This is a genomic window from Candidatus Campbellbacteria bacterium, assembly GCA_034521025.1.
Taxonomy (GTDB): Bacteria; Patescibacteriota; Minisyncoccia; order Phycocordibacterales; family JAXHMZ01; genus JAXHMZ01.
The window spans coordinates 1-57,403 of the sequence record JAXHMZ010000001.1 but is presented as its reverse complement, the minus strand read 5'-3'; the positions used below and the strand labels follow the sequence as shown (position 1 = coordinate 57,403).

General features: G+C 44.8%; 58 protein-coding genes and 7 tRNA genes (1 of these 65 cut by a window edge). 42 read left to right on the top strand and 23 right to left on the bottom strand.

Translation table 11 applies throughout. The features are described from left to right. On the bottom strand, positions 1-425 hold the 5' portion of the coding sequence (gene lepB / locus U5L75_00325; protein ID MDZ7726016.1) for a signal peptidase I. Its footprint begins 229 nt before the window's first position; only the first 425 of its 654 coding nucleotides appear in the window; its start codon is at positions 423-425; its stop codon lies off the left edge, out of view. Positions 426-479: 54 nt separating this feature from the next. Here lepB and pth point away from each other — a divergent pair, with 54 nt between their 5' ends. Next, positions 480-1,067, top strand: a complete 588-nt coding sequence (gene pth / locus U5L75_00320; protein MDZ7726015.1) for an aminoacyl-tRNA hydrolase — start codon at positions 480-482, stop codon at positions 1,065-1,067. Positions 1,068-1,166: 99 nt separating this feature from the next. On the opposite strand, the gene U5L75_00315 is transcribed toward pth, so the two are convergent. Further along, positions 1,167-2,444 (bottom strand): S1 RNA-binding domain-containing protein, encoded by a 1,278-nt coding sequence (locus U5L75_00315; protein MDZ7726014.1) that lies wholly within the window; start codon positions 2,442-2,444, stop codon positions 1,167-1,169. Positions 2,445-2,708: 264 nt separating this feature from the next. Between U5L75_00315 and U5L75_00310 the strand changes: the two genes are divergently transcribed. The 11 genes from U5L75_00310 (at position 2,709) to U5L75_00260 (ending at position 10,694) form a co-directional block, all read left to right on the top strand. Beyond that, positions 2,709-3,353: an MBL fold metallo-hydrolase gene (locus U5L75_00310; GenBank protein MDZ7726013.1), complete on the top strand. Its 645-nt coding sequence runs from the start codon at positions 2,709-2,711 to the stop codon at positions 3,351-3,353. Positions 3,354-3,361: 8 nt separating this feature from the next. Further along, a complete protein-coding gene (locus U5L75_00305) occupies positions 3,362-3,895 on the top strand; it encodes a hypothetical protein (protein MDZ7726012.1) in 534 nt (177 codons plus the stop codon). Between the two features lie 21 nt (positions 3,896-3,916). Continuing rightward, complete coding sequence (gene gyrA / locus U5L75_00300; GenBank protein MDZ7726011.1) at positions 3,917-6,376, top strand: DNA gyrase subunit A; 2,460 nt, start codon at positions 3,917-3,919, stop codon at positions 6,374-6,376. 62 nt (positions 6,377-6,438) lie between these two features. After that, positions 6,439-6,969: a methyltransferase domain-containing protein gene (locus U5L75_00295; protein ID MDZ7726010.1), complete on the top strand. Its 531-nt coding sequence runs from the start codon at positions 6,439-6,441 to the stop codon at positions 6,967-6,969. Between the two features lie 4 nt (positions 6,970-6,973). Further along, positions 6,974-8,263: an extracellular solute-binding protein gene (locus U5L75_00290; protein ID MDZ7726009.1), complete on the top strand. Its 1,290-nt coding sequence runs from the start codon at positions 6,974-6,976 to the stop codon at positions 8,261-8,263. A gap of 2 nt (positions 8,264-8,265) precedes the next feature. Then, positions 8,266-8,718, top strand: a complete 453-nt coding sequence (locus U5L75_00285) for a pilin (protein ID MDZ7726008.1) — start codon at positions 8,266-8,268, stop codon at positions 8,716-8,718. A 48-nt stretch (positions 8,719-8,766) separates the two neighbouring features. Continuing rightward, positions 8,767-9,081 carry a hypothetical protein gene (locus U5L75_00280; GenBank protein MDZ7726007.1) on the top strand — a complete coding sequence of 105 codons (315 nt, stop codon included), beginning with the start codon at positions 8,767-8,769 and terminating at the stop codon, positions 9,079-9,081. 9 nt (positions 9,082-9,090) lie between these two features. Beyond that, entirely contained in the window at positions 9,091-9,396 is a 306-nt protein-coding gene (locus tag U5L75_00275; GenBank protein MDZ7726006.1) for a hypothetical protein, read from the top strand. Between the two features lie 125 nt (positions 9,397-9,521). Next, positions 9,522-9,875: a hypothetical protein gene (locus U5L75_00270; GenBank protein ID MDZ7726005.1), complete on the top strand. Its 354-nt coding sequence runs from the start codon at positions 9,522-9,524 to the stop codon at positions 9,873-9,875. A gap of 99 nt (positions 9,876-9,974) precedes the next feature. Then, positions 9,975-10,220, top strand: a complete 246-nt coding sequence (locus U5L75_00265; protein MDZ7726004.1) for a hypothetical protein — start codon at positions 9,975-9,977, stop codon at positions 10,218-10,220. A 39-nt stretch (positions 10,221-10,259) separates the two neighbouring features. Continuing rightward, positions 10,260-10,694 carry a hypothetical protein gene (locus U5L75_00260; protein ID MDZ7726003.1) on the top strand — a complete coding sequence of 145 codons (435 nt, stop codon included), beginning with the start codon at positions 10,260-10,262 and terminating at the stop codon, positions 10,692-10,694. Positions 10,695-10,944: 250 nt separating this feature from the next. Here U5L75_00260 and U5L75_00255 read toward each other — a convergent pair whose 3' ends face one another. From U5L75_00255 to U5L75_00230, 6 genes are all read right to left on the bottom strand, one after another. Beyond that, positions 10,945-11,376: a hypothetical protein gene (locus tag U5L75_00255; protein ID MDZ7726002.1), complete on the bottom strand. Its 432-nt coding sequence runs from the start codon at positions 11,374-11,376 to the stop codon at positions 10,945-10,947. Further along, positions 11,376-12,404, bottom strand: a complete 1,029-nt coding sequence (locus tag U5L75_00250; protein MDZ7726001.1) for an SPFH domain-containing protein — start codon at positions 12,402-12,404, stop codon at positions 11,376-11,378. The genes U5L75_00255 and U5L75_00250 overlap by 1 nt, the downstream gene beginning before the upstream one ends. 592 nt (positions 12,405-12,996) lie before the next feature. Continuing rightward, positions 12,997-13,078, bottom strand: a tRNA-Leu gene (locus U5L75_00245). Positions 13,079-13,162: 84 nt separating this feature from the next. Continuing rightward, complete coding sequence (locus U5L75_00240) at positions 13,163-14,467, bottom strand: DUF6612 family protein (GenBank protein MDZ7726000.1); 1,305 nt, start codon at positions 14,465-14,467, stop codon at positions 13,163-13,165. A gap of 505 nt (positions 14,468-14,972) precedes the next feature. Then, a tRNA-Lys gene (locus U5L75_00235) sits at positions 14,973-15,045 on the bottom strand. A gap of 764 nt (positions 15,046-15,809) precedes the next feature. Then, positions 15,810-15,892 (bottom strand) — tRNA-Leu (locus U5L75_00230). 77 nt (positions 15,893-15,969) lie between these two features. Between U5L75_00230 and U5L75_00225 the strand changes: the two genes are divergently transcribed. After that, positions 15,970-16,146, top strand: a complete 177-nt coding sequence (locus U5L75_00225; protein MDZ7725999.1) for a hypothetical protein — start codon at positions 15,970-15,972, stop codon at positions 16,144-16,146. Between the two features lie 32 nt (positions 16,147-16,178). On the opposite strand, the gene murE is transcribed toward U5L75_00225, so the two are convergent. Further along, entirely contained in the window at positions 16,179-17,489 is a 1,311-nt protein-coding gene (gene murE, locus U5L75_00220; protein MDZ7725998.1) for a UDP-N-acetylmuramyl-tripeptide synthetase, read from the bottom strand. A gap of 149 nt (positions 17,490-17,638) precedes the next feature. Between murE and U5L75_00215 the strand changes: the two genes are divergently transcribed. Continuing rightward, complete coding sequence (locus U5L75_00215) at positions 17,639-17,842, top strand: hypothetical protein (protein ID MDZ7725997.1); 204 nt, start codon at positions 17,639-17,641, stop codon at positions 17,840-17,842. Between the two features lie 111 nt (positions 17,843-17,953). Here the strand turns inward: U5L75_00215 and U5L75_00210 are convergent. From U5L75_00210 to infB, 3 genes are all read right to left on the bottom strand, one after another. Then, positions 17,954-18,025 (bottom strand) — tRNA-Cys (locus U5L75_00210). A 3-nt stretch (positions 18,026-18,028) separates the two neighbouring features. Further along, positions 18,029-18,349 carry a ribosome-binding factor A gene (locus U5L75_00205; protein ID MDZ7725996.1) on the bottom strand — a complete coding sequence of 107 codons (321 nt, stop codon included), beginning with the start codon at positions 18,347-18,349 and terminating at the stop codon, positions 18,029-18,031. A gap of 1 nt (position 18,350) precedes the next feature. Beyond that, entirely contained in the window at positions 18,351-19,877 is a 1,527-nt protein-coding gene (infB, locus tag U5L75_00200; GenBank protein MDZ7725995.1) for a translation initiation factor IF-2, read from the bottom strand. A gap of 167 nt (positions 19,878-20,044) precedes the next feature. On the opposite strand from infB, the gene U5L75_00195 reads away from it, so the two are divergent. From U5L75_00195 to U5L75_00180, 4 genes are all read left to right on the top strand, one after another. Beyond that, positions 20,045-20,251, top strand: a complete 207-nt coding sequence (locus U5L75_00195) for an aminotransferase class V-fold PLP-dependent enzyme (GenBank protein MDZ7725994.1) — start codon at positions 20,045-20,047, stop codon at positions 20,249-20,251. A 26-nt stretch (positions 20,252-20,277) separates the two neighbouring features. Then, a complete protein-coding gene (locus tag U5L75_00190) occupies positions 20,278-20,997 on the top strand; it encodes an aminotransferase class V-fold PLP-dependent enzyme (protein MDZ7725993.1) in 720 nt (239 codons plus the stop codon). 472 nt (positions 20,998-21,469) lie between these two features. Next, positions 21,470-24,160, top strand: a complete 2,691-nt coding sequence (locus U5L75_00185) for an AAA family ATPase (GenBank protein MDZ7725992.1) — start codon at positions 21,470-21,472, stop codon at positions 24,158-24,160. A gap of 88 nt (positions 24,161-24,248) precedes the next feature. Then, positions 24,249-24,332, top strand: a tRNA-Tyr gene (locus U5L75_00180). Between the two features lie 184 nt (positions 24,333-24,516). Here the strand turns inward: U5L75_00180 and U5L75_00175 are convergent. Further along, positions 24,517-25,188 carry a deoxycytidine triphosphate deaminase gene (locus U5L75_00175; protein ID MDZ7725991.1) on the bottom strand — a complete coding sequence of 224 codons (672 nt, stop codon included), beginning with the start codon at positions 25,186-25,188 and terminating at the stop codon, positions 24,517-24,519. Between the two features lie 144 nt (positions 25,189-25,332). Between U5L75_00175 and rpmG the strand changes: the two genes are divergently transcribed. From rpmG to U5L75_00155, 4 genes are all read left to right on the top strand, one after another. Beyond that, positions 25,333-25,488 carry a 50S ribosomal protein L33 gene (rpmG, locus tag U5L75_00170; protein ID MDZ7725990.1) on the top strand — a complete coding sequence of 52 codons (156 nt, stop codon included), beginning with the start codon at positions 25,333-25,335 and terminating at the stop codon, positions 25,486-25,488. A 74-nt stretch (positions 25,489-25,562) separates the two neighbouring features. Continuing rightward, a tRNA-Trp gene (locus tag U5L75_00165) sits at positions 25,563-25,634 on the top strand. Positions 25,635-25,954: 320 nt separating this feature from the next. Then, the gene (locus U5L75_00160) at positions 25,955-27,142 is read left to right on the top strand and encodes a hypothetical protein (GenBank protein ID MDZ7725989.1); all 1,188 of its coding nucleotides are present in this window, start codon (positions 25,955-25,957) and stop codon (positions 27,140-27,142) included. Positions 27,143-27,155: 13 nt separating this feature from the next. Continuing rightward, positions 27,156-29,048 (top strand): hypothetical protein, encoded by a 1,893-nt coding sequence (locus U5L75_00155; GenBank protein MDZ7725988.1) that lies wholly within the window; start codon positions 27,156-27,158, stop codon positions 29,046-29,048. Positions 29,049-29,121: 73 nt separating this feature from the next. Here U5L75_00155 and miaA read toward each other — a convergent pair whose 3' ends face one another. The 3 genes from miaA to U5L75_00140 all read right to left on the bottom strand — a co-directional run bounded on the left by miaA (position 29,122) and on the right by U5L75_00140 (position 30,891). Next, positions 29,122-30,009 (bottom strand): tRNA (adenosine(37)-N6)-dimethylallyltransferase MiaA, encoded by an 888-nt coding sequence (gene miaA, locus U5L75_00150; protein MDZ7725987.1) that lies wholly within the window; start codon positions 30,007-30,009, stop codon positions 29,122-29,124. A 478-nt stretch (positions 30,010-30,487) separates the two neighbouring features. Further along, a tRNA-Leu gene (locus tag U5L75_00145) sits at positions 30,488-30,569 on the bottom strand. Positions 30,570-30,693: 124 nt separating this feature from the next. Next, positions 30,694-30,891 carry a hypothetical protein gene (locus U5L75_00140; GenBank protein MDZ7725986.1) on the bottom strand — a complete coding sequence of 66 codons (198 nt, stop codon included), beginning with the start codon at positions 30,889-30,891 and terminating at the stop codon, positions 30,694-30,696. A gap of 107 nt (positions 30,892-30,998) precedes the next feature. Here U5L75_00140 and U5L75_00135 point away from each other — a divergent pair, with 107 nt between their 5' ends. Further along, a complete protein-coding gene (locus U5L75_00135; GenBank protein ID MDZ7725985.1) occupies positions 30,999-32,267 on the top strand; it encodes a ParB/RepB/Spo0J family partition protein in 1,269 nt (422 codons plus the stop codon). Position 32,268: 1 nt separating this feature from the next. Here the strand turns inward: U5L75_00135 and U5L75_00130 are convergent, their stop codons facing one another. Continuing rightward, on the bottom strand, positions 32,269-33,780 hold the full coding sequence (locus tag U5L75_00130; GenBank protein MDZ7725984.1) for an HD domain-containing protein: 1,512 nt from the start codon (positions 33,778-33,780) through the stop codon (positions 32,269-32,271). Positions 33,781-33,968: 188 nt separating this feature from the next. Between U5L75_00130 and U5L75_00125 the strand changes: the two genes are divergently transcribed. The 8 genes from U5L75_00125 to U5L75_00090 all read left to right on the top strand — a co-directional run bounded on the left by U5L75_00125 (position 33,969) and on the right by U5L75_00090 (position 43,559). Next, a complete protein-coding gene (locus U5L75_00125) occupies positions 33,969-35,804 on the top strand; it encodes a hypothetical protein (protein MDZ7725983.1) in 1,836 nt (611 codons plus the stop codon). Positions 35,805-35,901: 97 nt separating this feature from the next. Continuing rightward, on the top strand, positions 35,902-37,476 hold the full coding sequence (locus U5L75_00120) for a glycosyltransferase (protein MDZ7725982.1): 1,575 nt from the start codon (positions 35,902-35,904) through the stop codon (positions 37,474-37,476). A 90-nt stretch (positions 37,477-37,566) separates the two neighbouring features. Continuing rightward, complete coding sequence (locus tag U5L75_00115; GenBank protein MDZ7725981.1) at positions 37,567-39,261, top strand: collagen-like protein; 1,695 nt, start codon at positions 37,567-37,569, stop codon at positions 39,259-39,261. A 93-nt stretch (positions 39,262-39,354) separates the two neighbouring features. Next, complete coding sequence (locus U5L75_00110) at positions 39,355-40,551, top strand: glycosyl hydrolase (protein MDZ7725980.1); 1,197 nt, start codon at positions 39,355-39,357, stop codon at positions 40,549-40,551. Between the two features lie 70 nt (positions 40,552-40,621). After that, positions 40,622-41,830: a hypothetical protein gene (locus U5L75_00105; protein MDZ7725979.1), complete on the top strand. Its 1,209-nt coding sequence runs from the start codon at positions 40,622-40,624 to the stop codon at positions 41,828-41,830. 7 nt (positions 41,831-41,837) lie between these two features. Further along, a complete protein-coding gene (locus tag U5L75_00100) occupies positions 41,838-42,155 on the top strand; it encodes a PEP-utilizing enzyme (protein ID MDZ7725978.1) in 318 nt (105 codons plus the stop codon). Between the two features lie 7 nt (positions 42,156-42,162). Next, positions 42,163-42,888: a hypothetical protein gene (locus tag U5L75_00095; GenBank protein MDZ7725977.1), complete on the top strand. Its 726-nt coding sequence runs from the start codon at positions 42,163-42,165 to the stop codon at positions 42,886-42,888. Beyond that, a complete protein-coding gene (locus tag U5L75_00090) occupies positions 42,885-43,559 on the top strand; it encodes a PEP/pyruvate-binding domain-containing protein (protein ID MDZ7725976.1) in 675 nt (224 codons plus the stop codon). Before U5L75_00095 ends, U5L75_00090 begins: the two co-directional genes overlap by 4 nt. On the opposite strand, the gene topA is transcribed toward U5L75_00090, so the two are convergent. Then, on the bottom strand, positions 43,549-45,780 hold the full coding sequence (gene topA, locus U5L75_00085) for a type I DNA topoisomerase (protein MDZ7725975.1): 2,232 nt from the start codon (positions 45,778-45,780) through the stop codon (positions 43,549-43,551). The genes U5L75_00090 and topA overlap by 11 nt on opposite strands. Positions 45,781-45,863: 83 nt before the next feature. Further along, positions 45,864-46,727, bottom strand: a complete 864-nt coding sequence (gene dprA / locus U5L75_00080) for a DNA-processing protein DprA (GenBank protein MDZ7725974.1) — start codon at positions 46,725-46,727, stop codon at positions 45,864-45,866. An 83-nt stretch (positions 46,728-46,810) separates the two neighbouring features. Here dprA and serS point away from each other — a divergent pair, with 83 nt between their 5' ends. Together serS and U5L75_00070 are read left to right on the top strand one after the other, a co-directional pair. After that, positions 46,811-48,085, top strand: a complete 1,275-nt coding sequence (serS, locus tag U5L75_00075; GenBank protein MDZ7725973.1) for a serine--tRNA ligase — start codon at positions 46,811-46,813, stop codon at positions 48,083-48,085. 68 nt (positions 48,086-48,153) lie between these two features. After that, positions 48,154-49,077, top strand: coding sequence for a hypothetical protein (locus tag U5L75_00070; protein MDZ7725972.1), 924 nt, complete (start codon positions 48,154-48,156; stop codon positions 49,075-49,077). A 228-nt stretch (positions 49,078-49,305) separates the two neighbouring features. Here U5L75_00070 and U5L75_00065 read toward each other — a convergent pair whose 3' ends face one another. Together U5L75_00065 and U5L75_00060 are read right to left on the bottom strand one after the other, a co-directional pair. Beyond that, entirely contained in the window at positions 49,306-49,506 is a 201-nt protein-coding gene (locus U5L75_00065; GenBank protein ID MDZ7725971.1) for a hypothetical protein, read from the bottom strand. 361 nt (positions 49,507-49,867) lie between these two features. Next, on the bottom strand, positions 49,868-50,293 hold the full coding sequence (locus tag U5L75_00060) for a hypothetical protein (GenBank protein MDZ7725970.1): 426 nt from the start codon (positions 50,291-50,293) through the stop codon (positions 49,868-49,870). Between the two features lie 55 nt (positions 50,294-50,348). On the opposite strand from U5L75_00060, the gene U5L75_00055 reads away from it, so the two are divergent. The 4 genes from U5L75_00055 to dnaX are packed head-to-tail and all read left to right on the top strand — an operon-like array spanning position 50,349 to position 53,332. Then, complete coding sequence (locus U5L75_00055; GenBank protein MDZ7725969.1) at positions 50,349-51,344, top strand: tRNA-dihydrouridine synthase; 996 nt, start codon at positions 50,349-50,351, stop codon at positions 51,342-51,344. A 7-nt stretch (positions 51,345-51,351) separates the two neighbouring features. Continuing rightward, complete coding sequence (locus U5L75_00050; GenBank protein ID MDZ7725968.1) at positions 51,352-51,729, top strand: hypothetical protein; 378 nt, start codon at positions 51,352-51,354, stop codon at positions 51,727-51,729. A 52-nt stretch (positions 51,730-51,781) separates the two neighbouring features. Then, positions 51,782-52,219: a hypothetical protein gene (locus tag U5L75_00045; GenBank protein ID MDZ7725967.1), complete on the top strand. Its 438-nt coding sequence runs from the start codon at positions 51,782-51,784 to the stop codon at positions 52,217-52,219. Between the two features lie 60 nt (positions 52,220-52,279). After that, positions 52,280-53,332, top strand: a complete 1,053-nt coding sequence (dnaX, locus tag U5L75_00040) for a DNA polymerase III subunit gamma/tau (GenBank protein MDZ7725966.1) — start codon at positions 52,280-52,282, stop codon at positions 53,330-53,332. 10 nt (positions 53,333-53,342) lie between these two features. Here dnaX and U5L75_00035 read toward each other — a convergent pair whose 3' ends face one another. Together U5L75_00035 and U5L75_00030 are read right to left on the bottom strand one after the other, a co-directional pair. Further along, the gene (locus tag U5L75_00035; GenBank protein MDZ7725965.1) at positions 53,343-53,741 is read right to left on the bottom strand and encodes a DoxX family protein; all 399 of its coding nucleotides are present in this window, start codon (positions 53,739-53,741) and stop codon (positions 53,343-53,345) included. 6 nt (positions 53,742-53,747) lie between these two features. Then, entirely contained in the window at positions 53,748-54,521 is a 774-nt protein-coding gene (locus U5L75_00030) for an alpha/beta hydrolase (GenBank protein ID MDZ7725964.1), read from the bottom strand. A gap of 95 nt (positions 54,522-54,616) precedes the next feature. On the opposite strand from U5L75_00030, the gene U5L75_00025 reads away from it, so the two are divergent. From U5L75_00025 to U5L75_00005, 5 genes are read left to right on the top strand one after another with little or no spacing between them, the layout of a single operon-like run. Then, positions 54,617-54,931, top strand: coding sequence for a winged helix-turn-helix domain-containing protein (locus U5L75_00025; GenBank protein ID MDZ7725963.1), 315 nt, complete (start codon positions 54,617-54,619; stop codon positions 54,929-54,931). Positions 54,932-54,934: 3 nt separating this feature from the next. After that, on the top strand, positions 54,935-55,969 hold the full coding sequence (locus tag U5L75_00020; GenBank protein MDZ7725962.1) for a DUF3179 domain-containing protein: 1,035 nt from the start codon (positions 54,935-54,937) through the stop codon (positions 55,967-55,969). Positions 55,970-56,004: 35 nt separating this feature from the next. After that, entirely contained in the window at positions 56,005-56,238 is a 234-nt protein-coding gene (locus U5L75_00015; GenBank protein MDZ7725961.1) for a glutaredoxin domain-containing protein, read from the top strand. A gap of 25 nt (positions 56,239-56,263) precedes the next feature. Further along, the gene (locus U5L75_00010; GenBank protein MDZ7725960.1) at positions 56,264-56,896 is read left to right on the top strand and encodes a DUF3105 domain-containing protein; all 633 of its coding nucleotides are present in this window, start codon (positions 56,264-56,266) and stop codon (positions 56,894-56,896) included. Between the two features lie 11 nt (positions 56,897-56,907). Beyond that, positions 56,908-57,051: a hypothetical protein gene (locus U5L75_00005; protein MDZ7725959.1), complete on the top strand. Its 144-nt coding sequence runs from the start codon at positions 56,908-56,910 to the stop codon at positions 57,049-57,051. Positions 57,052-57,403 lie beyond the last annotated feature (352 nt).

Here is a 57,403-nt window from a genome sequence, read left to right as displayed (position 1 = left end):
TCCAAATAAAATCCATTCGGGTGTTCGGTGTTGATTATTTTTACCTTGTTGCCTTCTAATACTACTGTCTCACCGGGGAGTCCAATAACTCTTTTGATGAAAAACTGAGAAGGATTTTGAGGAAAATGAAAAATAACAACATCTCCTCTCTCTGGCTCAGAGAATTGATAAGACAGTTGGTCAACTATTAGATACTCACCCGTGTGAAAGGTGGGGTCCATGGAAGAGCCGTTTACCACAAAAGGAGAGGCGATAAACAGGCGTATAGGAACTACAATAATAATAGATAACAAGGAGAAACGAAGGAGATCGCCAATAAAAGAAGTTCCACCGCCTCTTACTTCTTCGCGGTGATCTTCTTCGTCTGTATCGAAAGAACTCTCGTCGACAGCCTCGTTTTCCCTATCATCAGGAGCTTCATTCATGCTAGTATTGTATTACAGAGTATCGCTTGACACAAGCTAATTTTTATTTTGCAAATGTTAATATTTGGACTTGGAAATCCGGGAAGAAAATACGCAAGCACGCGTCATAATATCGGACGCGATCTATTGCTTGATATTTCCGAAGAAAATAATTTTAATAACTGGGAATTTGATAAATACGCGAACGCCTACCTAACGGAGGCAAAAGTCGATGACGATCATGTTTCAAGGTTTGCTTTGCCGGAGACTTTTATGAACCGCTCGGGGGAAGCGGTGAGAGAATTGGTCAAAAGATTTGATGTATCTTCGGGAGAAGTTGTCGTTATGTATGACGACATAGATCTCCCCGTAGGAAGCGTAAGAATTTCCAAAGACAGAGGTGATGGTGGTCACAAGGGGCTAAGATCGATCGTAGATCATCTGCATACTCGAGACTTTATCCGTATCCGTTTGGGTGTGTGTCCGGTAGATGAAGGCGGTGAAAAGAATAAGCCGCCAAAAGAGATCGTTAGAGATTATGTTCTAGGGAGATTTTCACCAGAAGAGAGAGAAAAGGTAGAAAAGCTTCCTTCTCTTGTCTGGAAGGTCATAAGATCCCTTGAGATATATGGGCTTACGGAGACAATGAATCGTTTTAATTAAATTTAAATGCTTCAATCTATAGATTGAAGCATTTAAAATGGCTTAAACTAGGTATTAAATACAGAAACCGCCTTAGTGGCGGTTTTTGTATTGTGGGTTTTATTCACTATCGCTATCTTCGCTGTCTTCTTTTGTTTCTGCGATGTTTTTGTTTTGAGCTTCCTCTGTTTCGGTTGTTTCTCCCGGTCCCTTATGGGAAAGAGCCATTCGCTGTTCTTTGGCATCGAACAGGGTAATGGTAAACGGATAGCTTTTACCTAATTCCAGAGTATTGCGCAGTTCTTCTTCAGATTCGAATTCAGAGACGTGCACAAGTCCGGCAATGCCTTCTTCAATAGAGGCCAGAGCGCCGTGGCGGTTGTATTTGATAACCACGCCTTCAACGGTATCTCCTTTACTGTATTTTTTCTCGGCCTCTATCCACGGATTCTCTTTAAGTGCCTTAATAGAAAGAGAGATCTTGCCGTCTTTGATCTCGATCACTTGTACGCGTACTTTGTCACCGATCGAATAAAGCTCTCGTGGATCTTCTACCAGAGACCAATCGATCTCAGAGATGTGGACCAGACCTTCGAGCCCCTCTTCCAATTTTACAAAAATGCCAAAATCAACCATTCCGGATACTTCTCCTTCGACGATCTCGCCTACTTCATATCCTTCGAGTATCTCAGTTTTCTCTTGCGTATCTTGTTTTTTCTCGGTGAATATCAATTTACCTTCTTTCGGGCTTGCCGTAAGAATTGAGACCGGCAGTCTCTCACCGACAAGGCGTTTGAGTTCATCTAATATTTTTTGTTTGTCACCGTCTTCAACACGAGGATAGTGGTCGCTTGAAAGTTGTGAGGCGGGCAAAAATCCTTGTATACCTTTCCATTCAATAATAAGTCCACCTTTATTGGCGTCACTAATTGGTAGCTCGAGTATGGTTTTGTTACGAATATGCTCCTCAACCTCAGCCCAGATCAGTGCTTGTCTCGCTTCTCGTAGAGAAAGCTCTATGTAGCCATGCTCGGCTCCGTTTTCCAGTACTTTGGCGGCGATCGAGTCACCGATTCCAATGTTTCTGATCATATCGCGAGCATTGTTGAACTCACGACCGTATATCACGCCGGTTCCAAACGGATGCAGATCAACATAAACTCTTGATTTTTCGATTCCAACCACCGGTCCTTCTACAAGATCGCCTACTTCCGGCGGTGTCGGGGTTTCGGCGATCAAAGCTTCCATAAGATCACTGCCTTCCGATGTCGCTTTTTGGGCTATTTCATCAACTATTCTTTGATTTTCCTCGGCGCTCATGTCCAAATCAGACCTATCGACGCCGTTGGTCGTCTCTTTTGTGTCAGTGTCTACTGACGTTTCTTCTGTTGTTGTCATTTATATTTTTTTCTCTGTTCTTTTTCGGTTTCGCGCGGTATTTTTCTTTCTTTATCTGTAGGGAAAAAGTGTTATCAGAGAAATTACGACTGATAATTTAACTTTAAGTAGAAACTCAAAGTTCCGTTACAGTATAGTTAAAAAAAGCGTTTTGTAAACAGTCAAGTACGGCCAATCTGGTTTTGTTATAAGTCTTTATATATAGGGTTTTGGCGTTTAGTTAAGCTAAAATTTGCTATTTCTTTGTTTGAATATGAACGGTAAATGCGATATAATGAGGTAATGGTAATATCGTATTATGGAGCCTCGTATTTCAAGGTGCAGTTTGGGGATGTGACGCTCGCGCTCAATCCTATTTCTAAAAAGTCAGAACTAAAACAATCAAAATTTGGTTCAGACATCTGCTTTATCTCAAACTTTCATCCGGATATGGATGGCCGGGAAAATGCTTCGCTTAAAGGAAAGGATCCATTTGTTATTTCCGGTCCTGGCGAGTATGAAGTACAGGGAATTTTCGCCAAGGGATATTTAACTCCGACGGAGTATGGAGGTAAAAAAGCAAACAATACCGTGTATTCCATAACTCTTGAAGATATGAACTTGGTCTTCTTAGGTGCATTATCCGAAGGGGAAATAAGTTCGGAAGTAAGAGAGGGCTTGGGAGACCCCGACATTCTTTTTATTCCAGTAGGAGGCAGTGGAGCGCTTTCTCCAAATGAGGCGTACAAACTTTCCTTGAAATTTGAAGCGAGTATTATTATCCCTATGCTCTATGACAAAGACACTCTAAAGTCATTTGTTAGTGAGGAAGGAGAAACAGGAGAAAAGCCGCAAGACAAACTCACTATCAAAAAGAAAGAACTAGATGAGAGAGAGGGAGATATCGTTGTACTTTCATCTCAAGTATAAGTCTGATTATGTTAGAGAGGATCAAAAAGATAAGAAAAAAGAGCCGTGGCGAGAGAATGCGCATAACTTTTCTGTCTTCTTTAGCCCTCACAAGTATTGTGGGATTAGTTTGGGCCACAGCTGTTCTTCCTAGAACTATTGATCTAAATAGCGAAGATACTAGCCAAGCGGACTCTATTACTCCGTTCAAGGCGCTTGGTCAAGATTTTGATGTTGTGAGAAAAGATCTAAAGCAAGGCGTAGGCGAGCTGAATACCAGCATAAATGAGCTTATAAAAGTATTTAGAGAAGCGAACTCAGAGGAAGACTTAAGTACTGAAGTAAAAGAAAGTGGCTCGCGAGGAAACTTGGAAGGAGGAGGGTCGCTGAAGATCGATGAGGAAAGCGGGGAAGTTTATCAAGAGAGTGAGGATAGCGATGAAGAGGAAGTCGAAGTAAGCGAAAATGAAGAAAATAACGAAGAAAGCTCTTCTGATTCTGATAGCACTAACTCATCAGAAGAAGACACTGAAAGTGAAGAGCAAGTTCCGCCCGCGGAATAAAATGATATAATCCGAAGTCCTATGACCGAGAAAAACGAAGAAAATAAAGAAAACAAGAAAGGCATAATTTCTCGAAAGATCATTGCCGAAATGAAAGAGTCATACCTCGACTACGCTATGTCGGTGATAGTCTCGAGGGCTTTGCCGGACGTGCGTGACGGTCTAAAGCCGGTTCATCGCCGTATTGTATACACAATGCATGAACTAGGGCTTAACCCTGGCGGTAAAACTCGTAAGTCCGCGAAAATCACCGGTGACGTCACCGGTAACTATCACCCGCACGGTGATATGGCTGTTTATGACGCTATGGTCAACTTAAGCCAGCCTTTTAGTATGCGTTATCCCTTGATAGTGAGCCAAGGTAACTTTGGTTCTATTGATGGAGATCCGCCGGCGGCGTCCAGATATACCGAGGCAAAAATGTCAAAAATTGCCCAAGAACTGATCCGTGATATTGGAAAGGATACTGTAGATTGGAGGCCAAACTATGAAGGTACGCGCCGTGAACCGTCTCTACTTCCTTCCGCTGTGCCAAACCTTCTATTAAACGGAACTCTCGGTATCGCCGTGGGAATGGCAACGAATATACCTCCGCACAATTTGCGTGAAATTTCCGACGCTATTTTGCATCTTGTAGATAATCCTAAGGCCACAACTGAAGATCTATTGCAGTTTGTTAAGGGTCCCGATTATCCAACCGGAGCAATAGCGTTCAATTTTAAAGATATAAAACAAGCTTACGCGAATGGTCGTGGTGGTGTTGTCACTAGAGGAGAAGCGGAAATAGTTGAAGACAAAAAGGGGAATTTTCAAATAGTTATTACCTCGATTCCGTATCGGGTGAATAGAGCTAATTTGGTCATAAAAATAGCCGATCTTGTTCGTGATAAGAAACTTGAGGGAATAAAGGGACTGCGTGATGAATCTACGGATTGGGATGACACCAGGATCGTAGTTGAACTCAAAGGCGGCGCTCATCCGCAAAAAGTTCTTAACTATCTCTACAAACATACACAATTGGAAGACACCTTCCACTTCAATATAGTCGCTCTGGTAGATGGGGTTCCGCAGACGCTTTCTTTGAAGACCATTCTCGAAGAATTCATAGAGCATCGTCGTCAGGTCATCGTACGGCGTACTCAATATGATCTGGATCGAGCTCTGGAAAGAGAGCATATACTTTTGGGACTGAAAAAAGCTCTGGATCATATTGATGAAATAATCCAGATAATTAAAAAATCCAAGGATCGCGATGTCGCGAAAAGCAACCTTATAAAGAAATTCAAGTTCTCCGACAGACAGACTGAAGCTATCCTCGCTATGCAACTGCAGCGCTTGGCTGGATTGGAAAGACAAAAAATCGAAGACGAACTGAAGAGCGTGCAAAAACTCATCAAGGAATTACGCGCCCTTCTTGAAAGTCCGAAGAAGATCAAGGGAGTTATAAAAGATGAAACCAAAGAAATAGCCGATAAATACGGTGATGAACGTCGTACTAAGATCATCAAGGGAGAACTAAAAGATCTCTCGGTAGAAGACTTGGTGCCGGATGATGAAAACGTCTTGGTGCTTACTTCCGGTGGTTATATAAAACGATCCTCTCCGGACGAATTCAAACGTCAGAAACGAGGCGGAGTTGGTGTCGTTGATATGAATACAAAAGAAGAAGACTTTGTTCAGACCTTTATCACGACCAATCTACACTCAGACCTGCTCTTCTTTACTGACGCCGGAAAGGTTTATCAAATGAAAATGTATGATCTGCCCGAAGGCAAGCGCGCTACCAAAGGTAAGTCAGTTATGAATTTCCTTTCTTTGGAACACGGAGAGCACGTAACCAGCGTGTTGGCTATGCACAAAGACGTGAAGGCGAGTGATTGCTCGGTTATGATGGTTACTCGAGAAGGTGTTATTAAAAAGGTTAACGCGGAGAGCTTTCATGATGTGAGGCGCTCGGGGATCTTAGCTATAAAATTGGGAGCTACGGATCGACTTATCGCGACTGGTTTTGTAGAGTCTGGAGAAAGCGTAATGGTGGCTACTAAAGAAGGACAGGCTATAAGGTTCAAGGAGTCTGACATTCGAGAGATGGGACGCGCGGCCGGCGGTGTCCGCGGGATCAAGCTTGGCAAAGATGATCATGTCGTAGGGTCCGGGGTCATTAGCAAAAACACAAAAGGGGCGAATGTGTTCGTTGTTAGTGAGAACGGATATGGGAAACAAACTCCGGTTGATGAATACAAAATTCAAAAAAGAGGCGGTTCCGGAATTAAAACCGTAAAGCTCAATAGCAAAACCGGTAAATTAGTGTCCGCTAAAATTCTCGACGAAGAAACTGAGGAAGTAGTGGCCATATCGAAGAAGAGCCAGGTAATAAGGATGGCTTCTGACGATATTCCTAGACTCGGACGCCAAACTCAGGGAGTGCGTCTTATGAAATTGCGTGCTCAAGATTCGGTGGCTTCCGTGGTGGCGCTTTAACGCGGTATTTTCTCCACATTTTGTTGACTCATTTATAATTAAAATACGCTATACTGAAGATAATGTATTTTTCAGATCCTGAGTACAATATTCAGCAACTAGGTCCGAAAGAAGGTGACGAGGTAGCTGATCTGGGAGCAGGTTCCGGGGCGCATACATTTGTATTAGCCGAAGCAGTCGGTTTGCCCGGCGCAGTTTATGCTGTTGATATACAAAAGGATATTCTTAAGGAATTATCAACACGCGCGACAAAAGAAGGATATACCAATATAGCTCCGTTAGTAGCTGACATAGAGCGTGAAAAGGGAATTGAGCTAGATGATAGCTCGCTCGATTCAGCAGTAGCATCAAATGTCCTTTTCCAGACTGACGACAGACCCGCTTTTTTAAAAGAAGCATTTCGCATATTAAAGCCGGAAGGTCGGTTGTTGGTGATAGACTGGAGTGAATCTTTTAGGGGGATGGGACCACCGCCAGAAAATGTTGTTTCGGCTGAGGAAGTAAAGAATATTGCTACAGAGGTAGGTTTTAAGTTTGAAAAAGAAATTAGCGCGGGCGCGCACCATTATGGTCTTATATTCATTAAGAAATAAATAGATGAAAAACAGTTTTCAGACAATCTTATTATTCATTTTTGGTATCGGAGCTGTTGTTGGTGTGGCCAGCTTTGCTCTTTACCAAACCTTTAATAGCGATAGAAATATTCCTGAAATTGATATGTGGGGCTCATTGCCGGCTGAGTACTTTACCTATCTCGACGAAAACGAAATAGATGATCCTTATTTGGAAAAAATAAATTATAGGGAAATTCGCCCCGAGAATTTTGACCAGACTCTTGTTGAGGCACTGGCCGACGGTAATGGGCCGGATCTGATCCTGCTCAAACACGACTCAATATACGAGCACCGCAACCGGGTATATAAAATACCGTTTGAAAATTATAGCGCTTCTGATTATTACGACACCTATATACAGGCTGCGGAGATCTTTGAAGGCGCCGATGGATTCTATGCCCTGCCCGCCGTAGTGGACCCAATGGTTATGTACTGGAATCGTTCTATATTGTCTTCTGAGCTTATTTCTTCTCCGCCTAGTTATTGGGATGAAATGCGTGATTTTAGCGAACGAATTACTCAGACCGATGGCTTTCTCGATATTTCTCGGAGCGCCGTATCTCTAGGTACGTATGACAACATAACGAACGCAAAAGATATTCTTTCGTTACTTTTGATGCAGTCCGGATCTCCTATAGTTACCGGAAGCGAAGGCAGTCACCGGGCTTCATTTTCACAAGTAACAGATGAACTTTCTTTACCACCTTCGGAAGCACTTAATTTCTATACCGAATTTGCCAATCCGGAGAGAGGTGCCTATACGTGGAACTCATCTCTACCTTCTTCTCGCGAATCTTTCCTAGCCGAAGATCTTGCGTTGTACTTTGGCTTTGCCTCAGAGGAGAGCGAGCTAATCGATGCCAACCCCAATCTTTCTTTTGGGGTTTCTATGATGCCGCAAGTGCAGTCGAGCTCAAGGAGGGTAACTTTTGGTGATTTGTATGGATTTGCGGTGATACGCAACTCAGATAATACAGATGTCGCGTTTAACGCCCTTTACGCTCTATCGAGTCAGTCCGGTTTAGAGCTTCTAGACGAGCGCACCGGGCTGCCATCCGTTCATAACTCTCTCCTTGCCGAAGATCCAACAAAGGCATCTTCGCGCGTGTTCGTTGACTCAACTCTTATAACCAAGACTTGGTTTGATCCCGATCGCAGAGAAACGTATCGGGCATTCAAGAGAATGGTGGAGTCGGTACGATCTAACGCGAGAGACGCAAAATCAGCCTTGGATCGCTTGTCTCGAGAGATAAATAATATGTTTGGTAGATAATTATGGCTAATTTTCTAAAATCCTTTTTAATTCTATCTTTAGTTTTGGGAATGTTTTTGCCTACAGATAGTCTTTTCGCGCAGGAGACAATTGAACCGGTGGGCAGTACAGAGGTAGAGAAAAAAGATTTTACGCTTGTACCCGAAGCCTGTACGGGAGAAGATGCCGCCACGGAATGCGGTTTTGATGATTTCTTGCAATTAATTGCCAACATAATGGGATTTCTCTTGGTCTTTTCTTTATCTCTAGCGACGGTTTTCTTTGCTTGGGCGGGATTCAGGTATGCTACAGCCGCGGGGGATACTTCTCAAACAGAAGCTGCCAAAAAGATCTTTACCAACGTCGCCATCGGCTTAGTGCTGGTCTTTGGAGCCTACCTTTTGGTACAGGTAATTGTCTCTGCACTTGGCGTGGAAACCAATTTCAATCAGTTCTTAGAGGATTATGGTGGGTAATTTAATTTACATTTAAGCACAAATAGAGTAGCGTCAAATACAAAACATATGAAGGAATGGTGGCAAAATTATAAAGAATACTTATTAGCCCAATCTGATATCAATATAGGTAATCCTCTTGGCGATGAGACCCTGCTTTCGCTTTTAAATATAATTATTGAAGCGCTCATTCTGCTTGCTACTCCGATCGTGGTGCTTTCAGTGATATACGCCGGTTTCCTTTTTGTCACCGCCCAAGGCAATACAGAGAAACTTGATAAAGCCAAAAGAGCTATCACTTATGCCCTTTTGGGTGCGCTTATACTTTTGGGAGCCGAAGCCATATCACAGCTTATTCAAGGTACCATTGAATCATTAAAGTAAGACATTTATATGAAGAGATCTCTATTCATCACGACAATACTGCTATTCCCAAACCTTGTCTTTGCCCAGCCAACAACATTTGCTCAGCTTGTCGATTTGCTTATTAGTATTATTGATCCTTTGTTTACTCTGGTCATAGCCCTTATTCTTCTCATGTTCCTTTATGGGCTAGCCAGATTTGTATTTTCCCTAGGCAGTAGCGACAATTTGGAAGAAGGCAAGCGTATAATGTTCTGGGGCATCATAGCTCTATTTATGGTTGTCTCTTTCTGGGGCATTGTGACTATACTTACCAACACCTTTTTGAGTGTTTAGCTTGTTTGAATAATCCACAGGTTGCGTAGAAAAACAGAGCTTTATTTGGTAGTATTTCTACAGTACTGAACAGAGGTCGTTTTTGTACAATTAACATTAATAGTTTAGATAGAAAACATCTTAAAATGAAAAAGTTTTTAAAACTAATAGCGCCTGTACTTCTTGTTGCGCCTTCTGTGGCACACGCACAAGAACTCGTTTGGTTTGACACTCTTGTTGGTAGTATTCAGGATATAGTCAACGCCCTAGTACCTCTACTAGTCGGAGTTGCTTTGGTTGCGTTTCTTTATGGTCTTGTAAAATACATCTTTGCAGCAGGGAATGAAGAAAGCCAAGCGGATGGTCGTAGAATCATGATAGCCGGAATCGTTGGTTTGTTTGCTGCTGTAGCTGTTTGGGGTATTATCGAAGTGCTAAGTGGTGCATTTGGTATTAATACCGGAGGTTCTGTTACTCCTCCACAGCCTCCGAGTAATTAGGTAGATATGCATCTTTAGAAGATGTGTACTACAAGATCGTTATAAAAACCGTTCTTCACAGGGCGGTTTTTATGTTTCTGTGGTATTATGATAGTCAACATGGCTGAATTTGTGGCTAGATTAAATGCAGTTATTATCAACCCCTTGATAGTGCTTTTGTTCGCGCTTGCGGCTCTAGTGTTTGCTTGGGGTCTTCTTCAGTTTGTCGCCAATAGCTCAAATGATGAAGCTCGCGAGAAAGGAAAAAAGCATATGTTGTATGGTATTCTTGGTATCTTTATAATGGTTGCGGCGGTTAGTTTAATTAACCTCGTCCTTAATACGTTTGGTATAAGTACAATATAAAATATGATTTTTATATTTAGTATTTTCAAAATATAAGTTATGAAAAAAAATATAGAACAAAAAAACATTTTTATATCTACAACTCTTTTTTTATTTTTCTTCCCGATATTGGTCAAGGCTCAGAACGCTACAATACTTACCCTCATAGAAGCGATGCAAAAAATTATAGAGGCCCTCGTGCCGCTTATGGTTGGATTGGGTCTAGTTGGTTTTCTTTACGGTTTAGTTATCTATATTTTTAAAGCCGGAGATGAAGATGCCAGCGAAAGAGGAAAAAGAATTATGTTTTGGGGCGTTATAGCTCTCTTTATGATGGTATCCATATGGGGGATTGTAAGCATTTTGCAAAAATCAATTTTAGGCGGAACCGGATTTACTGATCCGCCGCCAACACCAACTTTACCAACTTCGCCAGGAGGAGTAGATCCGGGCGGGGGTGGTTGTGATCCTAAGCTAGCAAAAATGCTAATATAAAAGAAGGCGTGAGTATCAAGTTTGATACTCACGCCTTAAATTTCAATGTGCTACAAACGTTATCTCCTTCCACTGATTTTTGTATTTGTACCTACCGGTGAAACCAAGAGGATCGTCTGTCCTTCTCAGGTTGGCGTCATCTCGAAGTAGAGCGCACCGCTTCCCGAATCAGATTTGCTTCGTAAGCTGATTAATCTCGAAACCGATCTCTGATGTTTCGCAGGAGAATGAGTTTGCATAAGTCCGAGCCTCATCCACTCTCCTTACGAAGCTGAGTAGCGCCACTGCGTGCGAATGATTCAAGCTCTCCGGTATCTTGGTCGATGTCAAAACCGTCGGTGTAGACAATGGTATCTCCTTCACCCCCGTCCTTTATCCAAGGTCCAGAGATAAAATCTCTGGTAGTTTGGATCTTGTTTTCCCGTCGTGCGAGCCTCGCTGCCTCTCTCTCTTCGGCTTCTCTCTCTTCTAGCCTTTCTCTTTCCTCTTGTCTTTCTCTGGCTTCGCGTGTTTCTTGGGATTGACCACCGTTATCGTTCGAAAAAAGGGCGCTAAACAGGACGACAATCAACACGACAGCGATGATCCCTGCACCGGCATTTATCCATCCTTTGCTAATTTTTGCCGAACCGGGCTTTGCTTCTCTGACAAACTCCGTGGACTCCTGGTTATCTTCAGCCATTAGTCACCTTGTTTCCCCAAGATCTTGTTGATCACGGAATCGCTAATTACCTTGAGAGCGTCAAGAGTTTCTGTGTTTACGTTGAAGTTGTTCTGATCAACCTTGATTTCGGCCTTATCAATTTGTGCAAGGAACCACTGACCCGCTTGTTCTTTGGACGCCCCCGTTTCCTTTGCGATTTTATTTACTTCATCGATTACGTGCTGGGATTGAATTCGCTCAGCGTCTCGTTGTGCTTCCTCAATTGCCACCCGGCGTTCTTGTTCTATCAGTTTTGCGTCCGGCAGGAGGGTAGAGATGTAGACCCTAACGATCTTTCCGCCAAAAGTTGCGATGTTTCCCTCGATCTCTTTCGCGATTTCTACACTAAGCTCACTAACGCCTTCTCCGTATTTAGTTTCTTTGGATATTTTTTGGTGTTTTCTAAAAACCTGTTTTCTGGTGTGACGTCCAATTACGCTTACAACTGAGCTCCTTATAGCATCATCTACTAAACCTTCAATGTTTGCCATATTGACGTTCAGTCGTCTGTACGGATTGTCCACTAGCCATGCAGAGTTTACATCCACGTCCAAGTCTACTTTGCCTACCTTGCCTGTTCCTTTTGTTAGCGCTTGGTTAACGTGGGTATCTTTATGCTGTTGTCGGGCGTCCACGTACTCTGAGCTGGTGAAGAAGGGGATGAGCCAGAAGACACCTTCACCTAGATGAGCATTTTTAATACGCTCACCCAGAATTACGATGACTCCCAGAAACCCCACTTCAATGCTTACCAGGCCGCCTGCGAAGACCACCATCCATACGCCAATTGCCATCAACAAACTCAATGCGATATTGAGATCTATCGAAAGCATGCCGAAGGTAACTAGCAGTAGGATCCAAGCTACAATCGCGAATGCTGTCGAAATTATAGCCCCAAGGATGTAACTTTCTACCTTGGGAATGACAAAGGTCTCGCTTTGCTCTTGTGATCTGTTGAATCCTTCAACGTCAAAGTAGGCTCCGAGAATGTCGAAGTAGCTTTTCATTTTTAACTCCTTTCGTGTTGAGTTATGTCAAGAAACGTAAGTTAGTTCTGCTTGAGATTATACTATAAAAACACTTTTTGTCAAATATAAAAAGAGATACAACAAATCACGCAGGCAAAACAGTTTACCTGCTCCCGTCACTGCGTTCGCGGACTCACTTGTGCCGGGGAGAGGACTCGGTTCTTACTGAACCTGTACAGATCTCGTATCGTGCTCACAGAGTTGCGCTCGATATACTCGATCTTTTCGAGCCCTCTCACGCAAGACAAGAAATTGTCTTTCTCCCGGCCCAGCTTTCGCTGCGCTCAACCTGTGCCGGGGAGTCGACTTCGGTTCGGTACAGACTGACACTTCGTCCTGCGGACTCGTTGCGATAAACTCAGCCTTTTCTCGTCCTCGCACAGGTAAAGCAGTTTACCTGCTTCCCCGTCACACTCACTTTGTTCGTGTGCCGGGGAGAGGACTCGGTTCTTACAGAACCTGTACAGATCTCGTATGTGTCACAAGCTCCGCTGCGATATGCTCATTCTCGAGTCCTCTCACGCAGGCAAAGCAGTTTGCCTGCTTCCCCGTCACACTCACTTTGTTCGTGTGCCGGGGAGAGGACTCGAACCTCCATGGATTGCTCCACCAGTTCCTAAGACTGGCGCGTCTACCAATTTCGCCACCCCGGCGTGATGTCACCAAGCATAGCAAAGCTATATACTTTACTCAAGTTATTAACCCACTATTTTGATTCTAAGATTCTAGAAGTTGCTTCAGCTATCAATCTCAAAAGAATCTGAGCCGTCACCTTGATTTACTCCAGTATTCATCTGTGAGTTCATCATAGGACCGAACATCTCATTGAGTACATCTTCAAATGACCTAGCGTCTTCTGGAGCTTCGACGTTTAATGGTTCATTGAAGTTGGAGTAGGTTGTAGTTACGTTCATAGTGCCGCTAGCTTCTTCGTCATCACTGTACTCAGCGCTTAACGATTCTTTTGTGACGAGATAGTTTGATTTGCTAACGTAAACGTCTAAAGATACGTTTTCAACTGGTTTCAGCATTTCTTCTAGTTCTGAACGCGGTGGATAATTAACTTCTTCGCCTTCCACGCTAAATTCTTCTGATATAGCGACGAGTGTGTCGTAAATATTTTCCTTGTTTATGCCTATAGCAAAATGATAAGAACTGTCGCCTTCTATCCTTTCGGTTCCTTCGTAGGCTACTTCAAAACCTCCGTGTTCGGCGTTAATTTCTTTTAGCTGTCCGGCCACTTCCATTGCTTGAGCGATCACTTCTTCTACGTTTTTGTCGAGTTCTTCTTCTGAAATAGAGTAACCAAATTCCTCACTACTTTCTGGGTCTATAGAGATCCACTGGTTTTCAAACGGAGACAAGGAGAAAAATCCAATATTCGGGGCTTTAGCTAGATTTATATACAGCGTATTGTCTATAAATCTGATCGCCAATTCAGAATCAAAGTCATTACTACCGGCCTTGAAGTTTTCAGAAGTAGAAGTTTCCATTGATGCATTCATAGTAGCCGTTATTGAATTAACATCCGAGACATCAAAACCGCCGTCAATATTCACGGAATAATCCATTGAAACTAACTCCGAAGGGTCTTCCTTGGCAAGAGGATCAAAGTAAGACATAGGTCCTTCCGTCGTGATATCCGCTTGAGTTGAAAATGAAAAGGAATCAAGCTCTTTATAAGCTTGACCTATTCTTTCGAGCAGATCTTCTGGTGGGCGTTCGCTAAAATTTAAGAAGGGAATATGATTTCTAAAATAAGCAGCACCAGCTATTCCTCCCACAAAAAGGAGTACCACTACCCCAACCAGGAGAGGAGCAGAAGAGCTTGCTTGGCTACTAGTGATGTTCTCTGTTCTAGTCTCAGGCTGTTCCTGGTCAGCAGAGCTTGTATTGCCAAGGTCGCCTTCAACGATCTTTAATGCCTTGTCAATTTCTTCTTCTGTCCATCCGCCTTCGGATTTTAAAGCCCGAGTGATGTCTTCGCGTGACACTCCTGCTTCGAGTTGGGTGCGTACGTAATCAGTTAGTTGCTTATTCATAAAATTTTATATTTAAATGTTACTATTGCATTCTACACGCACGATCTTCTTTTGTTATCCACACTAAAACAAACAAAACTATTTGCTTGCTTGGTCGTCCTCTCACTTTGTTCGTGTCCGCCCGACTCAGGATTCGAATCTTACAGATTCGGTACAGGTCTCAAATCGTGCTCGCCAAGCTGCGCCCGATTAATTCCTCCTTACAGGAGCTGTACAGGTTGTCGATAGTTTGGTTCGCAAGCTCTCAAACTATCTGGCAACCTTCTCAAACAGTCCCCCGGACCATTTGAGCCTTTTCTCATCCTAGACGCAAACAAAACTATTTGTTTGCTTGGTCGTCCCCTCACTTCTTTCGTGTCCGCCCGACTCAGGATTCGAATCTTACGGATTCGGTACAGGTCTCAAATCGTGCTCGCTGTACTGCGCGCGATATATTCGACCTCTTCTCATCCTAGACGCAAACAAAACTATTTGTTTGCTTGGTCGTCCCCTCACTTCTTTCGTGTCCGCCCACTAGGATTCGAACCTAGGACCGTTTGCTTAAAAGGCAACTGCTCTACCAACTGAGCTATGGGCGGTTAATTATTTGTACCACTATACCACGCGATGGTACCAGTGCTTATGTACTGTCCCCGAAATGCTCAGTTGTTAGAGTAAACTCTTCCTCCTACTTCCTGTTTCGCTACGCTCAACAACGGAAGTTTCCGCTTACGCGGAACCGGATAAAACAGAAAGCAGTTTCTGTTTTATCCAACTGAGCTATGGGCGGGTCTAATATCTACACTCTAGCTATTGTATAACCTCAGGATCTTGAATCAAATTTTCCTATCGCAGGTTGCTAGATTGCTTTTCCAAAAATAGACGAAAAACATTCTACGTTGAAAAAACACTTTTTGCAAGAATCAATTTTTTGATTCTTCATCGCACACAAAGCAGTTTGCATGCTCCCGAGCATTACGCTCGCTTCACTCTCTTGTGCTCGGGGCGGGAATCTGAACTACAATCGGTATCGTGTCGTATCACTTCGTTCCGTCCGACTACTCAACCTTTTCGATTTCGTTCACCGAAGCAAACTGTTTGCTTGCTACTTCCATTGGTTTTATTAGTGCCCGGGGCGAATCGATTCACGAGATCAGTACACCTTTTGGATATTTTGTTTCGGTATCTCACAAAATATCTCAAAAGGTTTTTCGTTGCTGCGCTCGCTCGCAGCTCAACCTTACAGGATCTGTGCAGGTTTCCCATCCCCCACCAGAAAACTGGTGAGGGATATGGGAGAACCTTTTCGATTCCCGCACGAAAGCTCAGAAATGAGCTTTCTACCAACTCACTTTGTTCGTTGTGCCCGGGGCGGGAATCGAACCCGCACAACCAAAGGTTACGAAATTTTAAGTCTCGCGCGTCTACCTATTCCGCCACCCGGGCAAATATTCACTATTGAATACTTTACTTAAAGCTGATATAAAACGCAAAGGTTTTCTTGCCAAACATAGGAGGTAGAAATGACAGGAATACAACTTTCCGTTTGGGTGGTTTTGGTTGCTATGATCGCGACCTCTGTACCCGTTCTACTTCTAGTAATAGGCGGCATGCCGGCAGGGAAGGTTAAAAAGTTAATACCGTATTATTTCACGGTTTCAGTTCTTGCTACTCAGTTTGCCTTGATAATATCGAGGTAGACCAAATTCTCACAAGCGTCCCACGGGACGCTTTATTTTTTCATATTAAGAAGCTCTTCCTGGGTTACTTCTCTGTCATCCCAGGGAATTTTTTTATTTCCTATTATGATGGATTGCTCAGATCCTTTGCCGGTTATCATTACGATGTCATCCGGACGCGCTAGTGAAAGCGCCTTTCGTATTCCTTCGCGCCGATCTTCTATAACAAAAAGATCTTTGTCGCGAACCTTTCCGTGTTCTTCCGAGGCTCGGGCGATATCTTCCAGTATTTCTTCCGGGTCGCTATCATAGGGGTCAACGTTAGATACGACAACGCAGTCAGCAATACTAGCCGCTACTTCTCCCATAGCACTGCGCTTGGCGATGTCTCTACCGCCTCCCTCGGCTCCTAAGAGAACTATTATTCGATCGCTTGGACGCACGATGGAGCTGGCCGTTTCTAGAGATTGTCGCATACTTTCACGTTCGTGAGCGTAGTCGACAAAGGTAAAGAAATTTTGACCCACGTCTATCCTTTCCATTCGTCCGGGAATAATGCTTAGTTGCTTTAGTCCTCTGGCGACATTTTCTTTGGGAATTTTCTCTTCTTTTGCCACGGCTATGGCAGGGAGGGCGTTATACACATTAAATTTGCCAGGGATCAAGATCTCGTATTTGTCTCCGTTGACCTTAAAGGCGACTCCGAGCTCAGTATCCTCTATATTTTTGGCTTGAAAGTCTGATTTTTCTTCAATTGAAAAGTCTGTTTTATGATCGGCCTTGAATGATCCGAAATATTCGGCGTAGTCACTGTCACGATTGACTATGTTTACCTTGGCAATACGTCTGTTATTTACTACCTTGCGACGGGAACGCGAAAGAGTTTTGAACAGAACCCCTTTTTGTTCTTTATATTTTTCCATACTTCCTTCGTGCGAAGATAGGTGTTCAGGATAGAGGTTCGTAAATATACAGTAATCGTAATTTATGCCTACGTGTCGGAACTGCTTAAGGCCCTCTGAAGTAGTTTCTACCACTACGTGCGTACATCCTTCCTCTGCCATCTCACTGAGAAGTTTTTGAATAGCAAATCGGCCGGGCATTGTCATATGCATATCGTTGGTTATCTCTTTGTGCCCGATGCGAATATTGGCCGTTGTGATGATGCCGGTCTTATAGTCGCTCATTTGCAGAACAGACCAAATGAAGTTTGCTGCCGAGGTTTTGCCCTTTGTACCGGTAACACCTATTACAACCATGTCGCGTGATGGAAAGCCAAAGCGTATGGCGGCGAATATAGCTACTAAATAGTGATAAAAAAGCAGCGATCTTTCCGGAAGCAACCTTTTGATAAGCTTTTTCATACTTATCTCTAGTATAAAACAAAATTGTAATCTATGTTATCAACTTAAGGGCAAAAATATTTTCTTGCTAATTTTCTCTCGTTAATTTAAACTCCCGGTTGGGAGAGTGGTCAGTCAACAAGCCTCTAATGTTGCTTAGTGGAGCAGTTATGAGAAATGCAAAAAAGGTCAAGTTGCTTCAACTGCCGGTTCGTGGACGTACAGACGAGGAGAAGCGCACCTGGATGAACGCCCGCGAACATAAGAGAAAAGAGGGCTTTAGCGAGAGAGATGCCTGTAGGCACGCCGACCTTACACTGCAAGCCATTCGCGAGATCAATCGAGCCGGCGCGCTTGTAAGATTGACGCGATAAGACCCACTAGAAAATATCACTGCTCTCCCACACAGGGCCACTGAATACTCAGTGGCCCTTATTTTTTACTTTTATTAGACATTAGAACTCCTAGAGAAGAATTAGAAATTGAGGCACGAACGGGAATCGAACCCGTGAATCGCGGTTTTGCAGACCGCTGCGTTACCACTTCGCCACCGTGCCAGTTTACTTTTTTGAAAGTTCTTCAATACGTTGACGGTTTTTCTCGCCAAGGTCAAGGGCAAAATCTATTTTTGGTAGTATTTTGAGTGAAGTACTCTTGCGTACGTACTCTCTGAAATCATATTTTTTCCTTTCCAGGAATTCACTCGCCGATTCTTCTTTGTCTTCCGGTAAAACCGTAAAGAAGACTTTAGCATTAACCAAGTCACGAGAAATATCGGCTCCGGTTACGGTTATCATAGAGAGCGAATTTGCTTCGCGCGAGACATATTCGGCGGCGAGTTTGTGTATAAGCTCTGCCACTTTTTTCTGACGTATTGTCATGCTATTTCTCTACAGTTTTGAAAGCTACCAATGTGTCTCCGGACGACACATCTTCCTTTGTCTCGAGCATGGTGCCGAACTCCGAATCTTCATGTACTTCATTCGTTTTTATCTTCTGTGATTGTAACTCTAAGATTCTGCCTCGTCCAACGTTTTCACCTCTGCGAAGTATTTTTATCCTATCTCCTTTGGTTAGTTTGCCTTCGGTTACTTTGCCGCCCAAAACTTGCTTATTTTTACTTCTGCTAAAGTTCTTGAGTATTTTGGCTTGTCCCAACTCCTCGTCTATTTCTTGTAGCGGCGTGATCTCTTTTATTTTTTCTCCGAGCCACTCTGTGAGCTTGTAAATAACGTCAAAAGTTTCAATTTCGACATTCATTCGTTCGGCGACATCACTGACACCGGCGTCTATCGGAGTTCTAAAACCAAGGATTGTTGAGTGATCATTACCGGCTACCATCTTTACGTCACTTTCACTGATACTACCTACGCCTTCGCTAACTATCTTGATCTCCACCAAATCGCTTTCGATTTTGTTAAACTCATGCTTTATGGCCTCGAGACACCCTTGAACGTCAGCACGGATGATGAGTGGAAAAACGATCTCTTTTTTCTCTCCTGTTGCCATCTCAGTCGATGCCTGTTTTCTTTCAGTCACATTTTCTTTAACTAGCGCCTCCGCTTCTTTCTTGTTTTTCACTATTTGAAAAGTCGAACCGACCGCTGGAGGTTTATTGAATCCCACAATGCGAACTGGCATAGAAAAACTAGCTTGAGGAATTTTCTTTCCGACGAAATCCTCCATAATACGTATCGGCGCGTAAGCATCCCCGGCCACTATAAAATTGCCGGTCTCTATTGTTCCATTCTTTATTATAAGAGTAGCAGAAACACCTTTTCTTTGGTCTACGTTACTTTCTATGATGACCCCCGTCGGATCGTCTTCCGGGTCTCCCTTTAGCTCTTCAAGCTCAGCGACTAAGAGGATCATATCTAAGAGGACGTCTAGTCCTTCGCCGGTTTTGGCAGAAATGGGAACGCAAGGCACGTCACCGCCATATTCCTCAATATATATTTCGTGCTCTGAGAGGGACATTTTTGTTCTTTCGGTGCTGGCTTCCGGTCTATCTATCTTGTTAAGGGCTACGATATACGGAATCCCAGCGGCCTTTATAGTTTCTAGTGCCTCCTTTGTTTGCGGTTTGACACCTTCGTCCGCCGCAACCACAAGAATCGCTATATCAGCCACCTGAGCTCCGTGTGCTCGCACGGCTTGAAAGGCTTCGTGCCCCGGTGTGTCAAGAAAAGTTATTTTTTTAGTGCCGTGTTCCTTGGACTCGTGTACAACCTCGTAAGCGCTGATGTGCTGAGTGATCCCGCCACTTTCGCCTTCGACTACGTTTGTATGTCGAATATGGTCCAACAGCTGTGACTTACCATGGTCGATATGACCCATAACAGTTATAACCGGAGGTCGATCCGGCAGATCATTCCTTTCTTTTTTAGTTGTTGAAGTGTTCTCAGTCATAGGCCATGTAATTAAGCTCTTTTAATCAGCACTAGCGTTAGCTTGTTCGAGGTTGTTTTAGTTGGAGAAGTAATAAGCAACGCCTTTGCTTAAACTATCGGTTGATTATACCGACAAAATTGCTCTCTGACAAGTTTTTGTTAAGCTGTTCTGGTAATATAGAAATAATGAAAGATTTTAAAAACGATCAAATATATCTGGATTATGCAGCATCCGCGCCGGTACGAAGTGAAGTATTGACGCAAATTAATGATTCATTGGAACATTTTGCGAACCCATCTTCGATACACAAAAAGGGAGTTGAAGCCAGATCAAGAATAGCCAAAGCGAGAAAAGAGACCGCTCATGTTTTGGCGTACTTCCGGAAGAAATAACTTTTACTTCAGGTTCTACAGAGTCATTGAATATTGCAATTCAAGGTACCGTAAAAAAAGCAAAAGAATTATTCGAAACTCCTCATGTGGTAACCAGCAGTATTGAACATCCTGCAATTCTAGAAACTCTGAGGGCGTTAGAGATAGAGGGTGTTGAGGTTACTTATCTCACCCCAAATGAAAAAGGAGTAATTGATAATAAAGAATTTAAAGACTCTCTAAGAAAGGAGACTTGTCTAGCTGTGTTTTCATACGTCAACAGCGAGATCGGAAATATTTTACCGGTAGAAGAACTTGTTAGATCGTTGCGACATTTCAGACGACACGAAACAGGAGAAAAGTATCCATATTTTCTTTTGGACGTAACGCAGGCGGCAACCTGTTTTGATCTTAATGTGCAGAAATTGGGTGTTGATCTATTGGTTTTGGACGGATCAAAAGTAGGAGGATTAAAGGGTTCAGGCTTACTTTTTGTTAAAGAGGGCGTTGAAATACATCCGTTGCTATATGGAGGAGGCCAAGAAGAAGGACTCCGTCCCGGCACTGAGAATATACTGGCGATCGAGAGCTTGCGGATAGCGCTTTCAATCGCGCAAGAAAAAGTAGAAGAAGAGAGCGAGCGCCTGGGTGAGATCTCACGATTTTTTTGTCGAAGAATTAACAAAAGAGATCAGCCAAGCGAGCATAAACGGAAATACAGACAATATGACTCCGCACATTGTAAATGTGTGCTTCAAAGGAGCTGATGCAGAATGGCTTGTCTTATCTCTCGATGCTAAGGGAATTTTTGTTTCCAGAGGAAGTGCCTGTCGAAGCAGAAAGGGTAATGAGTCAGAAGTATTGCGCGTTATAAAGGAAGAATGTGCGGAGAGCTCCGTGAGGTTTTCATTTGGATTCAATACAGAGAAAGAAAGAAGTGGAAAAAACCGTAGAAGTTTTAAAAGAAATACTTTCTTAGGTCTTTAAAAACGCAAAATAGATCGAGTTCAATTCAAGTTTTTACTTTTCGTGTCTCTTGTTATAATGAGAGATAAGAACAGAGGTGTAAGCACACAGCGAGCTCTAACGTCTGTCTAATCTGAAGGCAAAGAAACAGAAGCGGAAAAGCGGCGATCGTTTTGACAAAATCAGAAAACGTTGTATATTGCAGACTCACCATTAAAAAATAATCTTGTCTTTTAAGACGAACATATTACTTGAAACTAACTACTAATTCACATGGCACCATTCAATAACTTCACATCCAAAGCCCGTGAAGCAATAAGAAAAGCCCATGAGCTCGCGGTTGAGCGGGGTCAGAATCACGTGAACCCGCTGCACTTGCTCGCGGCTCTTATTCTTCAAGAAGAAAGTTCGGTTTTCTCAATACTCGAGAAACTGGAGGTGGATACTATACTTCTTACCGACAATATTCTGGATATGCTCGAAGATACGCAGAGCAATTCCACGCTTTCTCCTTCATATCAGATTTACTTAACACCGGAGCTTGCCCAAGTCCTTGAGTCGTCTGGAAAGACCGCGCAAGACCTCGACGATGAATTTATATCAACCGAGCACTTGTTGATAGCTTGTCTCGAAATTCCTAGCAAGGCTCGCGAAACACTTGAGCGTTTTAAGATATCAAAGGACGATATTCTTTCGATCTTGAAGCAGTTACGTGAAGGCAAGATCTCGGATGTAGACAACTCTCCGAAGAATCGCTCCATCCAAAAGTACACTCGATCACTAACACAATTAGCAAAGGAGAATAAGCTGGATCCGGTCATTGGACGCGACAATGAAATCCACCGCTTGATACAGATATTGTCTCGACGTAATAAAAACAACCCCATCCTTATAGGAGAAGCGGGGGTTGGAAAAACGGCTATTGTTGAAGGGTTGGCCAATCGCGTGGCAGCGGGTGACGTGCCAGAGTCACTAAAGGGAAAAGATCTCGTCTCGCTTGACATTGGCTCCCTCATAGCCGGTACAAAGTACCGTGGCGAGTTTGAAGATCGTCTGAAGAAAATAATGAAAGAGATCGAGAAAGCGGAAGGCCAAGTTATTCTCTTTGTCGACGAAATTCACACCATAGTCGGGGCAGGAGCGGCTGAAGGATCTATGGATGCATCGAACATGCTAAAGCCAGCTCTTGCGCGTGGAGATCTACGTGCAATTGGCGCGACTACATTAAAGGAATATCAAAAATACATCGAGAAAGATCCTGCTCTTACTCGTAGGTTCCAACCAATATACGTAAACGAACCTTCTGTGGAGGACGCGACGGCTATCTTGCGCGGACTAAAAGAAAAATATGAGCTCTACCACGGTGTAAAGATTACCGACGGAGCTATTGTCGCGGCTGTTGATCTATCAAGTCGCTATATCACGGATCGGTTCTTGCCGGATAAGGCAATAGATCTGATCGATGAAGCGTCCAGTCAGCTGAAGATATCGCTCGAGAATAAGCCGGAGTTGTTGGAAGAGACACATCAGAAGATAATGCGTCTCGAGGTAGAGAAGGAGGCATTAAAGAATGAGCTCGAAGACAATAGCAAGAAACGCGGACTCAAGAAACGCATTAAAGAAATAGATAAAAACATTGCTGATCTTCGAGAAGAGACCTCCGAGCTTGAGCTTAAGTGGAAAAATGAAAAGAATGTTCTTACCGACATTAAACGTCTGAAGAAAGAATTTGAAGAACGTCGGCTCGAGGCCGAAGACGCTGAAGCTCGCGCTGACCTTTCAAAGGCCGCCGAGATCCGTTACGTAGAAATACCTTCAATTGAAAAAGAGCTCGATACTAAAAACAAGAAGCTCAAAAAACTTCAGAGGTCTCGCAAAGTTCTAAACGAAGAAGTGAAAGAAGAAGACGTGGCTTCGGTGGTATCTCGTTGGACTGGAGTACCGGTTAACCGGATGCTTGAAGAAGAATCCAGAAAATTGGCCCGAATTGAAAAAGAGCTCAAAAGTCGGGTCAAGGGACAGGATCAGGCAATTGAGAAAATATCGGATGCCATTAAGCGTTCCCGAGTAGGAATTGCTGACCCTAACAGGCCGATCGGATCGTTTATGTTCTTGGGTCCAACCGGAGTAGGTAAAACTGAGCTAACCAAAGCTTTGGCTGAGTTTATGTTCAACGATGAGAACGCGTTGATACGAGTAGATATGTCCGAGTACATGGAAAAACACGCGGTTTCAAAAATGATCGGAGCTCCGGCTGGTTATGTTGGATATGACGAAGGTGGACAGCTCACTGAAAAGGTGCGCCACCGCCCATATTCGGTGATTCTATTTGACGAGATAGAGAAGGCGCACCCGGAAGTATTTAATATACTTCTACAGGTGTTGGACAATGGACATTTGACCGATGCCAAAGGAAGGAAAGTAAACTTCAAGAATACGATCATTATTCTCACTTCTAACGTGGGATCAAAACACATTCAACAGATGGAGAAGATCGGGTTTACTCATCCGGAAATGGACGATATCACTCGTTACGACGAGGCCAAGAGCAACGTTATGAAAGCGCTAAAAGATCATTTCTCGCCAGAATTCTTGAATCGTCTGGACGATGTAGTTATCTTCAATATTCTAGAAAAAGAGGTTATCAAGAATATTGTCAAAATACAGGTAGATGTGGTTAGGAAAAGATTGGCGGATAGAGGAATTACTCTGAAACTTACCGAGACGGCTCTGGAATACCTCGCAGACAAAGGCTACGATCCTACTTATGGAGCTCGACCTTTGAAACGGTTGATCCAGTCGAACATATTGACCCCAATAGCCAACCGAATGATCGGAGATGGTCTGGGTGAGGGCGCCACAGTTACTGTAGGCGTGAAGAAAGACGAGCTTACTTTTGAAGTAAGCAAGCGCTCTCGTAAACAAAGAGCTAAAAGCAATTCAAAAGAAAAAGTTGCCGCGTAGTTTCAAAAACTCTAACTTTGAAAAGCGGTGACTCTGTGATATATTTTTCTGGAGCTCGTAATTATATTGATTACGCGGTCCAGAAAATGCGTCGGTGGCGGAGTGGTCAATCGCAACAGACTGTAAATCTGTCGCCCTATGGGCTACGCAGGTTCGAATCCTGCCCGGCGCACAAAATAAAAACCCCATTTGTTGGGGTTTTTATTTTGTGGCCGAGAAAGCGAAGCTTTCGGGCAGGATTCGAAAACCTTGAGTATATCGCACGGAACAAAGTGAGTACGATACGAAAGGTGTACAGCTCCTGTAAGGAGAGAATCCCAAAACAAACTGCTTTGCTCGTGTCAGAATTCGAATAGCTATCTTTGTTTTACTTCTCTGTCATTGTACATTTTGGGGATCATCATTGAAGGATCCCAGTTTTCTTTTAGACCTTCTAATCCTATAGACTGATACTTACCGTCTTTAGTATAATCGTCACCGCGTATTTCTCCGGTTTCAAAAAATATGATCTGGGCGACTCTTCTTCCGACTACTAGAGGTATAGAGTAAAACTTGGAGTTATTTGTTATCTCCATGGTCCAGCGATTCACGTATCCCACGTCTCCCCAGCCAGCGCACTTACAAACTTCTATAAAATTACGACCCAAGCTGGATCGCGCCTTCATCATCGTGGTTATGTGTTTCTTACCGCCGATAAATTCGTTTGTGTGAGCTAATATAGTTTCTCCCGGATCCAGCACTATTACCTTATCGTCCGGCTCTATCCCCTCAAATTCGAATTTGTAATGCTTGAATGTTTCTTTTGCCGGTTGTGCTTGGCTCGGCTCTTTACCCCAAATTTTCTCCACGTGTGCTTCGTCATAGGGGTTATATATATTTTGGAACCGGCCTGGTGATTTTTCAAAGAAAAAATATTCTCCAAGCGTTACATCATAACTTGAAGTAGAAATATTTTCTTCTATAAACGGTTCGATCACTATATCTCCTTTTTCTTTTTGTTCTAAAATTTGTTTGTCTGAAAGCGCCATAATTTAATAGTTAAAGACTGCTTGATATGTATGCAGTTTAGCATATTGACGAGAGTGAAGTTTGGGAAAAAGCACAATATCGTTACATTGACTAATTCTTAGTGATTTATTATAGTACCTAGCGTTATATTCAAATCTAAAACTATGTCACAGGATCAATTAATCAAACTAAAATCAACCGAGTCGGACTACGTATACTATTCTCGTAAGAATAAGAAGCTCGTAACTCGGAAGATCGAACTAAAAAAATACGACCCTAACGTGCGAAAACACGTGCTTTTCAAAGAGTCTAAGAAATAGTTTACTAAAAGCTACTTGTCCACGAGTGGCTTTTATTTTGTTTTTCAAAATTTTTGTGTACTATTTGTCGGTAGGGGTCTATCGGTTAATTGGCAAACCACTGGTCTCCAAAACCAGGACTGCAGGTTCGAGTCCTGCTGGACCCGCAACGAACAGCGTGAGTGAAGGGAGCGAGAAAGCGAACAATTTCGCTTTCGCCAGGACGAGAAAAGATCGAGTTAATCGCGCGCAGCTTTGCGAGCACGATACGAGATCTGTACCGAATCTGTAAGATTCGAGTCCCGGCTCGGACCCGCAACGAACAGCGTGAGTGAAGGGAGCGAGAAAGCGAACAATTATAGCAGATCATAAATTGACAAAACCCTAAATTGTTAGTATTTTTTGTTTTGAAGCTCTTTACAGAAAGGAGGAAATAGTCATACAAATATTCGCCCTATAACTAGAAATTTCTTGAAAGGAGAAGACGGTGAAAAAGTTTTGTTTTGCGCTTTTCCTACTCTTCGTTATCCCTATTGCGCAGGCACAAGATTCGGAGCCGCCTATCGGGGCGGCACATCCAGCACCCGAAGTATTCACCGATATGGAATCGGTGGTCGATTGGGCGCGCGAAGCGCTTAACCGAGCGGTTGAGTGCAACGTCATTGTCGGCGACGAAGGTACGTTTACAATTCGCGGTCGGGATAGCCTGACGCGTAACGAGGCGTTTGTCGTCATTGCTCGCATTCTGGAATCAGAATGCTTGCCACAAACCGAAGGCCCGCAAGGTCCTCGGGGTCCTGAGGGAGAAAGCGGTGAAGCAGGCCCACAAGGCCCCGCCGGTCCGCAAGGCCCCGAAGGGGAGCCCGGACGCGGAATAGAGAGTGTTTACCTCGATGAAGAGGGCAACCTCTCGATTACGTACACGGACGGTGAGATGCGAGAGCTTGGTAATATCCGAGGTCCTCGCGGCGAAGTCGGACCACAGGGCCCGCAAGGCGAAGACGGAGAACAAGGTCTGGCTGGCCCTATGGGTCTGCCGGGCGAGCAAGGTGACATTGGTCCCCGTGGAGAACAAGGTCTGGAAGGTTCGCAAGGCGAGCCCGGTCCTCGCGGTGAAGCAGGTTCACAAGGACCTGCCGGTCCGCAAGGCGAAACTGGAGAACAAGGACCAGAAGGCCCACGTGGACCAGCGGGTGAAGATGGCGTAACGGAGGTGGTGTATACCACCCCTGATCGTCCGTCTACCACATACGTTGGTGCTTCCGTTGGCGGAATTTCTCCACTTGCGCTAAACCTTCACGTTGGAGATACTGGCTTGCTTTCGTCGAGCGAAGAAGGGCTTGGCGTGCGCGGTCACTTGTCTCTGAACAGAGCCGGCGGAGTAGAAGCCATGATGTTTGGCGTCGGAGTTGATGTGCTGTTCTGGCCCTATGTGGCAGGTAGTGCCAACCCCTACGCAGGTGGCGGATTGTTCTACCAGTTCGGTGCGCAGGAAGGCTCGTTTGACGAGCCTCGCAACGGTTTTGCGGGAGTGATGTTTGCCGGCTTGGAGTTTGAAGCGACCGAAGTTTTCCGTCCCTTTACTGAGATCGGTTTGAGTAATCAATTCGATACGATCACCGATCCCAGGGAGACGGATCTCGAATTGGGCGTTGGTGTAAATGTCCACTTCTAGAAAGGGGAGGCCAGTGAAAAAGCTTTACATACTTTCAGCGGTCTTTCTAGCGTTACTGCTGGCGGCTTGTAGTCGTCCGATGCCTGTTAATACTCTTGAAGTAGAGTATTCTGCGCCGGACGGCGCCACTGGGATCGAGCTTGCGCTTCTGGATGAATCCGGAAACGTAATTGAGCCGGTCGAAGACCATGGCTCACAGCTTACCTACGAGCTCACACCCGGAACCACACGGACGCGTGTGACAGTAGCAGAGCAGGCAAGAGCTGTCGGCGTTTCCAGCTGGACTGGCGATTGTCTGCCCGATGGTACGTATACGTTTACATACGAAACGTATAACTACCTTAACAGTCAAGCGCACTGTGTCGTAGACGTTCTGGTTATCCCTCGCGACGGTGAGGATGGCGAAGACGGTGAGGATGGCGAAGACGGCAGAGATGGTGTCGACGGCGAGGACGGTGAAGATGGCAGAGACGGTCGAGATGGTGCCGACGGTGAGGACGGCGAAGACGGACTCAGCGTTCTGTTTAACGTCATTTTTGAATCAGATGGCGTTACAGTAGAGCTTGGTCTCGACACTAACCGCAACGGCGAGCTCGATGATTCGGAGGTAACAGAAACCATCTTTATTCCGTTCCCCGAAGACGGTGAAGACGGTGAAGATGGTGCCGATGGCGAAGACGGTGAAGATGGGCATACAGCTTTAATTGACACCACGCCCATCGAAGAATCACAAGAATGTCCGAATGGAGGTACGCGAGTAAGCGTTGGCCTGGATACTGACCGTGATACGGTTCTGGACGAAAGCGAAGTAACTGATGTTACTTACGTTTGCGACGGAGTCGACGGTGAAGACGGTCGGGACGGCGAAGACGGTGAAGATGGCGAAGATGGTGAGGACGGTCAGGACGGCGAAGACGGATACAATAGTCTAGTCGACGTCGTAGAGATCCATCCTGGCGACATCTGTCGCAACGGTGGCGTACTCTTCGAGACCGGTCTCGACACCAACCGCAACGGCGAGCTTGAAGAAAGCGAAGTCGAGCAAAGTGTGCGCTTCTGCCGTCCCAGCGATGGCGAAGACGGTCAGGACGGCGAAGACGGTGAAGATGGCGAAGACGGTTACAACGTACTTGTTGACGTTGAGTTCGGAGAAGAGGGTGTAACTCTCTACTTTGGCCTCGACTCCAATCGCAACGATACGCTCGAAGAGTCTGAAGTCACCGAAACAGTTTTCATTGGTTACCCGGAAGACGGAGAAGATGGCGAGGACGGCGAAGATGGATTCACTACTCTCGTCGACACTACAAGCGTTTCTTCGGGAGAGAACTGTGAAAACGGTGGTGTTAGGGTTGAAGTTGGTCTTGACAACAACCGCAACGGCATCCTCGACAACTCCGAAGTAACAGGTACTTGGTACGTTTGCGACGGAGCCGACGGTGAAGACGGTCAGGATGGCGAAGACGGAGAAGATGGCCAGGATGGCAAAGACGGTGAGACGCTAGTATGCGTTGATCCCACGAGTGCTGATGATGCTACCGGTCTCACCGGTACTATCACCGAGCTTCCCGATGGCAGTCTTGAGTTCACTGTCACCAACACATCAGAAGAAGATTGCTACAACTTCGGTTGGGCGATCTACTACAAGCACGATCAGTCTGGTGCTCTCGATCATCAGGAGCCTTCAACCTCCTGGACCGGAGAGATTGCTCCAGCGGACGAAAATGGTCCGGCTGAGATGACGATCATCGGGTACCCACCGTGTGATGTGTCTGAACAACAGGGCAATAACCACGGTTGGCAGGCAGACCTGTTTGTCGGACACACCATTATCCATCACTTTGATGGTGAGGTGCGATACGGCAATAGGAAACTCGACTACTTACACGGCTGGACACTGTGTGACTAACCGTCTTCCTTTAGTTTTTTGATAAGGAGGTGATGAAACCTCTAGCCCCGCGGTATATATACCGCGGGGCTTTTTACGTTAAAAATTTGCGCACCTCCTCTTGGATTTGATCGTTTTCTTCCGGAGTGAACCACTTGATTCTATTATCGCGCCGGAACCAACGTAGTTGACGTACTGAATATTGGTATATTTCTGTTTCTAGCTTCTCCTTCATTTCTTCGTATGTCATTTCGTTTTGCAGGTATTTTGCCAAGTAGCGATACTCTAATCCCAGTTCATCCATTCGTTTGTACGATATGCCATTGCTGTGAATTTTTTTGGCTTCTTCGACCATTCCTATCTCTAGGCGCGATTCCAATCTATTTTTTATACGGTTTTTCAGCTTCTCGCGTGGCAGGTACAGACCGATCTGAAGAGCATTGTATTTAGGATCACTTTCGAGTGGCGGCACTTTTCCAATAGATTCTGCTATTTCAATGGCGCGTATAATTCGGCGTGGGTTATTTCTATCTATCGTATTCGCGCGATCTTCGTCTTTGGACATTAGTATTGCAAAAAGCTTTTCCGGACTTTTATCTTGAAGTTTATCTCGCAGTTCGTAGTTAGGAGGGACGTTTGGATATGAAATATTATCTACTATAGCTTCTATATACTGACCAGTGCCTCCGCAAATGATCGGCAGTCTGTCCTTGGATAGAACTTCGGATATGATCTTTTCGGTGTTATTTTTCCACTCTGCTACAGTGTATTGCTCTCTGGGGTCGGCTATATCGATCATATAATGGGTCACTTCCTTTTTCTCTCCCTCGGTTATCTTCCCGGTTCCAATGTCTAGTCCTTTGTAGATCTGACGAGAATCGGCGGAAATTACTTCGCCATTAAATTCAAGAGCCAGGTTCACTGCCAAGTTACTTTTCCCTACGGCCGTAGGTCCAACGATAGCCAAAATCTTATCTTTCATAAATTAAATGCATGTTTATACGAGAAATAGTAGCAAATAAATGCTTCAATCTATAGATTGAAGCATTTATTTGCGCCCAATTCCGGTTCAACTCACCGTCTTTCGCTTCTCTCACACGGGCAAAGCAGTTTGCCCGCTCTCCGCCTCAACTCACTTTGCTCTGGTGCCGGAGGGGAGAATCGGTCACAAGTTCTGCCTTCGGCAGCCTCGCGACCCCGACTCGAATTGCTCCGCTTCGCTCGCAATATACTCCGTCTTTCGCTTCTCTCACACGGGCAAAGCAGTTTGCCCGCTCTCCGCCTCAACTCACTCTGTTCGTAGTGCCGGAGGGGAGAATCGGTCACAAGTTCTGCCTTCGGCAGCCTCGCGACCCCGACTCGAATTGCTCCGCTTCGCTCGCAATATACTCCGTCTTTCGCTTCTCTCACACGGGCAAAGCAGTTTGCCCGCTCTCCGCCTCAACTCACTCTGTTCGTAGTGCCGGAGGGGAGAATCGAACTCCCACTCCCGAAGGAACACGATTTTGAGTCGTGCGCGTCTACCAATTCCGCCACTCCGGCATCTTTCTCTAAAAGTCTATAATTTATGTCTTCTTAAATCAATGTTTCATAATAAAGAGGCCGCTTGTGCGGCCTCTGGCTTCTGCGAAGAAAGGAACTATCTAGGATCGTGGAATCGGACGTTCTATACCCCGAACTTATTGCAAATGCGGCTGTGTCCAATGATGGGCTCTTGCCACCCTTGGTGGTAGAGTATTGGCTCAGACCGATCTTCCTTCCAAAAACAAATGTTAAGGTCTTTGCTCCTTAGGTCCTCTACTAGATCTCGGACTTCCTCAGTGTCTCTTCCGCATAGGGTGAATAACTCTCCTTCTATACTCATATTTTCACTCCTCTCCTTTGACCTCCATTTCAAATAAAACAAAGAGTGTTTATAAAGTCAAATACTTGTGTGTGATATACTGTGCTAAATAACGAACAATACAGGCAATGTCATATTTTCAAGGGAACTCAATTTTTTGGATCGAAGTCGGAAAAATAAAAACCAATCCACATCAACCCAGAAAGGAATTTGATGAGGAAAAGCTGCAGAGCCTATCTGAATCGGTGCGACAGTATGGTGTTTTGCAGCCGCTCGTGGTAACGCGAAGCGAAGTAGAGAAGTCTGATGGGGGCATATCTACCGAGTATGAACTTATCGCCGGTGAAAGACGTTTGCGCGCAGCTAGAATGGCGAACCTGGGCCAAGTGCCGGTGATAATCAAAAGCGGCGAAGAAGATTCTCTTCTCAAGCTTGAGCTGGCGATCATAGAAAATATTCAACGAGAAGATCTTAACCCGATCGATCGAGCAGTAGCTTTCAACCGATTAGTAGAAGAGTTTAAACTCAAGCACAGTGAGGTTGGAAAGAAAGTTGGAAAGTCGCGTGAGTACGTATCAAACACTCTCAGATTATTGACCTTGCCTGAAGAGATCAGAGAGGCGGTTGCCGGTAGCAAAATATCGGAAGGGCACGCCCGTACACTAATGATGCTTAGTGACAAGCCAGATGAATTAGCCACCGTCTTTAAAGAGGTTGTGTACAAAAATCTCAGTGTTCGCGAAACTGAATCAATAGCTCGCAGAATAGCGCACGATAAAGTGCGCAAAAAGGATCGCAGAGTAGACCCAGAGCTTGTAGAGCTAGAAGGTAAACTTTCAGAATCGCTCGGTACGCGAGTGCAAATTGAATCTCGCGAAAACGGTGGCAAAATAATGATAGACTTTTTCTCTCCCGAGGATGTAAAAAATATAATCACTTTACTATCTTCTTCGGCGCAAAATTCCGCTGAAAAGTACGATATGCTAAGCCGCTTTATTAATTCTCAACAAGCGTCACAACCCGAAACTAAAGAAGAGCCAGAAGAAACTGGAACCGAAGAGTCGCGTGAAGAAAACATATACTCTGAACCACAGTCGTTTGAGAAAAGCAATGAATCTGACGAGGAAGTGAAACAAACGGAAAGCGGTTCCGAAGAAGAAGCGAATAAAACACCCCAATACGATTGGAGTTCTTACTTGAATACACGAGAGGAAAAAAGGGAAGACACAGCCCCTGCCGCGGATATCCCGACCTACGGAGCAGAAGTTAGTCATGGCGAGGAGGAAAGCGAAAGTACAGAAGAAGAACCGGATCTAACACAAGAAAGTGATTCCGAAGATAAAAAGGAAGATGATAACGACGACGAGCTATATTCGATCTCCAATTTTAATATATAGTTTATTTACTTTCTCCTTTTTGCAAGAAAAGCTTTATGTGACGCTTAGCTAGGGCGGTCTTTACGAAGTCAAGCCACTTACGATTGGGTTGCGCGGATTTTTTGGTCGTTATTTCTACTATGTCGCCGTTTTGTAGGGGTGTGGAAAGTGACGACATCTTGCCGTTTACCTTGGCGCTACTCATATGATCTCCTATATCTGAGTGTATGGAATAAGCAAAGTCTACGGGTGTTGAATCTTTAGGAAGATCGACCACTTCTCCTTTTGGAGTAAACACAAAAATTCTGTGTTTCATAAAGTCACTCTTGAGGTTGTCTAAAAATTCATATCCGTAAGCTTCTTCCTGATACTCATTTAATTCTTTGACCCAGCTAGGAACATCGCGCGTCCATTCTTCGGTTTCGGTTTTTTCACGAGAATAACTGCGTGGTAGCAGTTGGCGTAGCCACAATAAGTTCGGATTGACGGCATTTCCTCTGAATCCCTGTTTGTAAGACAGGTGGCTTGCGATTCCAAATTCTGCTTCTCGGTGCATCTCTTCGGTGCGTATCTGCATTTCCACAATACCGCCATCGCCGGTAAATATATCGGTATGTATGGATTGGTATCCGTTGGGCTTTTCAAAAGCAATATAATCCTTTACGCGCCCTGGCAAGGGTCTCCAAGTGCCATGAATGATCCCGAGTACGGCATAACAATCCGCTACGGTTGGTACTATTACTCGTATAGCCGCCAGATCGTGAATTCTTTCTACGTCCATATCTTTGCGGATGAGTTTCTTATACAAACTGTAGACCCCTTTGGTTCTAAATTCGGTTTTAGCGTTACGGTAACCGTTTTCGGCCAATTTTTTCTTTAAAAGCTTATACACTTTTTGAACGTAGGCGTTTGCGTCTTTCTCTCGTTCTTGGAGTATTTTCTGGGTTTTCTCAGCTTCCTCGGGATATACATAAGGAAAAGCCAGATCCTCAAGCTCTTTTGTTAATTTACGTATTCCCAGTCTGTAGGCCAGTGGAGCGTATATCTCGAGCGTTTCCTGAGCTATTCTTTTGCGTTTGTGTTCTGGTACGTGTTCAAGTGTGTGCATATTGTGTAGACGGTCAGCTAGTTTTATTATGACCACCCTAATATCTTTTGAAGTAGCTATAAAAAACTTGCGCAGACTTTCGGCATGGCGAGTGAGGCCTTGAAACCGGAGCTTACCCAGCTTTGTTACTCCGTCTACTAGAAAAACGATCTCAGCCCCGAACTCTTCCTTTAGCTCTTCCTCACTAACATCGGAATCTTCCATAACATCATGCAAAATACCTGCTGCCACAGTAACCGCGCTCATATTGATACTTGCGAGAATTTTTGCTGTTTCAAAGGAGTGTATAAAATATGGCTCTCCCGAGTATCGTTCTTGTCCCTCGTGGGCTTTTTCTGAAAAAGCAAAAGCGCGTCGGACCAATTCCTCGTCCTCTTTGCTCATATTGTTCGGCATCTCGTGTAATAGTTCTTTTACTTTAGGCATATTTTCATTCTAAAGACGTTATTCTCAAATAGCAATTTGAATCTTTACAGTACCACAAAAATATTGACAAATCAATATTTTATGATATAAATATCCGCGGAACTTCGGTTAAGCGAGAGAGGAGCAAGTAACGACGGCTACTCAAAACGAACTCAACCTAAGTCTTTCAAAATCCCAAGGAGGGAAAAATGAAAAAGATCGGTTTGCTATTGGTGCCGTTTGTATTGCTGTTTCTTGGGGCTTGTACTCAACTGAATCAGCAACCAAAAGACGGCAACAGCGGTGAAAACGCTGTAACCCCCCAAGCCTTCCTAGTCGCAGTTGATAATTCTACTTATCAGGACAACCAAGACCGTACCTGGAGCTGGGCTGATGCTCGCTCTAGGGCTGACGTGGACATCGGTGAAGAACTTACCATTGTCTATGGATACGTTCGCGGTACTTATCGGGTTGAGCTTGGTGAGTGGAATACGACCGATACGGATGTGAGCGATCTCCCGGTTGTGCATACGCACAACTTCGGAGACCAAGAGTCCGTAGAAACGTTCAATTGGACGCCGCAAAGGTCGGGAGAGTACCATTTTGTGCTCTACCTGAGCGACAAGTCAGGCAACAACAGATCCGGCTCGCCGATTGAGATCGTTGTTAACGTTGGAAGTCAAGACGACGATAATGGCGATAACGACAGCGATAAGGATACCGACGGCGGTAACGATGACAGTGGCGATGACGACGGCGACGATGGAAACAGTGACCACGGCGGAGACGACAACGACGACCATAACGATGATGAGGACAATGATACCGGGAACAATGACCCCAACCTCATCGATTACTTGAACGTGACCGACTCTGATGGAAGTCACGTTCGTGACAACGACGATGTCGATGTCGACGACGGCAAGGGCTTCTCGGTCAATTGGGGAGCTGTCTCTTCGGCGGATGACGCCGAACTGACCATCCGTGTTGACGGTCACAGGATCTACTCGTCCACCCGCGAGTCTCATTCCAAGTACATCTCGTTCTCAGACTACGATGACGGTGAAGTTGTTGTGCGTCTGGAAGTTGAACGCGATGACGACAGGGATGTTGAGACCATCAGGTTTGACTTGGTGGGGGGAAGTGATCCTTCAAATGGATCCGGTCGGATCGATTTTGACGTTCGCGTGACCGGAGGCGACCTCGAACCGGAAGATTTTCCGCTAGAGCTAGAAGCCTCAGATGGCGCGTACGTTGATACCTACCGTGACGGTGATCGAGCTAGGGTAAATGAAGGTCGTTATTACATTAACGCTCCTTCCAACCTTGGCTACGACCTCGACAGGGTCAGGCAAGACTGCACCAAGGTCAATGACTTCCGTATCCGCGTTAATGTGGATGAAGGAGAGACCGTTGACTGCGTCTTGTACTTTGAGTTTGAGGATCACGATTCTGATCCCAACCTCATCGATTACTTGAACGTGACCGACTCTGATGGAAGTCACGTTCGTGACAACGACGATGTCGATGTCGACGACGGCAAGGGCTTCTCGGTCAATTGGGGAGCTGTCTCTTCGGCGGATGACGCCGAACTGACCATCCGTGTTGACGATCTCGAGATCTACTCATCCACCCGCGAGTCTCATTCCAAGTACATCTCGTTCTCAGACTACGATGACGGTGAAGTTGTTGTGCGTCTGGAAGTTGAACGCGATGACGACAGGGATGTTGAGACCATCAGGTTTGACTTGGTGGGGGGAGAGAGTGGCTCCAGCTTAGGTAATTACGTTTTTGAGATTGATCGTGCCGTTTCCTTTACTGTCTACGAACGATCAAGCGGAGAATTGATCTCTCGCGACATCGAAGACGGTGAAAAGGTTTTTGTGGAAGAAAACAATTATCGGGCGGTGCTCGACGACAACCAAGACTTTGTTGTCGATTCAGTTACCGGCGATAATTGCACAAAAACCACCGATGCCATTGTTGACCTTAGAGTCGACGACGGAGAAGAAACACGTTGTGTGATTGACGTAGAACCTCGCTAACCTAGTTCCTTGATCATTGAGCCCCTGCTGGTAAAACGGCAGGGGTTTTTCTATTGACATAAGTAAAATAAATGGTATAGTTACAAAACCTAGAAATATGAAAAAATTTTGGGACAAAAATCTATATAGAATACTTTTTTTGATACAGATCATACTTGCTGTAGATATTTTGCTATTCACTTTTATACTACTTTCTTCTTCAGAGATAATAACGATACTTAGCTACCTAACTATTGGTGTGTTTTTTGTTGGTAGTTTTCTATACCTTCGCAGGGTATATTTTATGAATGATTATAAATCCAAGTTGAAAAAGCAGGTCTACTCAATGCGAGACATTATATCTGTTTCTGCAATGAAAGGTCGTGATATCCCTAAAATTGCAGTTTTCGTTCCCGCTCGTAATGAAGGCCGTGTTATAGAAAACACTATTAGACGGCTTACTGAATTGGATTACCCAAAAGACGCATATAAGATCTACGTCATTGTTGATGAACGTGAAAAGTACGATGACGTTGATCGCACAACAAAAGAAGTCGCTAAAGAAACTATACTTGACTTGCAGAAAAATTATCCGGCGGGGTTTGTAAACTGCGTTGAGGTTCCGGAGTGGTATTCTGGCACCTTTGGAGATTTCACAAAAACTTATGCTCACTCTACAAAGGGTCGCGCGTTAAACTATTGTCTCGAGTATATTCGCTACACCGGAGATGACGAAGATATAGAGATGATCGGAATTTTGGATGCGGACGGAAGACTAGACGTTGATTCTCTTAAGGAGATCGCTTTTCTGCGAATGATGAAGAATAGTAAGATCTTGCAAGGAATAGTGTTGGGAGTTTCCAATATGAAGAATCTCAACATAGTCGGAATTGGAGCTTTTATCGAAGGTGTCGTACACCACTTGAGCTTTATGACACATCGTCTCATGAGAAAGAACAAGAAGCTTCTTTTCCTAGCTGGTACTAATTACTTTTTTGAAAAAGACCTTCTATTTCACGTTGGTGGTTGGGATGCCGGCTCACTCGTAGAAGACGCCGAGCTTGGTCTGCGGACATATATTCTCACTGGCCATACGGCTGAATGGTACTCATGTCCGGAGATCGAACAGTCGCCGTCTAACTATGCTACTTATTTTAAACAGCGTGAAAGATGGGCACGCGGACACTTTCAGTTGATACCTTACGTTGTTGAATCAGAATTGCCGTGGTACCGAAAGATCCATCTAACTCTAAAAATATACTCAAACGCATATAGCTCAATTTGGCACTTGGGAATGCCTGTAATAGGCTGGTTTCTTATGGTCGTTGGAGCGTATGGAGCACTTAGCATAGGCTTTCAATTTGTAATGTTGTATTTACTTTTTGCCTCGATTACTATATTTGATTTTTACGGTTATACGTATCGTATGTTCAGGGAGTACATAGAACCATATAACGACAAGAAGATGAGCCGTGGGTATCTCCTGAAAATGTCAGTAATACTGTATCTATATACTCCGGTACACTTTGTGGTTCAGGCTATTCCTAGGTTCTATGCGCCTTTCAAATATTATCGTTCTCCGGACACACCGCAGTTATGGTATAAAACCGAGCGAACCGTTGAGGAGTCGGAAAAAGAGGTCTATGTTTCAAGTGTAAATGTAAAAGAAGTAGTCCAACCGTCACTTGCTTAATAAAAGAAAAGTTGTATTACAAAAAGTTAAATGTCAGCTCTTTACAAAGGTTGACATTTTTCTATTACGTGATATAGTATCGCCAGATCTTTGAAAGGGAAGAGAGGGGAGAGAAAAATGAAATCTCGTCCGACGAAGCCAGATAAGTTCCATTCAATCCCACAAGGAGGAAAAATGACTTACGACACTAAGGTACGTTGGACAATTCGTCTGACTCTCGTGTTTGTCGTTCTGGCGATTATCGGCTATATGCCGGCTTTTGCCAACGGACACAGCGCGCAGAGCCAGGAGCACGTGGACAGCGAACAGTCTTTCGATACTGACGCTGACCTGCGTGAGCTCGTCTATGAGTTCATGTGGGACACAAGTAACGTCCGCGATGATGAGTCGTGGGAACAGTGGCTAGATCAGTGGCATAACATCGCAACTGTTCAATACGGTACCAGCGACACCGATACGCTCGAATTCGGTCAGGTGGTCGAAGTTCCGGATCATCCCGCTGATTGGGACTATGTTGATTGGGAAGAAGTTCCCTATGAACAACGTCCTTCGGTGGCGCTTAATCACGCATGCGGGGTGACGACGGGACGTGTTGACCAAGAAAACGACAATGAGCTTAGCTTTGAGACCGGCGAGTATGCGACGCGCGGTGAAGTAGAAAATGTTGCCGCTCGGTTGCTCGGGATCATGCTTGAGATTGTACACCTTGGTGGCACCCATACGAGACCCGGATGTCCGCTTGCCATCGAATCATTTGCAGGAGATCCTGATATGCTTAAGGATCTCATCGAACGGCAGGCAAATCGCGCCGTCGAAAATGCAGAAGTACGGCTTGAGGGTGCGATTGCTGATCTGGAAGACAGTGTCGGCCGTGACATTGACGCGGCCACCGCGGAAGCACTTCGCGCGGATCTCGAGCTTCGTCAAGACTTCCAACTGCAGATTGAAGAAGCTCTTCGAGAGTTTCCTGAAGATTGGGATGAGTGGAGAGACGAGATTGGCTCGTTGTGGATGGCCCATGCAGAGCTTGAACATCGAGTCGATGAAATCAAGCAGGAAGTCTACCAAGATGTAGTTGCATACTGTGAACAGAGTGACGACTGTGAGGGCCCACAAGGTCCCCGAGGACCTCGAGGCTTTCCTGGCGAAGTTGGTCAAGTAGGCCCGCCCGGCCCTGAAGGTCCCCGTGGCCCCGAAGGTCCTCGCGGACCTCAAGGTCCCGCAGGCGACGATGCAAACGTCGATCAGTTCAACGCAATGCTTGATGATCTGCGTGCAGGTCACGATGGGCAGCAAGATCAACTTGACGACCACGAGCGTCGGATCGGCAATAACGAACGTGACATTGCCGACAACACGCGTCGTCTTGATGATCAGCAGGATCAAATCGACGAATTGCGCGAAATGGTACGAGAAGGTCGTGTGGACTCATACGACTTCCCCGACGATGTTCGCGCAGACAGTCCTCTTCGGCAACGGACCTGTGGTGCTGGCGGTACTGGTACCGACAACAACCAGCAGGAGATGACCGTTAATACCCATCGCAATTATACGGGAGACATGTCATTGACTGTCTACACGTATGCGGATGGGGTTCGAATCGTCGACTACGACTTTCCGGACGGTTGGAATACTGGCCCCGAGGCAAGTAATCCAGGTCAGAAGGAGACCAGGTGGTATGAAGAGCGCTTGCCGCTCGATGCAACCTTCTCCGTGACCGTGTCAGATGGCCGAGATGAGTGTCAAGTTACATTCAATGCGTTTCATCGCCCTTCTCAAAACTGATCCCTCAAAGATCTGTAGTACCTTGCGCCGGTTCCTCGGAACCGGCGCTTTTTTTATACTTACGATCAATTGATATATACTACAATTAATATTATGAAAAAGTTTGTTATTGGATTTTTTGTGTTTGGAGTAATTGCGTTTTTAAGCGTGACAGTTTCTCCTTTTGAAGAATCGCTTGAAAAGGCAACCGGAGAAGATGCCAATCCTAACGCAAAGTTAGTTCCCGTTGAGGGAAAGATCTATCACGCCATGTCCCCGGACGCGTTTTCCGGATGGAATAATATATCAGACCCTTCTATTATTTCCGAGCACGAGGACTTGGTAGGGAAAGGTATATCTTGGATTTCGGTTACAAATACTTGGTTCCCCAGAGGGGTCGCAAACGAATGTTTGAATGGACAACGCAACTTCTTTGATCGAGGAATACACTTTCCGAGAAATGATGTAGAGAAAGTGGTTCGTTCGGGCAACATTCCTTCTATAAGGATGTTTCCTTACGATCGCTGCATAACAAGTGACTACGAAAAGTATAAACTAGAGAATTTCATTGACGGGAAATTCGACGAGGAGATTCGTGCGTGGGCGAGAGAGGCAAAGTCGATTCCGTCGCCTTTGCTCGTGACTTTCGGGGTCGAAGTTAATGGTTTTTGGTTTCCGTGGAATTTGCGATACAACGGAGGATTGGAAAAAACCGAATATGGTGATCCCGAATTATACGATGGACACGAAAGATTCCGAGACGCCTATCGACGCATCATAGATATTTTTAGAGACGAAGGGGTGCAAAATGTCACTTGGTTTTACCATGTGAATTGCATTTGGGATTCTGACATAGGTAATCCGGAAGCTTCAGTGGATGGCTACTATCCGGGTGACGACTATATTGATTGGATCGGAGTAAGCTGTTATGGATCACAAAATCCCAAAAACGACTTTTGGTGGGATATGTCGCTCACATTTGACAATGTATATCAACAGATAACGGAATCCAATATGATAAGTGAAGAGAAACCAATCGCACTTATGGAATATGGAGTAACCGAAGACGAGCGTAAGCCTGAATGGATGGAAGATTTCTTTGAGGATATTGTGTCTGGACGTTATCCGAGACTTAAAGCGCTTAGTTGGTGGCAATCAGAATTTTGTGTTGTATATGACGAGACTGAAGATCAAGGGTGTGCCCAGTGGACCGATATACGCGTTAACTCGTCACAAGAAGCACTTGGCGTCTATCGGGACTATATGTCACACGATGTGTTTATTGGAGAGGCAAGGTTTGAAGAGCGATAATCATTGACAATATAAATTAGTATGGTATAGTGTAAATTACTCGTACGAACGAGCAATTTATTCTCATACTATGAATAATCGTGAATATAAAAATTCAACGTACGCGCGGAACAAAGTACTGACTGTTGTCGGTTTGGTTTTTGCGTGGTTTGCACTTACTCCACAAATAACATTTGCATATCTTTCACCTTCGACGCTTTCTCTGATTCTTGCGTCTTCCGGAGGTATTTTTGTAGCGTTCGCGGCCGGTGTCTTTGCCTATGGTTTTTTAATGTTGCGATGGTTTAGACAGCATAAAGCCATTACTGTAGTGATAGCTGTGACGCCTATTCTCGTACTCGGTTGGTTTTCGATTGATGCTTACGGGAATTACAAGGAGCTAAAATCTATCAATTCTTTTGACGAAAGCGTTGTGTACGAAGGTACTAATTGGGACGAATTTGCCGTAGCATACTCAGAAAACAATCCTGCTTTCGAAGTGGATGCGTTCGTAAAGAACAATCGGTTGAGTATAACGAACATGAAGAAACTTACACCTCATATATCTATCGAGGAAGCTCGCGACAACGAATACACTATGCTTGGTACATATTGCAACCCGGTCGCATTATCTGATTCACAAACATCTTGTCTGATCGGGCACTATGTCATGCATGATCCAACAAACGAGGAGGCGATACACGAAGCTATGGAAGAACTAGGCATCAGTAAAAGCGATCCGTTATTGCTTTTTTGTGATTCGGGTGTGCGGTCGTCGATAGCATCACTTGTGCTAGATTATTACGGTTACGACGTTCGCGGACGTACAAACATACGTGATAATACTTCACGTGGTATATTGGAATCGTTCTCGCTGTTTGGTCAAGGTCGCGATCAAGAGCAAGAGACAATTATTCGCGAATTTCACCAAGATCTAGGTGAGAGTATAGTATTTGTTCCCGATCGTCTCTATACAACGCTCAAGCACCACGAGATGCTGCGCGGTCTTGCAAATTCAGGGAAGCTCGATATTTTGTTACTTGAGTCTAAACACTACAGAGATGACCCGGAGGTTAGGCACGACCCTATTCATCTTCCAATCGCGCGTTTCTATGATGAGGCAAACGGTGAGGTAGGAACAGAGAGTTTATATGATATTAAAAATGCTCTGAACGATAAGGAGGTAATCTGCACAACAACCCTGAACTGCCTGACTACTCGTCTCTATCTCGAAAACATTGGTTTACCGCCAGAAGAACTGTACTGTATCCACTGCGAAGATGAAGTTAAAAAAATATAATAAGCCTATGATCACTGAATTTAACGGAGAATTTTTGACAGACGATACGATTGTGTCTGAAGAGCTTTCATTCAAGCGAATTGACGATCCTTCTGTATTGCCGGGACGTATCAGTACGGAAAAAACTGTTTACGTTGTTCCTTCGCTCAGCGCCGATTTCTTTCTTCTGTTTCCTACAGCACGAGCAATTGTAACTACGGCGGGTTCGCCTCTTTCGCACTTGGCGATTCTCGCGCGTGAACACAATATCCCAGTATTTCTTGCCCAAAATGTAGATCTAAATTCCTTGGACTCCGAAGGACGGTGTACATTAATCGCTCAATAATAACCATATGGATGAGAAATTAGTTCACAATCCCTCACGGTTTTCAGAACTATTCAATCGAGTAGCTCGTGAGTCTACAGAATCAATGGAGAAGCGTCTGTCAGGCGGGTTCTTTGCCCGTGTTAAATTTGAAGGAAAACTGCGAGCATATTTGATGGCCGGATATCGTTCAACGTATACGAGACTTCGTGATTTTACTCTGCCAGATAGAGAAGAGCGAACAGTCGAAAACATACAAAAACTCGTCAATACATTTAAAGAGATCTATCCTTTGATCGTATTTAACAATATCGCACTTGCGCGCATAGCACCTGATGGTTCGTTTACCGTTGAGGTTATGACAAAAGAGGACGAAAAGAACCGTATACTCAGAGAGTTCTCGGAAGGAAGTGCAACCTGTGAAGAGTTTAAAGAGCAATTTGGCCATTATGCGTTCAATGGATATGAAGCACAAGAACGCCGGTTTAGTGAATATGACTGTGAAGAGCTAAAGAAATTTGGTGACATAATTTCGCAGGTTCCTCATCAAGTTAAACTCTCACTTGGTGAGTATATGGAAGAGAAGACAGGGGCGGCAACTCCATCGCACTTGGTGGGGATACGTGAGCTTGGCAAGAATCAGGCGCTAAAGATAGTGTCCGCTATCCGCGATGAACTCATACGGCTCGAAAAACTCGATACTTTTGAAAGTTCCGTTTTTGATCATTCATATGAAGATATGATCCGCTTATGATCAAGCTTTCTCAGGAACTACCAAAAAAAGCCGGTGGTAAGGCACAACGTCTAGCCGAGTTGTATCAAGCAGGCTTTTCTGTTCCTTGCGGTGTGGTTGTATTACCAAACGAAGAAATTACTCAATGCGCTATTGAAGCTGGGTTACAAGAGTGTCAGGCCCATACGTACGCAGTGCGATCGTCGTTTGCTCTTGAAGATGGCGAGTCGCATTCATTTGCCGGTATTTTCGAAAGTGAAACAGAAGTTCCGAAACAACAGTTAACTGAAGCAGTTAAGCGCGTGCGAGCTTCGGCTGATACTGAACGAGCCAAACAATACGGTTCGCTTGCTAATGTCACAATTTCTTCCGATTGCATGTCGGTCGTTATTCAAGAAATGGTGGTCGCTGATATTTATGGTGTCTGCTTTACAAAAGCACCCAACGAGCAAGATCAAATGCTAATTTCTGTCTCTAAACACCATGAAGGAGTGACAGGTGGGGAAAATAGCGAAACACATAAGCTGGCTCGTGTCGGTGGTACGCTGCATCCGATATATGCATTAGTTCGAGATGCGGCACTTAACATCGAACGTCTTTTTGGAGCTCCGCAGGATATCGAATACGCGATTCAAGATATCGACGGTAGTCCCGTGTTAGTTGTACTTCAGTCAAGGCCGATTACGTCGTAAGGGATTTTTTGTACTGTTCGCTATTTTCCTCCAATTTATGCGGGTGATGATTGGGGCAGTTTTTATCAGAGCAGCGTTCTGGTATTGTCTTTGTTCCTTCCATCATCAACGCGCCGCAGGGCTGTCCTTCTTTATCCTCTCGTGGGTAAGTACAGACGTTACCGGTGGGCTTTGATTTTATAGCGTGTTTGCATTTAGGGTAGTTAGTGCAAGCGTAGAATATACCAAAGCGACCCCTCTTTTCTGCCATAAACCCTTCATTGCATATGGGGCAAGTTATCCCTGTTGAATTTTTTCGTTCTAGTTCTTCGTCCTTTTTTATATATTTGCACTTGGGGTAGTTTGAGCAGGACACAAAGCGTCCGTACTTGCCGTCTCGCTCTACGAGATCGCCTCCGCACTCGGGGCACTTCTCGCCTGTTTTTTCGTCTCCTTTCATCTCTTCTCCTTCTATCGTTCTCGCGCCATCACAGTCCGGGAAGCGAGAGCAGGACAAGAATTTTCCTGACTTGCTTAATTTAATTATCATATCCGCGCCGCACTTAGGACATTTAAATTCTTTAGGAGCGTCTCCGAGGTTGGTTATTTTTTCTATATCCTTTTTACTCTCAACGTCTTTTTTGAAAGTCTTGTAAAAATCGCTAAGTATTTTTTTATAAGTTGCTTTGCCCTCGGCGATTTCATCCAGTTCATTTTCCATCTCAGAAGTAAAAGAGTCGCTTACGTATTTTTCAAAATGCTTCTCAAGAAATTCACTGACTATCTCTCCGGTGTCAGTTGGCTTGAGGGTCTTTCCTTCTTTTTCTACATACCCTCGGTCTTGGATGGTTTTGATTATGGAAGCATAAGTAGACGGTCGTCCGATGCCGCGCTTTTCCAACTCTTTTACTAATCCTGCTTCCGAATAGCGGCTCGGCGGCTGGGTTTCTTTTTCTTCACTTTCAATATTTTTGAGATCAAGCTCTTCGCCTTCTTTTACCTTTGGCAGTTCTACGTCCTCACCTCGGCTGCGTGGATCGGCCACAAACCAACCAGGGAACAAAGTTCGGGAACCGTTCACGGCAAAAGTCGGAACGCTTTTGTCATCTCCGACTCGCACAATAAGTTTAGTAGAAAGAACTTTCGCGTCGGCCATTTGGCTGGCTATAGTTCTAGATCGGATCAATTCGTATAGTTTTTTCTGCGCTTTGTCCTTCCCCAGGTCCTTTTTGGATAAATTAGTCGGCCGTATACTTTCGTGTGCTTCTTGGGCGCCTTTGGCTTTTTTCCCGAAAACTCCCTTGCCCAGATAATTTTCTCCGTGCTCCTTTTTTATTATCTCTCGCGCTTGAGCAACCGCTTGCTTTGATAGGTTAGTTGAATCGGTGCGCATATATGTGATGTATCCTGCTTCATAGAGTCTTTGGGCAAGCATCATAGTGTATGAGGGAGCAAACCCGAGACGAGATGAAGCGGTCTGCTGCAGAGTTGAAGTCCGGAACGGCGCTCTTGGTCTGCGCATAGTTTCGCGTTCCTGAATTTCTTCGACTACCCAATCGTTTTTCTTGGCGTAAGCCAAAACCCTGTCAACTTCTTCTTTGGTTTTGAGATTTTTGGTTGCTGTTAGCTCGAAGGGATCACTCTCTTCCGTTTTTTTCGCTACCAAGGCATTTAGTACAAAATACGTTTCCGGTTCAAACGCGCGGATCTCTCGTTCTCTCTCGACGATCAGGCGAAGAGCAGGAGACTGCACTCTCCCGGCTGAAAGTCCGTAGCGCAATTTCTTCCAAATAAGTCCGGATAGGTCATAGCCCACGAGTCGATCAAGTACGCGCCGCGCCTCCTGGCTTTCCTTCAGGTCTATGTCAATTGTTCGAGGATTCTCCATTGCTTCCTCTACGGCATCCTTTGTAATTTCGTGGAATACGACTCGCTTCGGATTGTCTAACTCAGCTGCCTCGGAAATGTGCCAAGCTATAGCTTCTCCTTCGCGGTCGGGGTCAGTTGCCAAGATCACTTCTTCGGCTTTGTCTGACAGTTTCTTTATTTCCTCAACCACTTTTTCCTTTCCTTTAGAAATTTCATAGTGCGGCACGAAACCACCCTCGATATCGAGGGCTTTTTTGTTGGACTTCGGCAGATCTCGAATATGACCAACGGATGCCTTAACCTTATACTTCCCGTCAAGGTATTTTGATATAGTTTTCGCCTTCGCGGGGCTCTCTACTATTAAAAGTTTCATTACCTTTGGAATTTAATACCTTCAATTGATAATACAAATAGCAAATATATGCAAATATAAACTCTGGAAAAGTATTAAGAAAATTAATTTTTATAGATAGTGTCACCTTGAATTCGGATGATCCCTTTCAGCTCCATTTTGGTTAATATTATCAGCGCCTCTTCTGTGTTGCCTACGTTGGCTATGAATTCATCGCGACTGATCTTCTCGGAGAAATTACTCAGAATATCGCCATATTCATTTGCATTGTCTGTTTCTTTCTCGAGATCTTCTTTTTCCTCAAGTGATAACTCCTCGATAATATCTTGGGCTGAAAGGATCGGGCGAGCACCGTCGCGTATAAGGTCGTTCGTTCCGGCGGAAGTCTCGGAAAAGATGGATCCCGGTACGGCCATAACTTCACGATCGTATTCCAATCCTAAACGAGCGGTAATGAGAGTCCCTGACTTCTCGGCGGCTTCGATGACTAGGATCGCGTGCGATATTCCGGCCATAATACGGTTGCGTTTCGGAAAAGTCCAGCGCTCGGCTTTTTGATTTGGTTCGAACTCAGAGAGGAGACTTCCCTTGGCTTCCAAAATTTTATCTCTTAGGAAGAAATTGGAGCGGGGGTAGAACACTGATTTGTCTAGGCCGGATCCGGGTATACCGATCGTGTTTATGTTGTGTCTCAAAGCGGCTTGGTGCGCTATAGAGTCAATACCAAGAGCACACCCTGACACAATTGTTACGTTATAGTTGGCCAGTCCAGATATAATAGATTCGGTCGCGCGTTTACCGTATTCGGAATATTTTCTACTACCTACAACCGCAATACGTACCCCCGATTCTTTTATGGGGCTGCCTTCAATATAGAGTTTTTTAGGAGGGTCGGGAATTTCGTTAAGAAGAGCGGGGAACTCATTTGGTAATAGTGTGTGCATCTGGGAGTCGTTAAACGTGTTCATTGTATCATTTTTGGTATAATCTAAAGTACAATCTTTTTATAAAGTGATAGACTTAAAATAGTTACGCGAATAATTAAAATCAAATGCTCGACATAACGTTCATAAGAGAAAACAAAGATCTGATCGAACTCGCTGCTCAGAAGAAGCACGTTGAATTTGATGTCAACAAATTACTATCGGTGGATGAAAAACGCCGTGAATTGCTGGGTTCAATCGAAGAAAAGCGAGCAAAGCAAAACGAAGTTTCAAAACGTATTTCCGATAAATCTATTTCTTCCGAAGAGCGCGGCTTTCTGATCAACGATATGCGCGACCTTAAGGAAGAACTGAGCAAAGAAGAGGACGAGCTCAAAAAGGTTATGAAAAAGTGGCGGGATTTGATGTTGCGCGTTCCGAACATACCGGACGTTTCAGTGCCGGAAGGAAAGAGCGACGAAGAAAATGTAGAGATAAAAACTTGGGGAGACTTACCAAAGTTTGACTTTCCTCCCAAAAATCACGTCGAGCTTATGACTTCGCTTGATATGGTTGACTTGGAACGCGGATCAAAGGTGCATGGATTCAGAGGCTATTTTCTAAAAAATGACGCGGTTCTTCTGTCTTGGGCGATATGGAATTACGCCCAACAATTTTTCCTAAAAAAGAATTTTCAACCGTTTCTTCCTCCTACGGTCGTAAAAAAAGAGTATTTCTACGGTACCGGACATCTTCCGAATGACGCCGAAGATCTATACAAAACCCAAGACGATGACTATTTGGCGGGAACATCCGAAGTTCCTATGATGGCATACCACGCTGATGAAACACTAAAGAAAGAAGATCTGCCCAAAAGGTATCTCGCGTTCTCTCCTTGCTACAGGAGAGAGGCCGGATCGTACGGTAAAGACACTCGAGGACTCTATCGCGTGCATGAATTTTACAAACTCGAACAAGTCATATTAACAGAAGCCAGTCACGATGAATCGGTGCGTTTGCACGAAGAGATCAATCGTAACGTCGAAGAGTTTATCGAAAGCTTAGGACTCCCATATCGTCAGGTGCTCAACTGTGGTGGTGACTTGGGATTGGGGCAAGTTAAAAAGTATGATATTGAATTATGGCGACCGGCCTCAGAGACCTATGGTGAGATCAGCTCCGCCTCTTATTTCCACGACTTTCAATCACGTCGATTTAATATCCGCTATACAGATGAGGAAGGCAAGAGCCGTTACGTGCATTCGCTAAATTCTACAGCGGTGCCAACGCCGAGAATTCTCATAGCTTTACTCGAAAATTATCAAAACGCTGACGGAAGCATTACCGTTCCCGAGGTTTTGCGGGAGTTCTTAGGCAAAGACACTATTAGCAAGGCAAACTGATCTAGTGCGTTATGCCTCGTAAATTTCAAAAGAGAAACAAAGTGCGGAGACCGCGACGCCGCGGCTTTTTGCAAAAATTATTTGGAGGGAGAAAAAGAAAGTCTACACTAAAGCCGTCTGACTTGAGGAGGCGCAAAGAGATCCGGAGGCGTAATGTCCTGATCTTTAAAACTGTTTTTACGACGATTCTTTTACTTGGAATTGTAGCGTTGCTTTACTTTGGTCTGCGCCTGGATGCTGTAAATATTCATGCGGTTGATATAAGAGGAGTTGAAAGCTTAGACGAAGAGAAGGTGAGGGAGAGCGTGTTTGATGAGCTCGAAGGCAATCGGTTGTACTTATTTCCTAATAGCAATACATTTTCTCTTCCTGTGAGGAAAATAGAATCCACGCTATCAGAAGAGTTTTTGCGCGCAGAAGATATTAACGTTCTCAGGAAAGGATTTGACGAATTGATCGTAGTGATTAACGAAAGGGAGCCGGCTGTTGTGTTTTGCGCGGAAAGGAGTGGCTCTTCAGAGAGTGGGTCTGAGGAAGAGTGCTTTTTGGCCGACAATTCCGGAGTCATTTATACAGAAGCAGTCAATGGAACGTGGGATCAATTCGAAGTTATACGTTTCAACAATGAAGATAGCTCGGGAGCCCTCGGAGGCGTTTTAATAGAAGAAGAAGTATTGAACGCTCTGTTAGAGTTTTCTGAAAATTTAAACGAAGAGGGAATCGGCGCGAATGGAATGATAATACTTGAAGACGAGTCGATAGAGATGATCACTGAAAGTGGATATTCTATTTTGGTAAACAGAAAGACAGATTATTCAGACGATATGATACGACTTTTCTCTGCTTTAGACGCTGAAGTTTTCGACAATAAAATTTCACTAGAGGAGGTTTATGAATTTGATCTTCGTTTTGGGAGAAAGATATTTTATAGGTACGGAGAAGAGAGCTCTGTAGAAGAATCGGCTGAGGACCCAATAGAGGTAGAAGAATAAAAGAAAAACTCCCGCTCTCGCTTTCGCGAGAACGGGAGAAGATTTATTCCAGTTTATGTAACTGTAATTATTCAAAGATACCTAAGGAGGTTTTTGGCGACTGGCAGTGCCGAGCTTATGTCGCCACTTAGATTCATTCGCTTCTGTCTTGGTTTTCGTGTCGGATCTTGGTTTGGGATTGACCTTGACAGTGCTATCTTTCACGAAGACCCTCTCTAGGCAGAAGTTCTACTTCTTGTGTGCTTTGCCTTTGCTGACTTGCTTCCTTGCCTTACGATTGCTTTGTGGCTTCGTGGTGAGTCCGCGAAGAGCTCCGTCTGAAGGTTTGTTGCTACCGTTGAGCGGATCCGGAACAGTGGGCTCCGGAACGATCCCTCCGCGAAGCTTGTATTCCACGCGACCTTTGCTTCCTCTGCTTTTCTTTGCCACCAAACTACCTCCTTTCTACTTCGTTACTTTACATACCAAACTGTTAAGTGTCAAAGCTTTCTTGTGGACCGAGATGCTTATCCCTGATATGTCACTTATTCGGTTCTCGGTGCCGATCGCGCGCGAGCTTTCTTAACTTGCGCTTGCTCTGCCTTTCTTTCGGTGGCTTGCTTTTTCTTGTCTTGCCTCCTTCATTCACTTCTTTCGAAACTTTCTTCTTTACCTTTGGCACTTGTACTACCTCCTTTCTAATTAGTTACTTTACATACAAAATGATCGTGAGTCAAAATTTTTGTGGAAATATAAAAAACCGCTCTCGATGAATTCGAGAGCGGTACGAGGATTTAGTGGTTGCTACTAGTCAGCTTTTGCTATTAGCGGAAATGTATTTCGCTACTCTTTCGATGTCCTCCTCCGTGAGTCTTCTTATGGACTCTCGGGTGCTATCGTCGACTGTCTCAGCCAAGCCTTCGAAGACGGTCTCTTCGATGACAATGAGCTCTTGGCGCAAGGAAGGCAAAACCTCCTCTAATTTCTTTGTTACGCGAGCAGCGTAGCCGAGGTAGTGCTCGCACGTACAATCCTCTTCCGGAGAAGAAGGGTCAAGATGCAAAGGATTGGCTCCACAGAAGCCTCCCAAGACATTGCTACCTAGTTCGCCGTAGCGCTTGGAAAAGAACTCTCTCCTGCCATGAGTAGACATTTTCCACTCCTTTATTGGGAATTCAGGAATTTGATCCTTGACGAGAATAGCATAGGGTGGATAGTTGTCAACAGAAAGGTCCATGCTAGAATGCGCACGTATGAATTGGGGGTTTTGGAGCAGATTGAATCGGCCAATTATGGCTCTGGCGCCGATGGCAAATGTCACCGACGCGGCCTTTCGTCGTACCATAGCAAAGTACGGCAAGCCGGATGTTTTTTGGACAGAATTTGTCTCCGCGGACGGCTTAGACTCCCCGGGACGCGAGCGTCTTTTGGTTGATCTTAAATATTCAGAAGAAGAGCGCCCAGTCGTCGCGCAGATATTTTCTGCTGATCCTCTGAAAATAGAAAAAGCTTCCGCTCTCGTAAACGAGCTTGGTTTCGATGGCGTTGATATAAATATGGGCTGTCCGGACAAAGCCGTTAACAAACAAGGAGCTGGAGCCGCTCTGTCAAAAGATCTTGAGTTAGCAAAAGAGATAGTACGGGCGGCAAAACGCGGCGCCGGAGACCTGCCGGTAAGTGTAAAGATCCGACTCGGCTATGATCAAAATCAAATAGAAGAGTGGATACCGGCTCTTCTCGAAGTTCGTCCGGCAGTGATAATAGTTCACGGGCGCACTAGAAAGGAAATGTCAAAAGTTCCAGCTCGCTGGGATGAAATTGCACGTTGTGTAGAAGCGAGAGACGAATGGTCTGAGGCGAACAACATCGAGTCGGAAGAACGAACTCTTATATTTGGAAATGGGGACGTTGAAGATCTGGCCGATGCCAAAGAAAAAGCTCAGAAGCACAACGTAGATGGAGTAATGCTTGGTCGAGCTATATTTGGCAACCCGTGGTTATTCGATCCGAAGGTCGATCGAGACGATGTCCCCCGCCACGAAAGATTGCAGGTGATGCTTGAGCACGCGGAATTATTCAACAAACTTTTAGGAGAAGAAAAGCCATTTCATATTATGCGCAAACATTTTGGCGCTTATGTCTCCGGGTTTCCCAACGCCAGTGGACTGCGTGAGAGATTAATGAACACTGAGTCTATAGATGACGCTCGCGAGGTCATCAGCGAAGAAATAAAGAGTTTCTCAGAACACGGCGTATCAACAAGACAGACAGACAAAATATTTGTATAATTAAATCATGGAAGAGCTAGCTAAAGCAGACATATTTTTCTTCATAACAACCATCGCGGTTGTGTTGATCTCGTTAGTCTTTATTATTGCGCTTGTATATATCGTATCTATTCTGCGTGCTATCAAACGATTCACCGACCGCGCTGAATCAAAAGCCGAAGACATCTATGGTGATATAGATGACTTTCGCGCGGGTGTTCGCAGAAAAGCAGAGACTGCCTCTAGGGTAACTTCGGCTCTTTCGGCGGCGCACGTCGCAAAAAAGATAGTAAATTTATTCAGGGGTGATAGTAAAAAGAAAAGAAGGGCGCGTTACCGAGAACATGAAGAAGACACAGATATAGACGAAGAAAATTATCAAAATAATTCCGATGATAGAGTATAATAAAAGCAGCTTGAACATTTTAGATATTAAGAATTAAAATCTCACATTACATATGGCAACGAAGAAAACAAACAAATCAACCAAGAAAGGAGGAGGGCGAGTAGGAGCGTTCCTTGCCGGAGCTACTGCTGCTACAGCGGCTGGAGCATATTTTCTCTATGGTCCGAACGGAGCGAAAAATCGCAAAAAAATTGAGGGTTGGACTCTCAAGGCCAAGGGAGATGTTCTATCCAAAATAGAAAACGCAAGAGAAGTCTCCGAAGATAGGTATCACGATATCGTGGACAGCGTAACTGCCAAGTACGCTAAACTCAAACACGTCGGTGACGAGAAGGCGAATAAGCTCAACAGCGAACTGAAGCGCCACTGGAACCGCATCAAGAGAGACACCAAAGAGACAGCGTCTACTACCCAAAAGCGTACGAATACTGCGCGCCGAAAGTTAGCAGTCAAGATCGCTCCAAACGAAAAGAAGCCGCGCTCAAAATAACTTGCTTTCCACAAAACCCACTTTCTACGAAGTGGGTTTTGATTTGGTATACTGACAGGTATGACTGAAACATCTCTATATCGCAAGTATCGACCCCAGAATTTTTCTGAGGTACTTGGTCAAGAACACATAACTGACACGCTCGCTCAATCGATCAAAAATAACAGTTTTTCCCACGCCTATCTTTTCTCCGGTTCTCGCGGTACCGGCAAAACATCAGTCGCCCGTATATTAGCGAGAGAAATAGGCACCAAACCGCACGATCTTTATGAAATAGACGCGGCTTCCAACCGCGGTATAGATGACATCCGCGAACTGCGCGAAGCTGTCCGCGCGCTTCCGTATGACTCGCCGTACAAGGTTTACATCATAGACGAGGTGCATATGCTCACCAAGGATGCCTTCAACGCGCTTCTCAAGACCCTGGAAGAGCCGCCAGCGCATGTTGTCTTCGTTCTTGCTACTACTGAGCCGGGCAAAGTCCCCGAGACTATAGTATCGCGCTGTAGCGTATTTCAGTTCAAACAACCAAACGTAGACATACTTCGCTCCACCACAGTTGATATAGCTAAGAAAGAAGGTGTGGAATTAGAGCCGAGTTCGGCGGAGCTTATCGCGATCCTTGGAGATGGATCATACCGAGACACACTCTCGGTCTTGCAGAAAGTGATCTCGGCTCGCACCGGAAAAAAGATGAAAGCCGAAGAAGTTGAAAAGCTTTTGGGCGCTCCCAAGTTAACTCTTCTCAAGGATTTTCTTCACCATTACTCCGAGGGAGACACTTCCGGAACTTTGGAGGTCGTGGAGAAAATAAAGGATGCTGGGGTAGACGTACATCTTTTTCTCAGGTTACTACTATCAAGAATTCGCGCGATACTCCTTCTCCGCTATGGCAATGACTTTTTGAAAAAAGAATTGGCCAAACAATTTTCCGAGGAAGAGCTTTCATATTTAAGCGAGCTCGCGAAAGACGCCAAAAACATCCATTCATTAACCCTTAGGGATTTTCTAGAAATCGAACCTCAAATTGCTCTGAGCTCCATAAAGACCCTGCCGATAGAGATACTCCTTTTGCAAAAAGGGGAAAATACAGAACGAGCGCAAGAAAAATAAGTCGTGTTTGTTAGAATAGGGCGCTTAGTGCAATTTTGCCCGGTCCAAAAGCAAGAAGAACAAGCATGATCGCCAAAAGTAAAAGATCGTAAGACCAGTCTGTAAAAGGCTTGTCAGTTTTTGTAATTTTGTAGAGTGCACCCATGATCATTTCAAATCCGAACGCTAAAGCGGCAGCCCAAGTGAAAAAGCCAAGTACAACTGCTATCCCACCAAAGAATTCGACAATTGCGACCAGCGTACCGTGCAGCATGCCGGGTTTGAAACCCATAGATTCGAAATCACGCGCGTTTGCCTTGAGATCTTTGATCTTTGGCCAACCGTAGTAGATCATTGTGACACCGGCGATAATTCGTACAACGAGAAGTACAAGATCGCTCATTGAAGCAAGTGGTATAAGGTCTATCATAATGATCTATGAAGTTACATTTGTAATAAGCCAGTTTTCAATTTGTTCTACGGCACTATGCGCGTTCTCTCCGATCAGTATTCCCGGATGAGTTGCTCCTTTTATTTCGATCGCTTCTTTTTCGTAATAGTCAGCCATTGCTTGTGCCGTCTTTATTCCAATACCAAACGGGACCGATTCTCCTAGCTCTCCCCCGACGAATAAAACAGGCATAGTCAGACTTTCCTTTGGTACTGATATACCGAGCTTTCTCTCACTTCGCGCGTCTCCGGATTCAGCTCCCAGCATCTCTTTCATCTTCATAAGTTTCTCTTGGGGAATGTCCGGGAAAGCCTCAATCACTTCTTTGGGATCAGTAGGCATACCGGCATCCACTGGAGAGTATCTATCCTGGTAGCTCTTCTTTTCACTTTCGCCCTGTACTTCTATTGTCGGGCTTGGGTCGATCGCTACAACCGCGCTAGCGTCGTAGTCTCTTGCGTACATTAGGGTTACCAATCCGCCCATAGAATGCCCAATAACTACCGGATCTTCGAGGTCATATTCTGACACAATTTGTCTAATGTCAGATACATAGTCTTTCATTGTTGTTCCGGCGACATCGCCTTCGCTTTTTCCGTGGCCGCGGAGATCGAGCGCGTATACATCCCAACCTTTTTCTGAAAGGGACTGTGTGTATCCCATCCACATTGCTGATGAACCCCATGAGCCGTGAACTAACACAATCGGGTTTTTGTGTAATTTATTTTCTGCTTTTTGTACTTGTGTAAATATTTCCATAAAATTTTATAAGCTAAGACCGCAAGGTCATACCTAGAAGTATAACAGGGTATAAAGTTTGACACGGGCAGTACTTGTGTATAACATATGAACATATGACAAAATCAACATATGTAAAAGAAAAGCAAAAAGTTGATCCCTCTAATGTCGCGCGGTCGGCAATAAAGACACTCTCAAATTCTCATCGCTTTAACTTGATGAAAGTCTTGTTAAGTACCAAAAGAGACTTGTGTGTTAATGAACTATCAGAAGCTATTGGTATATCGCAGTCGGCGACCTCGCACCAGCTGTCTTTTCTAGAAGCCCAGGGAGTTGTAAAAAGTGTCCGTACCGGAAAAACAAAGTGTTACCTACCGACAGACACAAAACTTACCGAGAAGATCGCGAAAGTGATCGAGTCTTTGAAATAAAATATGAAAATTCAATTCTTTGTCATTTTAATAATTGTAGTCGCGGTAGTACTGGGGATCTCTTGGTACCTTGATAGAAATGTATTCAGTGTACCGTCAGGAGAAACACAAATTCTTGAAAACAATGATGAAGAAGCGGACGGATCAAATAATTCAACTACATCACAAAATATGACAGAGCGAGAAATTTTAGTAACAGACGACGTGAAGCACTCTATCCCGCTCGACGAAATTATCTCGGGTGGTCCCGGCAAAGACGGTATTCCTTCAATCGATGATCCTCAATTCTTGTCTGCCGAAGAAGCCGACTTTCTAAAAGAAACTGATACCGGCATTGGACTTGTAGTAGGCGGCGAGGCGCGCTTTTATCCATATCGGATCCTCGTGTGGCACGAGATCGTAAACGACACCATAAACGAAAAGTCGGTTCTGGTGACATATTGTCCGTTGTGCGCCACCGGAGTTGTATTTGAAAGGAGGGTGGGTGGAGAAATACAAGAGTTCGGTGTGTCTGGGCGTCTCTGGCAGTCGAATCTTTTAATGTATAACCGCGCGTCAAACGAAGACGAAGAATCGCTGTGGTCTCAAGTTCTCGGGGAAGCTGTGCTTGGCCCTAACACGGGCGAGAAGCTTGCCATTATCCGTTCGAATGTAGTGCGTTGGGAAAGTTGGCAGGAAGAATATCCAGACACGCTTGTCCTATCGCGCGAGACCGGCTCCGATCGCGATTACGCGCGTGATCCATACGGCGGTTACTACACCAGTGATTCTGTATCGTACGGTGCTACGTTCAACGATTCACGTTTACACCCAAAAGAACTCGTGCACGGTATAGAGATAGACGGACAATACAAGGCCTACCACGGTAGCGCGCTTTCAGAGACCACCACAGATACATTTGCCGGAAAGGAGATCACCATAAGCAAAACCGACGTGGGAGAGATCGAGTTTACGGCAGAGGAAGAAGTAATTCCCCACGTCACTGGCTTTTGGTTTTCTTGGCTTGCCGTACATCCGGATACAGAGCTTTATAAGTAAATTATAAATTAATAACAACTAAGTAAAAAAATATTATGCAAAACGTAACTATATACTCAACACCGTCATGTCATTTTTGCCACGCCGCTAAAGAATTCTTTAAAGAGAACAACGTTGAATTCACCGATCACGACGTAGCAACTGATGTCGCTAAGCGAGAAGAAATGATCCAAAGAAGCGGACAAATGGGAGTGCCTGTTATATTTATTGGCGAGGAGATGATCATTGGCTTTGATGAAGGCAGAATAAGATCATTGTTGGGAGTTTAAAAGTAACACGACTTACAATTAATGTATGGAAGGTGAAGCAAAAAATAACTACGAACAAAAAAAGCAAAAACGCGAGCAGGTACGCGAAAAAGAGCGCGCGCAAGCTCGCAGGGCTGATTTACGAAAATCAATTACTCGCTATGTCGTCTGGATACTTGTTGCAGCCGGTCTGGGATACGGTCTCGTGTTGCTTGCCGGAGCTACCGGCCCTGACGGGGAAGACTTTAGCGAAAAATACTCGATTCAAGGTCGCCAGCATATCGAAGAGGGAGAATTACACTCGGAGTATAACTCTAACCCACCTTCTTCCGGATGGCATTATGCCGCAAGCACGCGTGGAGGATTTTATGAATCTCCGTTGCCCGATGAGCGTGTAGTACATAACCTTGAACACGGCGATATATGGATTACGTATCATCCCGACATCAGCGACGAATCAAAAGATGTTCTTGAATCTTTTGCCGGTCAATATGTAGTCGTATCACCCCGAGAAGAGAATGAAGGAGATATCTCACTGGTAGCTTGGGGCAGGGTTGATACTTTCGACGTAGAGAGCGGTATTGTTGATGAAGAGCGTATAGGGGACTTTATTACAAGGTATGATAATCGTGGGCCGGAAAAGGTACGTGGAGCACAGCCCGGACATGGTGGTTTTTAATTGGTAATTATATGCAAACTAATACACAAAAAGAGTACGGAGTACCCATAGCAATCGTTGTAGCCGGACTTACTATAGGTGCTTTAGTGGCGGGTGCGATCATTTTTACCGGAAACGAAAATGCACGAAGTAATGGAGGCGCACTTACCCAGTAGGCCAGCGCCACGAGTGCCCACTGGACTGTGAAAGCGGTCAGAAGCACGAGCGAGCGAGGTGTTTCGCTACTTACGATGATAGTCCGAGCCGTGGCTGTTATGGACGGATAACACGGGCCCTGGCGACCATGGACGTTCAGCAAAGACTCCTGCGTAAGAATCGCGGCAAGGAGCGATATAACTGAATCGGAGCGCCGAGGATTGCCAGGACACCGATCTCTCCAGGTCACCGCAGGCGAGAATCGCCACCGGCACGGTGCCGACGCTCCACCAGCGAATCGCGGTAGGCGTAGCGCTCGGATTCACCGTAAGCGGCCACCAGGATTCGCCACACTTTCCCGGGTAGATACTT

Coding starts and splice junctions, on each gene's coding strand:
- pth (MDZ7726015.1), top strand. CDS start 480: ATGTTAATATTTGGACTTGGAAATCCGGGAAGAAAATACGCAAGCACG.
- U5L75_00315 (MDZ7726014.1), bottom strand. CDS start 2,444: ATGACAACAACAGAAGAAACGTCAGTAGACACTGACACAAAAGAGACG.
- U5L75_00310 (MDZ7726013.1), top strand. CDS start 2,709: ATGCGATATAATGAGGTAATGGTAATATCGTATTATGGAGCCTCGTAT.
- U5L75_00305 (MDZ7726012.1), top strand. CDS start 3,362: ATGTTAGAGAGGATCAAAAAGATAAGAAAAAAGAGCCGTGGCGAGAGA.
- gyrA (MDZ7726011.1), top strand. CDS start 3,917: ATGACCGAGAAAAACGAAGAAAATAAAGAAAACAAGAAAGGCATAATT.
- U5L75_00295 (MDZ7726010.1), top strand. CDS start 6,439: ATGTATTTTTCAGATCCTGAGTACAATATTCAGCAACTAGGTCCGAAA.
- U5L75_00290 (MDZ7726009.1), top strand. CDS start 6,974: ATGAAAAACAGTTTTCAGACAATCTTATTATTCATTTTTGGTATCGGA.
- U5L75_00285 (MDZ7726008.1), top strand. CDS start 8,266: ATGGCTAATTTTCTAAAATCCTTTTTAATTCTATCTTTAGTTTTGGGA.
- U5L75_00280 (MDZ7726007.1), top strand. CDS start 8,767: ATGAAGGAATGGTGGCAAAATTATAAAGAATACTTATTAGCCCAATCT.
- U5L75_00275 (MDZ7726006.1), top strand. CDS start 9,091: ATGAAGAGATCTCTATTCATCACGACAATACTGCTATTCCCAAACCTT.
- U5L75_00270 (MDZ7726005.1), top strand. CDS start 9,522: ATGAAAAAGTTTTTAAAACTAATAGCGCCTGTACTTCTTGTTGCGCCT.
- U5L75_00265 (MDZ7726004.1), top strand. CDS start 9,975: ATGGCTGAATTTGTGGCTAGATTAAATGCAGTTATTATCAACCCCTTG.
- U5L75_00260 (MDZ7726003.1), top strand. CDS start 10,260: ATGAAAAAAAATATAGAACAAAAAAACATTTTTATATCTACAACTCTT.
- U5L75_00255 (MDZ7726002.1), bottom strand. CDS start 11,376: ATGGCTGAAGATAACCAGGAGTCCACGGAGTTTGTCAGAGAAGCAAAG.
- U5L75_00250 (MDZ7726001.1), bottom strand. CDS start 12,404: ATGAAAAGCTACTTCGACATTCTCGGAGCCTACTTTGACGTTGAAGGA.
- U5L75_00240 (MDZ7726000.1), bottom strand. CDS start 14,467: ATGAATAAGCAACTAACTGATTACGTACGCACCCAACTCGAAGCAGGA.
- U5L75_00225 (MDZ7725999.1), top strand. CDS start 15,970: ATGACAGGAATACAACTTTCCGTTTGGGTGGTTTTGGTTGCTATGATC.
- murE (MDZ7725998.1), bottom strand. CDS start 17,489: ATGAAAAAGCTTATCAAAAGGTTGCTTCCGGAAAGATCGCTGCTTTTT.
- U5L75_00215 (MDZ7725997.1), top strand. CDS start 17,639: ATGAGAAATGCAAAAAAGGTCAAGTTGCTTCAACTGCCGGTTCGTGGA.
- U5L75_00205 (MDZ7725996.1), bottom strand. CDS start 18,349: ATGACAATACGTCAGAAAAAAGTGGCAGAGCTTATACACAAACTCGCC.
- infB (MDZ7725995.1), bottom strand. CDS start 19,877: ATGACTGAGAACACTTCAACAACTAAAAAAGAAAGGAATGATCTGCCG.
- U5L75_00195 (MDZ7725994.1), top strand. CDS start 20,045: ATGAAAGATTTTAAAAACGATCAAATATATCTGGATTATGCAGCATCC.
- U5L75_00185 (MDZ7725992.1), top strand. CDS start 21,470: ATGGCACCATTCAATAACTTCACATCCAAAGCCCGTGAAGCAATAAGA.
- U5L75_00175 (MDZ7725991.1), bottom strand. CDS start 25,188: ATGGCGCTTTCAGACAAACAAATTTTAGAACAAAAAGAAAAAGGAGAT.
- rpmG (MDZ7725990.1), top strand. CDS start 25,333: ATGTCACAGGATCAATTAATCAAACTAAAATCAACCGAGTCGGACTAC.
- miaA (MDZ7725987.1), bottom strand. CDS start 30,009: ATGAAAGATAAGATTTTGGCTATCGTTGGACCTACGGCCGTAGGGAAA.
- U5L75_00140 (MDZ7725986.1), bottom strand. CDS start 30,891: ATGAGTATAGAAGGAGAGTTATTCACCCTATGCGGAAGAGACACTGAG.
- U5L75_00135 (MDZ7725985.1), top strand. CDS start 30,999: ATGTCATATTTTCAAGGGAACTCAATTTTTTGGATCGAAGTCGGAAAA.
- U5L75_00130 (MDZ7725984.1), bottom strand. CDS start 33,780: ATGCCTAAAGTAAAAGAACTATTACACGAGATGCCGAACAATATGAGC.
- U5L75_00125 (MDZ7725983.1), top strand. CDS start 33,969: ATGAAAAAGATCGGTTTGCTATTGGTGCCGTTTGTATTGCTGTTTCTT.
- U5L75_00120 (MDZ7725982.1), top strand. CDS start 35,902: ATGAAAAAATTTTGGGACAAAAATCTATATAGAATACTTTTTTTGATA.
- U5L75_00110 (MDZ7725980.1), top strand. CDS start 39,355: ATGAAAAAGTTTGTTATTGGATTTTTTGTGTTTGGAGTAATTGCGTTT.
- U5L75_00105 (MDZ7725979.1), top strand. CDS start 40,622: ATGAATAATCGTGAATATAAAAATTCAACGTACGCGCGGAACAAAGTA.
- U5L75_00100 (MDZ7725978.1), top strand. CDS start 41,838: ATGATCACTGAATTTAACGGAGAATTTTTGACAGACGATACGATTGTG.
- U5L75_00095 (MDZ7725977.1), top strand. CDS start 42,163: ATGGATGAGAAATTAGTTCACAATCCCTCACGGTTTTCAGAACTATTC.
- U5L75_00090 (MDZ7725976.1), top strand. CDS start 42,885: ATGATCAAGCTTTCTCAGGAACTACCAAAAAAAGCCGGTGGTAAGGCA.
- topA (MDZ7725975.1), bottom strand. CDS start 45,780: ATGAAACTTTTAATAGTAGAGAGCCCCGCGAAGGCGAAAACTATATCA.
- dprA (MDZ7725974.1), bottom strand. CDS start 46,727: ATGAACACGTTTAACGACTCCCAGATGCACACACTATTACCAAATGAG.
- serS (MDZ7725973.1), top strand. CDS start 46,811: ATGCTCGACATAACGTTCATAAGAGAAAACAAAGATCTGATCGAACTC.
- U5L75_00060 (MDZ7725970.1), bottom strand. CDS start 50,293: ATGGACCTTTCTGTTGACAACTATCCACCCTATGCTATTCTCGTCAAG.
- U5L75_00055 (MDZ7725969.1), top strand. CDS start 50,349: ATGGCTCTGGCGCCGATGGCAAATGTCACCGACGCGGCCTTTCGTCGT.
- U5L75_00050 (MDZ7725968.1), top strand. CDS start 51,352: ATGGAAGAGCTAGCTAAAGCAGACATATTTTTCTTCATAACAACCATC.
- U5L75_00045 (MDZ7725967.1), top strand. CDS start 51,782: ATGGCAACGAAGAAAACAAACAAATCAACCAAGAAAGGAGGAGGGCGA.
- dnaX (MDZ7725966.1), top strand. CDS start 52,280: ATGACTGAAACATCTCTATATCGCAAGTATCGACCCCAGAATTTTTCT.
- U5L75_00035 (MDZ7725965.1), bottom strand. CDS start 53,741: ATGATAGACCTTATACCACTTGCTTCAATGAGCGATCTTGTACTTCTC.
- U5L75_00030 (MDZ7725964.1), bottom strand. CDS start 54,521: ATGGAAATATTTACACAAGTACAAAAAGCAGAAAATAAATTACACAAA.
- U5L75_00025 (MDZ7725963.1), top strand. CDS start 54,617: ATGACAAAATCAACATATGTAAAAGAAAAGCAAAAAGTTGATCCCTCT.
- U5L75_00020 (MDZ7725962.1), top strand. CDS start 54,935: ATGAAAATTCAATTCTTTGTCATTTTAATAATTGTAGTCGCGGTAGTA.
- U5L75_00015 (MDZ7725961.1), top strand. CDS start 56,005: ATGCAAAACGTAACTATATACTCAACACCGTCATGTCATTTTTGCCAC.
- U5L75_00010 (MDZ7725960.1), top strand. CDS start 56,264: ATGGAAGGTGAAGCAAAAAATAACTACGAACAAAAAAAGCAAAAACGC.
- U5L75_00005 (MDZ7725959.1), top strand. CDS start 56,908: ATGCAAACTAATACACAAAAAGAGTACGGAGTACCCATAGCAATCGTT.